Below are 57,671 nucleotides of genomic sequence, written 5' to 3'. Positions count from 1 at the left end.
CGCCGCGATAATCGGCTTGGCCGGGCTCTGCTGCGTCAGACCGCCGAAGCCGCGCCCTTCGACGAAGGGCGTCTCGCCGCGCAGGAAGCCCTTTAGGTCCATGCCCGAACAGAAGGTGCCGCCCGCGCCGGTCAGGATCGCGACCCGCAGATCGTCCTCCGCGTCGAGCCGGTCGAGCGCTGCGGCAATACCTTCCGCAGCCGCCTTGTTCATGGCGTTTTTCGCGTCGGGGCGGTTGATCGTGATGATCAGCACGCTCCCCTGATCGGTGGCCTGCACCTGCGTTTGAACGTCGTCGCTCATGCCTCTCTCCTTTACGTGGCTGTTTGCAACCTATGCTGGAGAAGCACGCGAGACGGGTCAAGCGGGGATGCGTCGGCTTGCCCGCGCACCTCGCCGAATGCCCCTCGCTGGATGACGACGGCACACCTCTGGCCCGCGCATCGGCGAACCGGAGGTGTGTTGCTGACGCTCGGGAACGTTTGTGGTTAGCTTGCCGCCGGGTCTGCGCCGTGGGATATGCTCCATGCGCAAGCCGCGGCAGCACCGAGCCGATGCTGGAAGGTCCCGATCCGCGCAGCGATCGTGGAGGCCGTCGCAAGCTTTACGCTGTGCTCGTCGCCATTTGCGGCATCGTCCACGGCCATCAGCGCACGCTGGTGCGCGGCATATTCCCGGTTCAAGTCCATTTCGGTTCTCCTGAATGACGGGAATGCTGCAGCACGGCCGCGGATTGAACGTGTCGTCAGTCGACCATCCTCTCGACGAGCCGTCGCAGCTCGTGGGTCGGAAGTTGCGCGGCAGCCGGGGCGGTGCCCGTGATGGCCTGTGCATGGATCGCGCCGTAGCGCAGCGAAAGCCGGGGGCGCGAGGTATCGCGCAGAGTGGTAGTCTTCATTTTTGGTAGTATCCGGCAGGTCGTTCCCGCCGCCTTCTTGAAAGTCTTAGCGCCTGCTGCCTCGCGACCGCGCACCGGCGGGACCTTGCCCGGGTGTACGTTCGCGAAACACGATCCGGCCTTTGCTCAGATCGTAAGGCGTCATTTCGACATGTACGCGGTCTCCAACGACCGAACGGATGCGATAGCGACGCATTTTCCCTGCCGTATAGCAGATGATGCGATGCTCATTGTCGAGGGTGACGCCGAAGCGTCCATCGGGCAGGATCTCGTCGATCGCGCCTTCCATCGTAATGAGCTCTTCCTTCGCCAATCAATCATCCTTGCGTACGAAAATTCATCCGCACGGACGTATTCCGGTGCGGAGCCAATGCTGGTTGAAATGGAAGTGTTGCCGATCTCGCGCATGCGCGCTCTTTTCAGCAATCATAATCCGTCGCAAACGACGTTAGGCAATATCTATATAGCAGGGCGGAAAAAAATTACAATGGCCTCTATTAGAGGCCATCAAAAGTGCGCGGTGGAGTGCGCGATCCGCCTGCAATCAACCGGCCAGCTTCAGAATGACGCCGGCGGATCAAAGTCACCGATTCACAGCCAGCGATTTTTTCTGCGGCGCTTGCGTCCACGCCGGCTGACAAGCAGCGTGGCCAACGCCACGAAGACCATCAGGCCAATCAGCGAATAGGCAATTACGAGACGAGTTTCCACGGGTCCTCCGGACAACGCGGATGACAGGAGGATCCGGCGCTTTACGAGTTAACACGGCCTGGCAAAAAACGCCAATAGATACGGACTATCTCGAAGAACACTCAGGAGGCTCGACACATCTCTTTCATTTGATGTGACATTTTACGAATAGTTGGGGAACGGTGTCGTCTTTAAAGACCCGCTACCCGACAATTTTTAGACGCGTCACCCTCAACGCTTCGGGGTCGACAGAACGTCGCCCAACTCTGGATCGGGCATGGCACCGCCCGGTTCATGACCGCCCGATTGGCTCTTCTTGAACGGCAAGAAAGTCTCGCGCTCCCAATCGCCGGTCACCACGATATCGCCGACCTTCAGCCACGCGTGGAACAGCAGCTTCGAGCCCGCCGTTTCGTCGCTGCGCCGCGAACCGAAGACGATATGCGAGGGAATGCCGCGCCGGGCGAGGATCCAGCGCGCCGCCATTGCGCGCGGCAGGCACACAGGCGCAAACCAGGCCCGGTCGCCGACGCGTTCCACCGCGCGCCCCAGCCGACAGGCCCTTTCGGTGGCAGCCCGATCGACCCTTCCGGGAGCCGGGCCACCCCCGTCGATCGGGCCAAGCGCCTTGCGCCACCAGCCGAACGGCATGAATGCGACCATCAGCCGGGCCACGGCAAGACTCGTCCAGATTTCGCATATCAGGAGCTTGTCTCGAAGAAATCGTGCGATCCGCATAACGCCTGCTTCCTATCAGCGATTTGCCAGCGGCCATAGGGCAAGCACCTCGATCGTGGGGCGTTACGCTTTGTGCCACCGCTCGTGTTCCGGCTGGGAACTCAGCGTTGCCACGCGCCGGTCTTTTCCCGAGAAATCGACGGCTAAGGTTCACTGCCCGATTGCGCGGCGGACTTGCACGCTCTTAACCGGCTTCACGCATCGTGATGCGAAGAATATAGAATACAGCGATTGGGAGATCCTGAAATGCGCAAACTTGTTTCCATGCCGTTGGTCGGCATCGCCGCTCTGGCGCTTGCCGCGTGCAACGCGTCTTCGAACGACAATGCCACGGCCTCCGGCGACGGCGAGCAGGTTGCCGGCAACGACGAATGCGATCCGGGCGAGCAGGTCATCAAGTTCAGCCACGTCACCAATTCGGACAAGCACCCCAAGGGCATCGCCGCGAGCCTGCTGCAGGAGCGGATCAACGCCGAGATGGACGGGCGCATGTGCATGGAGGTCTATCCCAACTCCATGCTCTACAATGACGACAAGGTGCTCGAGGCGATGCTGCTGGGCGATGTGCAGTTGGCGGCACCCTCGCTCTCCAAGTTCGAGAATTACACCACCAGGCTGCGCATCTTCAACTTCCCCTTCCTGTTCGACGACATCGATGCCGTCGACCGTTTCCAGGCGTCGCCTTCAGGGCAGGCGCTGCTGAATTCGATGACCGACAAGGGGCTCAAGGGCCTGTCCTTCTGGCATTCGGGCATGAAGCAGCTTTCCGCCGACAAGCCGCTGCTGGTGCCGTCCGACGCGCGCGGCCTCAAGGTCCGGGTCGAAAATTCGGACGTGCTGGTTGCGGTGTTCGACCAGCTCGGGGCCAACCCGCAGAAAATGGCGTTCAGCGAAGTCTACGGCGCGCTGCAGACCGGGGTCGTCGACGGGCAGGAGAACAGCTGGTCCAACATCTATGGCCAGAAGTTCTACGAAGTGCAGGACGGCATCACCAATACCGATCACGGCGTGCTCGACTACATGCTGGTCACCAGCTCGCGCTGGTGGGACGGCCTCGAGGATGAGGACCGCCGCGACCTGACGAAAATCCTCGAGGAAGTCACGACCGAGCGCAATCAGGCGGTCAACGAGCTGGAAGCCGAAGCCCGCAAGGCTATTGCCGATGCGGGCACGGAGATCCGTGAACTGACGCCCGAGCAGCGCCAGCAATGGGTCGACGCGCTGCGCCCAGTGTGGAAGCGCTTCACCCCCGATGTCGGTGCCGATACGCTCAAGGCAGCGCAGGCCGCCAACCAGAGCTGAACCAGACGCGGGTCCGCCAACAAGCCGAACCTGCCGGGGCGAACGACACATGCCGCCCCGGCGCCTGCTCAAGCGCCTTGTCCCTGCGAGAGGATAATGTCCGATGTCATACGAAATGGGTGAATCGCCGAGCGTGATCGGACGCATAGAGCGCCTCTTCATCGCGGTGGTTCTGGGCCTGATGACGATCATCACGTTCGCCAACGTGATCGCCCGGTACGTCTTCAACTCCAACGTGCTGTGGGCCGTGGAAGCTACGGTCTATCTGTTCGCCTGGCTGGTGCTGATCGGCGCCGCGCACTGCATCGCGATCACCGCCCACCTCGGCGTCGATGCCGTGGTCAACCTGCTGGGCAAGCGGGCGAAGCGCATCGCCGCACTGTTCGCGGTTGCCGCCTGCCTTGCCTACGCGATCCTGCTGCTGATCGGATCGTGGAACTACTGGTATCCGTTCGTCAGCCAGCTCTCGTTCCTCACGACCGAGGACGTTCCGATGCCGCCCGGTTTTGGCTGGCTCGCCTTCTTGAACGGCGGCGAACCCTACGAAAAGCTGCCGCGCTTCATCCCTTACTTCGTGCTGCCCTTGTCGATGGTGCTGCTGACCATCCGCTGGTCGATCTCGGCGGTCGAGATCCTCAGGGGCAAGTGCGATTCGATCATCGCCAGTCACGAGGTCGTCGAAGACCTCGAAGACCGCGACGCGCATGTCGAAGCGACTGCGATCCCGGCCAGGGAGGCTACCAATGGCTGAAGTCCTCATCCTGTTCGCGATGGTCATCGCGCTGCTGGCATTGGGTGTGCCGGTCGGCGTCTCGATCGGCCTGAGTTCGATCGTCTTCCTGCTGATCTATTCCGACGGGTCGCTGACCTCGGTCGCCAACACATTGTTCGATGCGTTCCACGGGCATTATACGCTGCTCGCCATCCCGTTCTTCATCCTCGCCGCGGCCTTCATGTCGACCGGCGGGGTGGCGCAGCGGATCATCCGCTTTGCCATCGCCTGTGTCGGGCACCTGCCCGGCGGCCTTGCCATTGCAGGCGTGTTCGCCTGCATGCTGTTCGCGGCCCTTTCGGGATCGTCGCCCGCAACCGTCGTCGCCGTCGGATCGATCGTGATCGCAGGCATGACCCAGGCCGGTTACCCGAAGGAATTCGGCGCCGGCGTGGTCTGCAATGCGGGCACGCTGGGCATTCTGCTGCCGCCGTCGATCGTGATGGTGGTCTATGCCTCGACAGTCGACGTGTCGGTCGGCCGCATGTTCCTTGCCGGAGTCATTCCCGGCATCATCGCCGGCGGCATGCTGATGGTGGCAATCTACGCCTATGCCCGCTGGAAGAAGCTGGCGCGTGGGCAATGGGCCGGCTGGCGCGAGATCGGCCGCTCGGGCGCCGATGCGTTCTGGGGGCTGATGCTGGTGGTCGTGGTGCTCGGCGGTATCTGGGGCGGGGTATTCACCCCCACCGAAGCTGCCGCGATGGCTGCCGTCTATGCCTTCGTTGTCGCCAATTTCATCTATCGCGACATGGGGCCGCTGAAAGCACCTTCCGCACACGGCAGGCCGGTCATGATCAAGGAGCGGGCGGAAGAGCACCGGGCGCTCGCCATGAGCGGCGGGGCTCCGGTGCCCGGCGGCGGTGGCCCCGGCAGCCCCGCCGCTGCAACGCCTGCGCACGATCCCGATCGCCCGATCCCGCTGTGGCGCAAACCCCAGGCACTGCTGACCGCGTGGTTCCACAAGGACACGCAGGACGTGCTTTACGATGCGGGCAAGATCACGATCACGCTGATGTTCATCATCGCCAACGCGCTGATCCTGAAGCACGTGCTGACCGAAGAACAGCTGCCCCAGCATATCACCCAGGCCATGCTCAGCTGGGGGCTGGGGCCGATCAGCTTCCTGATCGTGGTCAACCTGATCCTGCTGATCGGCGGCCAGTTCATGGAACCGTCGGGCTTGATCGTCATCGTGGCGCCGCTGGTGTTCCCGATCGCAATGGAGCTGGGCATCGACCCCATCCACCTTGGCATCATCATGGTCGTGAACATGGAGATCGGGATGATCACACCGCCGGTGGGCCTCAACCTGTTCGTCACCTCAGGCGTCGCCAATATGTCGATGCTGGCAGTGGTCAAGGCCGCGCTGCCGTGGCTTGGCGTGCTGGTGATCTTCCTTGTCATGGTCACCTACATCCCGGCCCTGTCGACTTGGCTGCCGACCATGATGATGGGCCCCGAAACCGTTCTCCGCTAACCCGATTGTGTTATCGGCCCGCGGGCCGGGAGCGTCTCCTTCCATTCCACCGTTCCCGGTCCGTCTTTCGCAAGGATAGTTACCAAGCCGATGCATGAACCAAAGCAGACACGGCGAAGCATGGTCCGATGGCCGCGCGATCATCGGTACGGGCAACCCCTCCGAAGGGGTCGGCGGCGCGGTGACGCAGGTCAATAACGTCTACATCTTTCCTGGCATCGGGCTCGGCGCGCTGGTCTCGGGTGCCAGCCGGATCACCGATGCGATGTTCATCGAGGCCGCGAAGGCGCTCGCCTCGCTCAAGCCCGGCGGGAGCGGCGATGCGCTGTTCCCGCCAAGCGAACGCCTGGCCGAAGTCGCGAACCGCGTCGCGCTCGCCGTGTGCCGGGAGGCAGAACGAAGCGCGGGAGTGGTTGCCCCCTCGCACGGTTGGGAAAATGCCATCGCAGAACGGCGCTGGGCGCCCGTCTATCGCGACGCCCTGCTTCGGGCGGACATCTGAAGGACCCAAGATGCCTCTCGTGGACCTCCCAGTGCGCATGACAGCCCGAGTGCTTTGGCTGCCCTGACCCGAATGACCTGCGGGAAGGCGCGGGGAAGAGGGCCATGTAACCGGTTGCACCGCACATTGCTTTAGCGCAGGTGTTGTCATTACATGTGGGAGAGCAGACGATGACCGGACCGACCCGAAGCCCCGCGCGCATGCCGCTATGGCTGCTCGGAACGCTGGCCGCGCTGGGCCTCGCTTCGAGCGCGGCGGCGCAGGACGAGATCGCGCATCGCCAGTGCTCCCCAGGTGGCGTGCTGTGCTTCGAACTCGGCACCGACGACGCCGTCCCCGTCTATCGCGTCTTGCGCGATGGGGAGGAGGTGATCGCCCCCTCCAGGCTCGGCTTCATGCTGCGCGGCGCCGGCAAGTGGCAGAACGGGGTCGAGCTGGGTGAGCCGACTCGCGCCAGCCATGACGAGACCTGGGAACAGCCATGGGGCGAAAGCCGCCTGGTGGTCGACCGCCACAACAAACTGCGCGTGCCGATGACCGAACGCGGCAAGACGCAGCGCCGGATCGATCTGGTCGCGCGCGTCTTCGATAACGGCGTCGGCTTTCGCTACGAATTCCCGCAGCAGGACCAGCTCGCCGACGCGATCATAGACGAGGAGCTGACCGAGTTCGTGCTCGCAGGCGACGATGCCCAAGCCTGGTGGATTCCGGGCGGCGAATGGAACCGCTACGAATATCTCTACAACGCGACGCCCGCCCGCGAGGTCGGCATCGCGCACACGCCGATCACCTTCCGCCGCGCCGATGGCCTGCACATCGCGATCCACGAAGCGGCGCTGGTCGACTATAGCGGCTTCTGGCTCCAGCGGATCGAGGGCCAGCGCTTCCGGACCATGCTCGCCCCTTCGTCGAAAGGGTGGAAAGTGCGCCGCGAAGCCCCGTTCCACACGCCCTGGCGCACGATCCTGATCGCCGAGGATGCACCCAAGCTCTATGCCGCTGCAGACATCCTGCTCAATCTCAACGAGCCCAACACGCTCGGCGATATCGACTGGTTCGAGCCGCACAAATATGTCGGCATCTGGTGGGCGATGCATCTCGACAAGTGGAGCTGGAACGACGGGCCCAACCACGGCGCGACCACGCAGCACGCGATCGACTATATCGATTTCGCCGCGCAGCACGGCTTCAAGTCCGTCCTCGTCGAAGGGTGGAACAAGGGCTGGTGGAGCGAGAGCGGGCGCAACTTCGAGTTCGCCGAGGCCTATCCCGATTTCGACATGGACCGTGTCGCCGCCTATGCGAAATCGAAGGGCGTGGAGATCATGGGGCACCATGAAACCGCCGGGAATGCGGGGCTTTACGAACGCCAGCTGGAAGAGGCCTACGACTATTATCAGCGCCATGGGGTGCATTCGGTGAAGACCGGCTACGTCGCCGATGCGGGCGTCGTGCTGCGCGAGGACCCGGACGGGACCGAGCAGTGGGAGTATCACGACGGGCAGTACATGGCCCGCCATCACTTGCTGGTCGCCGAGCGCGCGGCGGCGCATGAGATCGCGATCAACGCGCACGAGCCGATCAAGGATACGGGGCTGCGGCGAACCTACCCCAACCTCGTCAGCCGCGAGGGCGCGCGCGGCACCGAATACATGGCGTGGGGCGAGCCGCCCAACCCGCCTGCCCACGAGCCGACGCTGGTCTTCACCCGGATGCTGTCGGGCCCGTTCGACCTGACGCCGGGCATCGTCAGCCTGCAGGGGCGCGAAGGCCTGCTGCCCAACACGCTCGCGCGCCAGCTGGCCGACTACATCGTGATCTATTCGCCGATCCAGATGGCCGCCGACCTGCCGGAGAACTACGCGAAGGCACCCGATGCCCTCGCCTTCATCGAGCAGGTCCCGGTCGACTGGGAACGCACGAGGGTTCTCGCGGGCGAGGTCGGCCAATATGCGGTCATCGCGCGCCAGCGACGCGGCGGGGACGACTGGTGGATCGGCGGGGTGACCGATGGCGATTCGCGGATCGTCGATATCGATCTCGCGTTCCTCGACCCCGACACGCGCTACGTCATGGAAATCTGGCGCGATGGCGAAGGCGGCGGGATCGACGGCGATCGCTTCGCGATGGCGCGCGAAACGCGCGAGATACGCGGCGGCGACCGGGTCGCGATAGAGATGCAGGCGGGCGGGGGCTTCGCAATGAGCCTGCGACCAGTGAATTAGGCTCCCGCCCTTCTCTCAAGGCTCCGCATTGCGAAGCCGTGGGGCGTGTACGAATTCGCGGTGAGCGATCCGACCGGAGTGCTCGTCCGAGTGGGCAAGCCCGTCTGACGCCGGGCGCTTGCCATCCGCTGTCCTACAGGATGCCGGATGTGCAAGATGCGCCGATGGCCAGCCGCACAAATCCGCTTCCGATCCTGCCTGCATTGGGGGGATCGGGGGGGCGGATTTTTTGCTCGCAGGACACTGTGTCAGGTGTGTCAGAGCGTGCGGCCCGATGGCGCGATCCCTGCTAGTGGTGCGCGTGACTTTCGAGCCCGGCCGCCGCCTGCGCATCGCGCTTGCCCTTGGCGCTTGCGGTCAGCGGATCGGTCACCGCAGGGCCGTCGCTGTCGTGGTACTGGCGGCGCAGATCCACGAGGGTGGCTTTCAGGCGGGCGATGGTGCGCTGCATCTTGGGATCGTCGATCCGGTTGTGCATCTCGCCGGGATCGGATTCGAGGTCGTAGAACTCCCAGGCGTCGATATCGCCGTAGAAGCGCATCAGCTTGTAGCGCCCGGACTTGACGCCGTAATGCGCGCGGACCGAGTGGAAGCCGGGATATTCGTAATAGTGGTAATAGATGTCCTTGCGCCACTCGTCGGGAATGCTGCCCCCGAACAGCGCGCGCAGCGACCGGCCTTGGATCGAATCGCGCACCGGCAGCCCTGCGTAGTCGAGGAAGGTCGGCGCGTAGTCGACGTTCTGGATCGGTGCCTCGATGCGGCTGCCTGCCGCGATATGGCCGGGATACTGCATCAGGAACGGCGTGCGCATGCTCTCTTCGTACATGAAGCGCTTGTCGAACCAGCCATGCTCGCCAAGGTAGAAGCCCTGGTCGGAAGTGTAGACGAGGATGGTGTTGTCCGCCTCGCCCGTGGCCTCCAGCCAGTCGAGCACGCGGCCCACGCTGTCGTCCACTGCGGCGACCGTGCCGAGATATTCGCTCATGTAGCGCTGGTACTTCCAGATCGCCATTTCGCGCTCGGTCATGTTCGCGGCGTTCATCGCGTCGTTGCTGTCTTGCAGCGCGCCGAAATAGGCTGCGCGCTGCTGCGGCGTCATCCGCTTGAAATCGTCGGTCCACGGATTGAAGCGCAGCTCGTCCGTCCCTTCTTCCAGCGTCATCTTGAGGTCGTGACCCTCGTACATGTCGCGGTAGATGTTCATTTCCTGCGCGGCGGCGGCAGGGCGACCGTCGTAATGGTCGAAGTAGTTGGTCGGCACGGGGAATTCCTTGCCGAGGTATTTCTGCACGTGGCGGATCGCGGGCATGAAGTTGCGGTGCGGCGCCTTGTGGTGGATGAGCAGCGCAAAGGGCTGGTCCGACCCGGCATTGGCCTCCAGCCACGCGATGCTCCGGTCGGTCACGATATCGGTGGCATAGCCTTCGACCACGCTGCGTCCGCCCGGTGTGATGATGTCCGGGTTGTAGTACTTGCCCTGGTCGTCGAGCACGGCCCAATCGCCGATCCCCGCGCCCTCTGGCGAATAATTGAGGTGCCATTTGCCGAACAGCGCGGTGCGATAGCCCGACCGGCCAAGCGCACGGACCCAGTTCCACTGGCTGTTGTCGTAGCGCTGCCCGTTCTGGGTGAAGCCGTGCATGTGGCTGAACTGGCCGGTCAGCATGGTCGCGCGGCTCGGCCCGCACAGCGAATTGGTGACGTAGCTGTTGAGGAACAGCGCGCCGTTCTTCGCGATCCGGTCGATATTGGGCGTCGGCGCAAGCCTGCCGATTTCGGTCCCGTAGGCGGAGATCGCGGTCTGCGCGTGATCGTCCGACATGATATAGATGATGTTCGGGCGCTTGCGCTCCGCCGCAGGCTGCGCGGCGGCGCTCGCCGCAGTGCCCGGGGCAAGCCCTGTGAGGACCAGCGCAAGGCATGCGGCGAGCGTCCGACCGATCATCGCGGTTACTCCGTCAGCGTGAAGGTGACCGGCGTGCTCGCCTCGGCGCCGGAAGAAGGCGCGATCCACAGCTCGAACTCACCCGGCTCCCATCCATGCGTCATGTCCTGCCGCGTGAAAGCGAGGTCTGCGGGCTTGATCGAGAAGCTGACCGTGCGGCTCTCGCCCGGCTGCAGCTCGATCTTCTCGAAGCCCTTGAGCTCCTGCACCGGTCGGGTGACCGAACCGACGAGGTCGCGCACATACAGCTGCACCACTTCCTCGCCCGCCACGTCGCCGGTGTTGGCGATGGTGGCGCTGGCGGTGATCGTGCCGCCTGCCCCCATGCTCGGCGCGCTCAGCACGACCGGCGAATAGCCGAAGGTGGTGTAGCTGAGCCCGTAGCCGAATCGATAGAGCGGGTCGTTGGAGGTGTTGAGATAGCGCGAGACGTATTTCGCACCCGGTTCGCCCAGCTCGATTGGCCGGCCGGTCCTTTTCATGTCGTAATGGATCGGCGCCTGGCCGACGGTACGCGGGAAGGTGACCGGCAGCTTGCCCGAGGGGTTGTAGTCGCCATAGACCACGTCGGCGATCGCGTGCCCGCCCTGGGTACCCGGATACCAGGCGTGGAGGATGGCGGGGACATTCTCATCCGCCCAGGTGATCGAATTGGGTCGACCGCTGAGAACGACGAGGACGACCGGCTTGCCCGTCGCGACCAGCTGTTCGAGCAGGGCCTGCTGGTTGCCCGGCAGGTCGAGCGAGGTGCGGCTCGCCGCTTCCCCGGTCATGTCCCATTTCTCGCCCATCGCGGCGACGATGACGTCCGATCGTTCGGCCAGCGCGAGCGCCTCGGCGAAACCATCGGTCTTGCCTTCGTCGGCGAACTCGTAGCTTGCGCCCTTGACGTACTCCACGTTCACCCCGTCGCGCGCATTGGCCTGCATGCCCTCGAACACCGTGACCGGGCGCGTCCCGCGGTCGCCGGCTGCGGCCCAGCTGCCGATCATGTCCGGCTTGCTGTTGCCGAGCGGACCGATCACCGCGATCCGCTTCGCCGAGGCGGCGAGCGGCAGCACATTGCCTTCGTTCTTGAGCAGGACCATCGACTTGCGCGCCACGTCGCGGGCGGCTTCGAGGAATTCGGGCTTGTAGAGTGTCGCCTCCTGCCGCGCATTATCGGCGTAGCGATAGGGATCCTCGAACAGCCCGAGGCGGTACTTCATTTCGAGGATGCGGCGAACCGCTGTATCGATATCGGCCACATCGACGAGCCCCTGCTCGACCGATTTGGCGAGGTTTTCCATGAACACCGCGCCCTGCATGTCCATGTCGACGCCCGCGTTGAGCGCCTGTTCGCCGGCCTGCTTCAGATCCCTGGCGTAGCCGTGCGGGACCATCTCGTTGATCGAGGTATAGTCGGTGACAACGAAACCATCGAAGCCCCACTGGTCGCGCAGCACATCGGTCAGCAGGTATCGGCTGCCGCTCGCGGGCACGCCGTCATACTCGTTGAACGACGTCATAAAGGTGGCGACTCCCTCGTCCACCGTCGCCTGAAACGGCGGCAGGTAGACATCGCGCAGGGTGCGCTCCGAGATATCCACCGTGTGATAGTCGCGCCCGGCCTGCGCCGCACCATAGCCGGCGAAATGCTTGGCCGTGGCGAGCAGCGTGTCGGTCGCGCGAAGGTCGTCGCCCTGATAGCCGCGCACGCGTGCCCGGGCGATCTTGCTGCCGAGATAGACATCTTCGCCCGCCCCTTCCGAAATGCGGCCCCAGCGCGCATCGCGCGCGATGTCGACCATCGGCGAGAAGGTCCAGTGGATGCCCTCTGCGGTGGCTTCCAGTGCGGAAACACGGGCGGACTTTTCGATCGCCTCCATGTCCCAGCTGGCCGCTTCGCCGAGCGAAATGGGGAAAATCGTCCGGTGGCCGTGAATCACGTCGTAGCCGAACAGCAGCGGGATCTTCAGCCGGTGATTTTCGACCGCGACCTTCTGCAGTTCGCGAGTATAATCGGCGGTATAGGCGTTGAAGATCGCGCCCACCCGGCCCGAGCGGATATCCTGCTTGTAGGTATCGCGCATCGTCGGACCGGTCGATTCCCAGTCGCTGGTGAGCAGCGTGAGCTGGCCGATCTTTTCGTCCAGCGTCATCTTCGCGATCAGATCGTCGACGAAGGCCTCCATCTGCGCATCGGGGGCCGACCATTGGGCGACGTCCGGGCGGTTCGAAACCGCTGTGATGTCGCTCGACGCACTAGGGCTCGACTCACCGGTCGCGTCCGCCTGCACCTGCTGTGCAACGGAGGGGGTCGCGACGCCCGCAATCAGCGCGGACATCGCCGTCGCAAGAATTAGCTTGTGCCTACGCACCTTATTTCTCTCCCATAGCCTTGATTCTCGGCAGCCTGCCCGGATTTGTCCGCAGCTTTGAATTCATTCGGCCTGCTCGACAAGGCTATACAGCGCATATGAAACCGGTTACAAGGCCATTGTCAAAAAGACTTATTCGCGCCGCATAGGGATACGCGGCGTGTGGTAACGAGCCCGGTTGAAGGGCCATCAGGGAGAGTACGAATGCTGTCTTGGACGAAAAACCGCTCTGCGGTGGCGAATCGACTCGCGTCCGCACTGGTGCTGGGTTGCGCCACGGGCGCGATCGCGATTGCGACCGCTACGCCTGCACATGCGCAGGAATCGAGTTCATCGCTGCGCGGCCAGATCACCGGCGGAGCGACCGAAGTCACTGCGGTGGATCCGGCTACCAGCTTCCGGCGGTCGGTTTCGATCGACGAAAATGGTCGTTACAATTTCCCCCAGCTTCGTCCGGCGACCTATTACCTCGAAATAACCACTGCCGATGGCGATGTCCGGCAGACCGATGAATTCACGCTCCTGATTGCGCAGGATGCGCTGCTCAATTTCGATGTCAACGAACTCGCTGCGGTTTCGGGTTCGCCCGGCGCGCCGTCGGATGACAATTTGATTCTCGTGACCGGCCAGCGCATTCGCACGCTGGAGGGCGGCGAAGTCGGAGCGAATATCACGCAGCGAGAAATCTCAACGCTGCCGCAAAATAATCGCAACTTCCTTGCCTTCGCAGAATTGGCACCCGGCGTCTCATTCGAGAATCCCGACGGCCAGTCGCGCATTCAGGGTGGCGGGCAGAACAGCCGCACCGTCAATGTCTACATCGATGGCGTCGGTCAAAAAGATTACGTCCTAAAGAATGGCATCACCGGACAAGACAGTTCCGAGGGCAACCCCTTCCCTCAGCTTGCGGTTGGCGAATATCGGGTCATCAGCTCCAACTACAAGGCGGAGTTCGACCAAGTCAGTTCGGTCGCGATTACTGCGGGCACCAAGTCCGGCACCAATGAATACCATGGTTCGGTCTTCTTCGATTATCAAGATAGCGGCATGCGCGAAAAGACCATCGACGAAAAGGTCCGGGGTCGGGAAAAGGTCGAAGTGAGGGACATGCAGTTCGGTGGCTCGCTCGGCGGGCCGATCATCGCTGACACCCTGTTTTTCTTCGGGACTTACGAGGGCAAGCGCATCATAAGGCCCGCGACTGTCGAGCCCGGCGCGAGCTTCCCCGAGAGCTTCTTCCCTGCCGATCTGCAGGACCGGTTTGGGCCCAACTCTCGTGAATTCAACGAAAACCTGTACTTCGGGAAGCTGAGTTTTCAGCCGACTTCGCGCGACGTCTTCGAGCTTACGGGCAAGTATCGCGATGAAACCGGCGTCTTCTCGTATGGGGGCACAACCTCAGAGGAAGCCGCAGCGTCGCAGGATGTCGACGAAATTCGCGGCCTTTTCCGGTGGGAGCATACGAGCGACAATTTCGTGAACGACTTCAAGGCGACCTACGAAAACGCCTTCTGGTCGCCGCGCCCGCAGAACTTTACGCCCGGGCGAATCTACGAATATAGCGGGATCAGCCCGGTTACCGGTCAGTTACTGAACCGCGCACGGCTTCTGCGTATCGGTGGCAGCGCCAACTTCCAGGACAAGGGCCAGGAAGGGTACAGCATCCAGAACGACTTCACCTGGATCGGCATTCCCGACCACACGATCAAGGCCGGCATCAAGTCGAAGTGGGTGCGCCTCGACCGCGTCGAGCAGAACTTCTTCAACGCTCAATATTCCTACAACGTCAACTTCCCTGACGGCGGCTTCAACACGACCGTGCCTTATGAGGTTCAGTTCGGTGCCGGCACCGGTCAGGGCACGCCCTCCGTCATCTCAAACAACTGGCAGTTCGGCATCTATATCCAGGACGACTGGATCGTGAACGACCGGCTGACGCTGAACCTTGGCATCCGCTGGGATTACGAGGAAACCCCGTCGTACCTCGACTTCGTGACCCCGCCGGAGGTCGTTGCCGCCGTCTCGGAAGCCAATTATCCGAACATCTTTCAGCCGGGCGTCGAATACGACATCAACGACTACATCACCGACGGAACGCAGCGTGACGCCTTCCTGGGAGCGTTTCAGCCACGGCTTGGCTTCAGCTACGAGTTTCTGGATCAGGGCAAGCTGGTACTGTTCGGCGGCTACGGTCGTTCCTACGATCGCAACCAATTCGATTTCATTGCGCAGGAAGTCAGCATCAACGCTTACAGCACGCGCACGTTCAATTTTATCACGGGCGATCCGGAGAATGAGTGTAATCCCAGCCCAACCTGCGTTCCGTTCGATCCGATCTATCTGACCGAAGAGGGCAGGCAGCAGCTGCTCGACAATGCGGGCGTCGGCGCGGGTCGCAGCATCCGCCTGATCAACAACGATCTCAAGGTGCCCTATTCGGATCAGTTCAGCCTCGGCTTGCGCAGCGATCTGACCAGCCTTTTCAATGTGGAAGTCGGCTATCGCCACATCAAGAGCCGCGACGGATTCGCCTATCTGCTCGGTAATCGTCGTCCGGACGGCAGCTTCTTCCCGGATGCTCCTGCCACGCCGAGCTCGCCGTTCGGTTTCGCACCTCCGGGATGGGGCTCGATCATCATCGGGACCAATGGCCTGAGAACGGATGAAGACGCGTTCCACTTCAAGTTCGTGAAGCGCTATTCCCAGCGGTCGCCTTGGAACCTTTCGGCTACCTACACCTACACCGACGGGACCGAAAACCGGGCATTCGGCGAGTATTTCTCGTTCGATTTCCCGACGCTGGAGGATTACACCATCAAGACCTCCAGCGGCCTGCGCAAGCACCGCCTCGTTGTCGCGGGTGCGGTCGATCTGCCGACCGAAACGACGCTGTCCGGCAAGTTCGTCTACTCGTCGCCACGCTTCCTCAACAGCTTCGTGCGGACCCCGGGCGGGACGCCGCCGGTCGAGGTGGTAACGGTCGAAACCGCAGGCAACGGCGATCGCTGGGGCTTCCGTCAGCTCGATCTGGCGATCACGCAGAACATTCCGCTGAGCTTCCTGAGCGATCGGTCGCGGATCTATGTGCGAGCCGATATCATCAACGCCATGAACGACCGGAACTACAACAGCTTCAACTCGGTGACTGGCGAGCGCAACCTCAACTCCTTCAGCACCGACGGACCGCCGCGGACGCTGAAGCTCTCGGCCGGCTTCGAATTCTGAGCCCTTCTCCCCGCGCCGCCGCTTCCACCTGGAAGTGGCGGCGCTTTCCTTTTAACAACGGGTGATCGCCATTTTCCTCCGTATCGCTCCCCTCGCCCTGTTTCTGTCCGGATGCGCAAGCGTGCCGGTCGCGGCGCCCCCCGCTGCCGCCGACGCCCCTACCCTGTCAGAGCAGACAGCATTTGCCGAAGACCTGACGAAGCGCACCTTCGCCTATTTCTGGGAAACCACCGATACGCAGCGCTGCCTGGCGCCCGACCGTTGGCCATCCAACCCGTTTTCCTCGATCGCGGCGACCGGTTTCGCGCTGAATGCATATGGGATCGGCGCGGAACGCGGTTACGTTTCACGCGAAGACGCGGCGCAGCGCACGCTCGATTGCCTCGAATTCTACTGGAACGCTCCGCAGGGCCCGGCGGCCGAGGGCGTTTCAGGTCACAAGGGCTTTTTCTACCACTTCCTGAAGAACGAGGACGGGACGCGCTTCGGCAACACCGAACTGTCGACTGTCGACACCGCCCTGCTGATGGGCGGCGTGTTGTTCTCGCAAAGCTATTTCGATCGCGACAATCCGACCGAAGCCGCGATCCGCGACCTCGCCGAGAAGATCTACTCCCGTGTCGACTGGACCTTCGTCCAGCGCGAGAACAGCGCCATCCCCTCCGCCAATGGCGGAAGCGGCAAGGCGATCGCGATGGGTTGGTATCCTGAACGTGGCGACAACGGCGATTTCGGGACCCACGACTGGGTCGGTTATAACGAGGGCATGCTGGTCTACATCCTCGCTGCAGGATCACCCACGCACCCGATCGGCAAAGACGCCTGGGACACCGGATGGGCGGCCGATCTGGAGAAAGACTGGGGCTCTTACTACGGTTACGAACACCTTCAGTTCGAGCCGCTGTTCGGCCACCAGTACAGCCATGTCTGGGTCGATTTCCGCGGTATCCAGGACGTTTTCATGCGCGGCAAGGGCATCGACTATTTCGAGAACAGCCGCCGCGCGACACTCAGCCAACGCGCCTATGGTGCGGACAACCCGAATGACTGGGTCGGCTACTCGGGCGACCTGTGGGGCTGGACGGCGTCCGACGGACCGACCGCTGCCGGCAACGGACGCGAGGTCAATGGCAGCGCGCGAACCTTCATGGGATATTCGGCAAGGGGCGTCAGCGCCGAACGAGTCGTCGATGACGGTACGATCGTGCCCACGGCGGCTGGGGGCTCGATCCCCTTCGCGCCCGAGGTGACGCTACCCGCGCTGATGAACATGCGCGCCGCCTATGGCGACCGCCTTTACACCCAATATGGGTTCAAGGACGCGTTCAACCCCAGCTACGTGTTCGTCGACGAAGGGAGCAGGAGCGGCACCGTCGATACGCAGTTCGGGTGGGTCGCGCGCGACCATCTCGGAATCGATCAGGGGCCGATCCTGTCGATGATGGAGAATCACCGCAGCGAGCTTGTCTGGCGCACGATGCGAAAGAACCCGCATGTCCGGCGCGGTCTCGAACGGCTCGGCTTTACCGGCGGCTGGCTGGAGCGCACGGACCCGTGATGATCGACCGGCGCAGCCTGCTGCTGGCCGGCGGCGGGTTCGTGTCTCTGGCCGCGCTTGGGGGATGCGTTGCGCGAACGCCGCTATCGGGCGGCCGCGACATGACGGTCGTCACCTTCAACATCTGGCACGATGCGGGAGACTGGGCCGCACGACTGCCGCTGCTCGTCGATGCGCTACGTCGTAGCGATGCGGACGTCATCGCCTTGCAGGAGGTGCTCGAAGACGATGCCAGGGGCCTCGCCAACCAGGCCGATACGATCGCCGCGATGCTCGATGGGTATTCGGTGCATTTCTACTCGTTCGATCCGCCCGGCGCCGCCAAGCGATACGGCAATGCGATCCTGACGCGTCTGCCTGTTCTCGAGGAAACTGGCAGGCGGCTGGATCCGCAAAGCGATTACCGCACCGCCCTGCGCCTGCGCCTGTCGCTGACCGGGCGTCCGGTCGATGTGGTCGTCACCCATCTGGCATCGCAATCCGATGCGGGCGCGGTACGACGCCGCCAGATCGACGATCTGCTGGCCTGGGTTCCTCGCGACGGGACTCCGCTGGTGGTGGCAGGCGATTTCAATGCCGAGCTAGCCGATCCGGAGCTTGCGCCGATGGCACCGCCGCGCTTCGTCAGCGCCTTGCCCGCCAACGCGGTGACGACGACGCTCAACCCGGCCAGGGGGCATAGCGAGCGGGTGATCGATCATATCTATGTCGAGCGAGATCGCTGGCGCGTGATCGACGTCTCAAGGATCGGCGACATGGCTGCAGACGGCGAGTATCCATCCGATCATTTCGGCGTCTCGGCCACAATCCGCCTGGTCTGACGCCTGACCGCCGCTACCGCATAGGCAATTCAAGATCGGCGACTACGGGGTAGTGATCGGACGGCAGACGCCCGCCCCACTGCTGGGTGATCGTCGCATGTCGTAAGACCGCGAATTGATCCGACACCAGGATATGATCGATCGGTTCGGCGGCGTTGCGGGCGATATCGAACCCGGTAAAGGTGCCAGTCGGCCCGAACGGCTCAGCCTGCGCGATACTGCGCGTGTCGGCGAGCCCGCTGCGGTTGCGATCGGCGAGGATCTGCATCGGCGCGCTCGAGGGGGCAGCGTTGAAATCGCCGATGACGATGACCGCCTCGCCCGCCGCGCGATGGCGCTGGGCCCAGGCGGCTATCTGCGCCGCGCTTTCGCGTCTGGCTTCCTCGCCCACGTGGTCGAAATGGGTGTTGAGCACCCGCACCCGCTCGCCGGTCCGGCGATCCTGAAGCAAGGCCCAGGTCGCGATACGCGGCAGGGCGGCGTCCCAGCCCTTGCTCGGCACGTCCGGCGTCGGGGACAGCCAGAAGGTCCCGCTCTCCAAAGCGGTCCAGCGCGCGGTTTTCCAAGCCAGCGGGGAAAATTCCCCCTCGGTCGCGCCATCATCGCGCGCGACTCCCGCAAACGCATAACCGGGCAGGCCCGCTTCCAGATCACGTTTCTGGTTGAGCAGAACCTCCTGCATACCGACAATGTCGGGGGCGAAATAGGCGATGGTCCGGGCCACCATATCCTGGCGGTACGACCACGCATTCGAGCCGTCCGATGCCGTGTCGAGGCGGATGTTGAACGTCATCGCCCGCACGCCCGACGGCTTCGTCTCCCGAGCGGGAACATGCGCGCAGGCGGAAAGCAGCATGACGAGACCGAGGCCTGCAAAAAGGGAGCGTAGTCTCATGCGCTCAATCCTCCATCCCACGGCGATGGCTCAGCAGCCAGAGATACAGCGCGGGATCGGCATAAGCAGGGTCCCACGCGTTGTGACCGAGATCGGGATAGATCGTCAGACGGCTTTTCTGCCCCCCGCACGCCCGGATCGCGCGCGCCATCGCGAAGCTGCCTTCGGGCACCACCACATCGTCACGATCGCCGTGGAGCGCCCAGACAGGCAGGTCCTTGAGCGCACACGCGGTCGCAGGATCGCCACGGCCCGCCACCGCCGCGATCGCGGCGAAGCGCGTCGGCTCCTGGGCAGCCCAGCGCCAAGTCGCATGCCCACCGCGGCTGAGCCCGGTGAGGTAGACGCGATCCCGATCCACCGGCAGCGTCGCCAGCGCGTGATCGAGGATGCGATCGAGCTTCGCGATGTCCCAGTCCTCTTCCGCAGGCAAGAGCGGCGAAATCAGGATGAAAGGAAAGTCGGGATCGCGCTGGGCCTGCTTGGGCGGGCCGTGGCGCTTGACCGCATCCACATCGTCGCCGCGCTCGCCCGAGCCATGCAGGAACAGCATCAGCGGCCATTTGGCTTCGGGATCGGCGTTCGGGACCCCGCGCGGCACGAACAGCTGGTACCGATAGTTACCCTCGTCGACGGCGGGCTGCGAATGCTGCCCCGCTTCGGATTCGGAGGCCGCGACCGGCTGTCCACCCGCAGCCATCGCGAATAGCGCGGCAAGAACGACATTGCAGAGGATTCGGAGTTCGAGCAGCTTCATCCTGATCGGTCCTTCGGATGTAATCGGTTTCATCGCCCGTCATGCACCATTCCGTCGCCGGACGAAACAACCGATCTCGCGCTCAGTCCCCCTCGGCTCGGCCGATTCTGCAGGTCGACCCGCGAACAGCCAGCGTAGGCTCGATGACCAGGCTGTCTGCGGGCAGCAACTGCTCGCCCTCCATCGCCCTCAAGAGCAGGCGAGCGGCCGATGAGCCCAAGCGCATGATGTCGGAATGGACGGTCGTGAGTTGCGGGGTGACATAGCGAGCGAGTGGAATGTCGTCGAAACCGGCCAGCAGAATGTCGCGCCCAGCCTCGATTCCGGCTTCGCGCAGTTCCGCCATCAGGTCGACCGCCATCATATCATTGCCCGCGAACACCCCATCATACTGGTGACCTTCGGCAAGCAGACGCCGGGCCGCCTCGCGCCCCGCTCCTTCGCGAAAATCGCCCCGCAGGATGAGCGGCTCATTCTGCTTTAGCCGCTCGCGCAGGACATCGCGAAAGCCCAGTTCCCGTTCACCCGCATCGCGATTGTTCTCCGGCCCGGCGAGATGGACGATCCGCCTTGCGCCGCAATCGATCAGGTGTTCGGTAACCAGCCTGGCACCAGCATAATTGTCCACCGTGACAAAGGGGATGGTCCCGTCCGCCGAACCTGCGCTCAGCAGCACCATGGGGATGTCACGGACCAAAGCCTCGGGGATGGTCTCCGCCGAGGAATCGGGCGGCATGACGAGCAGCCCGTCGACCCGCCCGCGCATTGCCCGAAGGGCCTGTCCAGTCTCGACCGCGCTGCCGTGCATATTGCCCAGAAGCAGCGACTTGCCGGCTCCATGCACAACGAGGTCGATCCCGCGGATCATCTCGGAAAAGAACTCACCGAAGAGGTCGGGCAGGACGACGCCGATCGTATCGGTGCGCTGGCGTGTCAGGCTTCGCGCGCCGATGTGGGGAACATAATCGAGTTGACGCGCGGCCGCTTCAATCCGCTCACGTGTCGTCCGGGTAACATTGGTCATCCCGTTCAGTGCGCGCGATGCGGTGGCGACGGAAACACCCGCTGCTTTGGCAACGTCTCTGATGGTCGTCATCGCATGCCTTGTCCTGCTTAGCCCCCGATCGCAGCCTAGCGCCGCGCGGGGGTCGCCAGCAAGAGCACCTCGATGATTACCCTTCCTGCGAGAACGACGAACACCACGCGCAACCCGAACAATGGCGCGGATAGGCTTAGGGATTTCGCTGCGATCCCTCGGGATTCAAGCGATGAGCGCGAATGCAGATTATCCAGACTGGCTGCTGCAAACTCGGCTTGCACTGGCGGCCTCTCCCGATTGGCATCTTCGCGCCCGAGCCGATGCCCTCATTCCAACGGCACGCCTGCGGCTTCGTCGCCGCCTGACCGGCAGCCCTTCCTCCTGATAGATGCGCCGGGTCTTCTTGCGGTCGATCATCACGCCCGCCCGGCGCAGCAGGATGTGCAGACGGCGATAGCCAAGCCGCCGACGCTGGTTGGCCAGATCGCGCACCTGCTCACAAAGATCGGCATCAATCTCCCCTTGATTTTGCCCCAACCGCTTCCGCTTTGCGCCCCAAATCTGGATGTTCGAAAGATCGCGCCCCCCCTCCCAAAGGCTGCGATTGGCTTTGGTCTCGGTCTTGATGCCGACCAATATCCTTACGAGCTTTCGCGAGCGCTATTAGCGTTGGTCGGCCATTTGCTGTATCAAATCGCAATGACAGACCGACATGAAGCGTTGGTAGAAGAGGTTTTGCAATCTTCCTCGATTGCCGCGCAGTCACTTGTTGCAGCCAGCTGGTGCCGCTCGGGCCTCAAGCATGGGCTCAATGTCGGCGCCGATCGCGCCCCGGAACTCGTGTCTGGAAGTGACCTCCACCAGCGGCGGCAACGCCATGAGGTAATGCTGGGCGTCGCGCAGCCCTTGCTGGACCAGCTGTTCCAGATCGTCTCTGCGACCGGTTGTGCCGTGATGCTGTCAGACAATGATGGTGTAGTTCTGGAAGCACGCACCCTGGCCGGCGATCGCGAGCTTTTCGATTCCGTCGGATTGACGCCCGGAGGGGTGTGGAGCGAAAATCGCGAAGGGACGAATGGCATCGGGACGTGCCTGATCGAGGGCCGACCGGTCACAATTCACCGCGACGAGCATTTCGCCAGCCGAAATACAGGTATCAGCTGCATGGACGCCCCGGTTCGCGATGCGACAGGCCAGCTTGTCGGCGCGCTCGATATTTCGAACTGCCGCGACGATCACAGTGCCGCGACGGGGATACTGGTGCAGAAGATTGTCCAGGACGCAGCGCGCCGGATCGAAAGTGGCATCTTTCGTAAACACTTCGCCGAACATCGGATCGTCGATGCCAATCTGGCGGGCGGCGATGCAGCCCTGCTGGCCGTGGATCGGGACGATCTGGTGATCGGCGCAACCTTTGCCGCCAGGCACCGCTTTGGCTTGACCGACGCGTGTCTGGACGCGCGCCGCACGGCTTCGGAAATCCTCGGCCGTGAAGAAGCCCCATCCTTCCACGACTCGGAACGGGCCGTGTTGCGAAGGGCACTGGCGCAGGCCGATGGCAACGCCACGCGAGCGGCGAAGGCTCTCGGAATAGGGCGTGCAACGCTTTATCGGCGGATGGAAAAGGCAGGCTTGCAGCGCAGCTGACGCAAGGACAGGCCAAACTGTCTCGATAGCGAGACAGTTTGCCGAACCAGTAACCGACGGCCTCTGTTCATCACCGCCTTTTCGCGGAACCATCATCCTCACGACCGGGAGCACCCGGCAAATTCGAGAGGATCAGCTGATGGACATGCAAACCAGCCCCGCCGCATCGATGACCGCCCCCTTTGCGGAGCGTTACGACAACTTCGTCGGCGGCAAATGGGTCGCGCCCAAGGACGGGCGCTATTTCGACAATATCTCCTCGATCACCGGCAAAGCGGTCGGCCAGATCGCGCGCAGTCAGGCGGCGGACATCGAAGCCGCGCTTGATGCCGCGCACGCCGCGAAGGACGCCTGGGGCCGCACCAGCGTGGGCGAACGCGCGCTCATCCTCAATCGCATCGCCGACCGGATGGAGGAGAACCTCGAAAAGATCGCCATCGCGGAGACTTGGGACAACGGCAAGCCGCTGCGCGAGACGATGGCCGCCGACATCCCGCTCGCAATCGACCATTTCCGCTATTTCGCGGGCTGCATCCGCGCGCAGGAAGGCGGCATTTCGGAAATCGACCATGATACGGTCGCCTACCATTTCCATGAGCCGCTCGGCGTGGTCAGCCAGATCATTCCGTGGAACTTCCCGATCCTGATGGCGGTGTGGAAGCTCGCCCCGGCGCTGGCGGCGGGCAACTGCGTGGTGCTGAAACCCGCCGAGCAGACCCCGGCCTCGATCATGGTGCTGATGGAACTCATCGGTGACCTGCTGCCCGCAGGCGTGGTCAATGTGGTCAACGGCTTCGGGGTGGAAGCTGGCAAGCCGCTCGCCAGCAGCAGCCGGATCGCCAAGATCGCCTTCACCGGCGAAACCACGACCGGCCGCCTCATTATGCAATATGCCACCAAGAACCTGATCCCAGTGACGCTGGAACTGGGCGGCAAGAGCCCGAACATCTTCTTCGAAGACGTGTGCCGCGAGGATGACGACTATCTCGACAAGGCGATCGAGGGCTTCGTGATGTTTGCGCTGAACCAGGGCGAGGTCTGCACCTGCCCCAGCCGCGCGCTGGTCCACGAGAGCATCTACGACCGCTTCATGGAACGGGCGATCCAGCGCGTCGAGGCGATCAAGGCGGGCAACCCGCTCGACATGGAAACGATGATCGGCGCGCAGGCGAGCAGCGAACAGCGCGACAAGATCCTCTCCTACATCGACATCGGCAAGCAGGAAGGCGCCGAGCTTCTGACCGGCGGCGAGGCCGCGCGGTTCGAGGGCGAGATCGCAGGCGGCTATTACGTCAAGCCGACCGTGTTCCGGGGCAACAACCGGATGCGCATCTTCCAGGAGGAGATCTTCGGCCCGGTCCTCTCGGTCACGACCTTCAAGGATCAGGACGAGGCGCTGAGCATCGCCAACGACACGCTCTATGGACTGGGCGCTGGCGTGTGGAGCCGCGATGCCAACACCTGCTACCGCTTCGGCCGGGCGATCCAGGCGGGCCGGGTGTGGACCAACTGCTATCACGCCTATCCCGCGCACGCGGCCTTCGGCGGCTACAAGCAGTCGGGCATCGGGCGCGAAAACCACCGCATGATGCTGGACCACTACCAGCAGACCAAGAACATGCTGGTCAGCTACAGTCCGAAGAAGCTCGGCTTCTTCTGAGGCGCAAGCCGCAGTGGGCCGCGGCGATCCCGTCGCCCCACACCCCCAAAAAAAATCAGGAGAGATGTCATGAGCAAGACCATGAAAGCTGCCGTCGTGCGCGCCTTCGGCGAACCGCTGCGGATCGAAGAGGTCGCAGTGCCAGAAGTGCAGCCCGGCATGATCCAGGTGGCGATCCAGGCCTCGGGCGTGTGCCACACCGATCTCCATGCCGCCGAGGGTGACTGGCCGGTGAAGCCAGAGCCGCCCTTCATTCCGGGCCATGAAGGCGTGGGCTTCGTCTCTGCCGTGGGCAAGGGCGTCACCCATGTGAAGGAAGGCGACCGGGTCGGCGTGCCCTGGCTCTACACCGCCTGCGGCCATTGCGTGCACTGCCTCGGCGGGTGGGAAACGCTGTGCGAGAGCCAGCTCAATACCGGCTATTCGGTCAATGGCGGGTTCGCCGACTATGTGCTGGCCGACCCCGACTATGTCGGCCACCTGCCCGACAATGTCGGCTTCAACGAGATCGCGCCGGTGCTGTGCGCGGGCGTGACGGTCTATAAGGGCCTGAAGATGACCGACACCAAGCCGGGCGATGCGGTGGTCATCTCCGGCATCGGCGGGCTCGGCCACATGGCGGTGCAATATGCGGTGGCGATGGGGCTGAACGTGGTCGCGGTAGACGTGGACGATGCGAAGCTCGACCTCGCCCGCAGGCTTGGCGCGGTGGAGACGGTGAATGCGCGGACCGACAATGACCCTGCCGGCACGGTCAAGCGATTGACCGGCGGCGGTGCGCGCGGAGCGCTGGTGACCGCGGTGAGCGAGAAAGCGTTCGAACAGGCGGTCGGCATGGTCGGGCGCGGCGGCACCCTCGCGCTCAACGGCCTGCCGCCGGGCGATTTCCCGCTCAACATCTTCGGCATGGTGCTGAACGGCATCACGGTGCGCGGCTCGATCGTGGGTACGCGGCTGGACCTCCAGGAATCGCTCGACTTCGCCGCCGATGGCAAGGTCAAGGCGACGATCTCCACCGCCGGTCTGGACGACATCAATGTGGTGTTCGTCCGGATGCGGCAGGGCCAGATCGAAGGGCGCGTCGTCCTCGACATGACCCAATGATGCAAAGTGCCGCGCCGGAGGGCCGCGTGGTCCGCCGCGTGATCGTCACCGACGCGGCCACGGCCCTGCTGGGCCAGATCATCGAACGTCACGGCCCCGTGCTGATCCACCAGTCGGGCGGGTGCTGTGACGGCTCCAGCCCGATGGTCTATCCGCGCGGCGAGTTCCGCCTCGGCGGGTCGGACGTGCTGCTGGGCACGATCGGCACCACGCCGGTCTATATCGGCGCGGCGCAGTTCGCAGCGTGGAAACACACGCAGCTTATCCTTGATGTGGTGGAAGGGCGAGGCGGCATGTTCAGCCTCGATAATGGAACGGGCCGGCGCTTCCTCGTGCGAAGCCGGGCCTATGGGGAGAGAGAAATCGCCATGTTGCACAAGGCAGACAGGCTTCGCGCCATGCAGGCATCGATCGAGAGTGACGCGGACAGCTTCTGGCTGGTCGAAGCGCACCGGCTCGACTGGAGCACCTTCCCGACGAAGGCGGACGAGAGCAGCTTCGATCATGCCGATTTCGGCATTCGCTGGTTTGCCGATGGCGAGCTGAACGTCTCGGTCAATTGCCTCGACCGCCACCTCGATACGCGCGGCGACCAGCCGGCGATCGTGTTCGAAGGCGACGAGCCGGGCGAAGGGCGCACGCTCACCTATCGCGAGTTGCACGGGCATGTCTGTCGCTTCGCCAATGTCCTGAAAGCCAACGGGATCGGCAAGGGCGACCGAGTGATCCTCTATATGCCGATGGTGCCCGAAGCGGCGATCGCGATGCTCGCCTGCGCCCGGATCGGCGCGGTCCATTCGGTCGTCTTCGGCGGCTTCTCGCCGGATAGCCTGGCCGATCGGATCGCCGATTGCGGTGCGACGCTGGTCGTCACCGCCGACGAAGGCACGCGCGGTGGCAAGCGCATTGCGCTCAAAGCCAATGTCGATAGCGCACTGGAACGGGCGAGCGACGTCGATACGGTCATCGTCATGCAGCGGACGGGTGGTGACGTGGCGATGCGCGAGGGGCGCGACATCTGGTGGGAGGATGCGTGTGCGGACGTTTCCGACGAATGCCCGCCCGAAGCGATGAACGCCGAAGATCCGCTGTTCATCCTCTACACCTCAGGCTCGACCGGCAAGCCCAAGGGCGTGCTGCACACCACCGGCGGGTATCTGCTGTGGTCGACGCTGACCTACGATCTGCTGTTCGGACCCGAAGAGGGTAAGGACGTGGCCGACGATCTGTTCTGGTGCACCGCCGATGTCGGCTGGATCACCGGGCACACCTATGTCGTCTACGGCCCGCTCTCCAACGGGGCGCGCACGGTCATGTTCGACGGGGTGCCAAGCTATCCCGATCCGGGCCGTTTGTGGGAGACCAGCCAGCGCCTCGGCGTAACGATCTTCTACACCGCGCCGACCGCGATCCGCGCACTGATGCGGCAGGGCGATCGCTGGGTGACGCGCCACGACCTGTCATCGATACGCCTGCTGGGAACGGTGGGAGAGCCGATCAACCACGAAGCGTGGGAATGGTATCATGACATCGTCGGGCGCGGCGAATGCCCCATCGTCGACACCTGGTGGCAGACCGAAACCGGCGGCGCGCTGATCGCTCCCGTCCCAGGCGCGACCGAAACCAAGCCCGGCAGCGCGACCCTGCCGCTTCCCGGAGTCCAGCCCGAACTGGTCGATGGCGAAGGGCATGTGCTGGCCAGAGCGACACAGGGCAATCTGGTGCTCACCCGCAGCTGGCCGGGCCAGATGCGCACCATCTTCGCCGATCACGATCGCTTCTTCCAGACCTATTTCAGCACCTTCCCCGGAACCTATTTCACCGGCGACGGCGCGCGGCGAGACGAGGATGGCTATTACTGGATCACCGGCCGGGTCGATGACGTCATCAACGTGTCGGGGCACCGCATGGGCACTGCCGAAGTCGAAAACGCGCTCGACGAGCATGTGCTGGTGGCCGAGGCCGCCGTCGTGGGAATGCCGCACGATATCAAGGGCCAGGGCATCCATGCCTTCGTCACGCTGAAGGCGGGCGAAGAGCCGAGCGATGCCCTGCGCCAGGAACTGCGCGATCTGGTGCGCAGCGAGATCGGACCGTTCGCCACGCCCGACGTCATCCAGTTCGCGCCCGACCTTCCCAAGACGCGATCGGGCAAGATCATGCGGCGCGTGCTGCGCAAGATCGCCGAAGGCAAGCCTGACGAAGTTGGCGACACCTCGACGCTGGCGGACCCTGCGGTGGTAGACGTGTTGGTCGCCCATCGCATGGCGAGTTGAAACTCGCCACCACATCTACTGCCCGCCTACAGCAGATCGATAGCGGAAAGACTGCTTTCGGGCCCAGAAATTGTAATTGGAGCCAGCTTTGCCCGGTATGGCGTCTGGAACACGAGCGTCTCTCTCCGTAAGTGAAAAATCGGTGGCCCTTTGAGTCCGAGGATGAGAACCCACACAACTGGCAAATCACGCTGCCCCCACTCTGACTGAGCTAGCCGATGCTAATCCCATGGCTCAAATTGGGCCGGGCCGTTTCGGAATCGAGAAGCAGGCGTGAGCTCGATGCCGCGGTGTTCCCGCGTATGGCGAGGCCCCACACGATCATCGGCGATCACGGCACCAAACTGAATAAAATGGCGAGCCGGTGCCAGTCGAAGGAGGGCAGTGCCGAGTGGCAATCCATCACGCCAGGCAACCCATACCAGAACCGGTTTATCGAGTGCTTCGACGCGGCGCGGACCACGGCCGACCATTTTTCGGTATTGGCCGCCACCGGTGTCAGTGTCAGTGTCAGTGCCAGCGGCACGAGACAGCGACGGACGCAGTTCAACACGCTTGCGCCACACGCTAAAGGAGACTCCGAGCTTCAACGGCACCTATTCGGCTTGGGGCATGTCTTACAGGGGATCAGGGCAATGCCTGGTGCCGTGATGCGCACCCGGTCCACGCGCTTGGTATCCCTCCCGGACGGCTGTTCTATTACAATTGGTTCTGCACGATGCCCAACGAGCATCCAATGGCGTGGTCGGTCGCGTGCAAAAACGACGGTCAGGGCGCAAAATGGTCGTTACCCCAATGGGGCAGACCAGGTGTTCTCGCCTTCCTCTTATGGGGGTATCACCTCTTATGCGGGCACCAGCAAATGGCAGTTTCCTACCTCCCCTAAAATGGTGCCCAATAGAGCGTAACGATGGGAACTTGGATCACTGGACAATCCTGGTCGGCCCGCCCTGATCGTAGCTTCGCGCCTCAACCTCCGGTCGTTCGGTTGAAGGTCAGCGGGCGGCCTCTTGCAGGGTGAGCGCGGCTGGAACACGCGCCACTATCCCATATGGGATATTCATCCGAGCCGATCCTCGCAGCATTGCATGCCGATCACTCACAGCAGGAGATCGCTTAAATGAAACTTGCAATCATGACTGCCGTCGGCCTTGCGCTGGCGGCTACCGTTGTTTCGACTCCGGTCGAGGCTGGCCAGTTCGGCGGCCTCGGCAAGAAGATGAAGGAGATCAAGCGCGAAGCCAAAAAGGTCGAGCGCTCGACCGAAGACATCGTCGATACCGTTGAGGCGGTCGATGCGGTCGCCAACGGGCGCGCGCCAGCCAGCTGCAGTTCCAGCTCCAACCACCCCGCGCGCTCGCGCAACGGCGGCTGCCCACCCACTCGCTTCCCACTGGCGCAACCAGCCGAACGGCCTTTCGCCTTACAGCAGCGCGCGGATAAGCTGAGGATGGTGGTGCCGCTTAGGTGACTCGAACACCTGACCCCATCATTACGAATGATGTGCTCTACCAACTGAGCTAAAGCGGCACTTCGCTTGGAGGGACGCCCCTTATCGTCGTGCTGGCGTGGCCGCAACGAAAAATCGGGAAGGCATCGATTCAGCCCGCTTCGCCGATCCGGTCGCATACCGCGGCGATCACGGCGTCGGTGTGCTCAGTGCCTCCGATGTCCGCCGTGCCGACGCCACCGGCGAGGCAATCGGCCACCGCCCGTTCGATATGCGCGGCGGCACCGCCGGCGTCGAGGGCGTGGCGCAGCAGCATCGCCGCGCTGAGCATTGCGCCGATCGGGTTGGCCTTGCCCTGGCCTGCGATATCGGGGGCGGAGCCGTGGATCGGTTCGTAGAGGCCGCCGTGGGTCTGCGACAGCGAGGCCGAGGGCGCGAGGCCGATCGAACCCGCGATCACCGACGCCTCGTCGCTCAGGATGTCGCCGAACATGTTCTCGGTCAGGATGACGTCGAAGGCAGAGGGCTGCTCGATCAGCTTCATCGCCATCGCGTCGACCAGCACGTGATCGAGTTCAACATCGGGATAGTCGGCGTCCCTGAGGGCAACCACGGTCTTGCGCCACAGGCGGCTGGTGGCGAGCACGTTAGCCTTGTCGACCGAGGTGACCCGTCCCTTGCGCTCGCGCGCGGCAGCGAAGGCGATCCGGGCGATCCGCTCGACCTCGTCGCGCGAATAGCTGCACAGGTCCGAGGCGTGGTCGTCCCCTTCCACCTTGTCGCCGAAATAGATCCCGCCAGTCAGTTCGCGCACGATCAGCATGTCGGTGCCGGCCACCCGCTCTTCCTTGAGCGGCGAGAGGTGCTCGAGGCCAGGAAACAGCGTGATCGGGCGCAGGTTGGCAAAGGCGCCGAGCGTCTTGCGCAGGGCGAGCAGGCCCGCCTCGGGCCGGGGCCCTCCGCCGTCCCATTTCGGCCCGCCGACCGCGCCGAGGAAGACGGCGTCGGCCGTGGCACATGCCTTCGCGGTGGCCTCGGGGAAAGGATCGCCGTGCGCATCGATGGCGCAGCCGCCGATGTCGTGGCTTTCGAAGGTAAGCGACAAGCCATGGTGCGGCGCTACCGCCTCCAGCACCGCACGCGCGGCGGCGGCGACTTCGGGGCCGATGCCGTCGCCCGGCAGCAATACGATCGTGTGGCTCACGCTGCCCTCGCCTCATATTCGGCGATGTCCGCATCATGGGCGAGGATGTGGCCGAGCGGATCGACCCCGTCGAGCAGGCAGCGGCGAGCGAAAGGCTCGACCGTGAAGCTGGCTTCGATCCCGTCTTCGGTCCTCAGCGTGCATTCCTCCAGATCGATCGCGATGGCGATGCCGGGCCGTTCGAGGAGGGCAGCATGGGTTTCGGCATCGACCTCGACCGGCAGCAGGCCGTTCTTGAGCGAGTTGCTCTTGAAGATGTCGGCAATGTCCGAGCTGACCACAGCTCTGAAACCGTAATCGAGCAGCGCCCAAGGCGCGTGTTCGCGCGAGGAGCCGCAGCCGAAGTTGGGCCCTGCGACGAGCACCTGGCGGTCGCCTGCGCCTGCGACCGGGAATGGCGAGGCATTCTTGGGCTGATCGTCGGCGGTATAGCGCCAATCGTAGAACGCGTTCGCGCCCAGCCCTTCGCGGGTGGTGGTGGTGAGAAAGCGCGCGGGGATGATCTGGTCGGTGTCGATGTTGGACTGACGGACGACCAGCGTGCGCGCCTCCAGCCGGGTGAACGGATCAGGCTGCATCGCGTGCCTCCGTGCTCAGATAGTGCGATGGATCGGCGATATGGCCCGCGATCGCGCAGGCGGCGGCGGTTGCGGGCCCGGCGAGCACAGTGCGCACGCCCTTGCCCTGCCGACCGACGAAGTTGCGATTGGAAGTCGAAACCACGAGTTCGCCCGGTGCGCCCTGATCTCCGTTCATCGCGATGCACATAGAGCAGCCGGGCAGGCGCCATTCGGCCCCCGCCTCGGTGAAGATCGCGTCCAGTCCCTCGGCCTCGGCCTGCCGACGGATCGCTTCGGAGCCGGGGACGATCAGCGCGGTCACACCCTCGGCCACTGTGCGCCCGCGCAGCACCTCTGCGGCTTCGCGCAGGTCGGACATACGCGAATTGGTGCAACTGCCGATGAAGACCCGGTCGACCTTCGCCTCGGCAAAGGGCCGGTCGGCGGCGAAGCGCATGTATTCGGCGGCCTCGCGTTCGGAGTCGTTGGCGGGCGTAGGAGCGTTGCCGGTGACCGGCGCGGCGGCATCGGGCGATACGCCATAGGTGATCATCGGGCGGATCGCGGAGGCATCGACGGTGACTTCGGTGTCGAAACTCGCATCGGGGTCGGAGGGAAGCTCGCGCCACCGCGCGACCGCTGCGTCCCACTCATCGCCCTGCGGAGAGCGCTCGCGCCCTTCGAGGTAGGCGAAGGTGGTTTCGTCGGGCGCGATCATGCCGACGCGCGCACCGGCCTCGATTGCCATGTTGCACAGCGTCATGCGGCCTTCCATCGACAGCGCCCGGACTGCCTCTCCGGCGAATTCGACTGCGTACCCCTGCCCGCCGTCGGCACCGATCTGCGCGATCATGGCGAGCGCCATGTCCTTCGCGCCAACGCCGGGCGACAGCGCGCCTTCAAAGGTGATGCGCATCGATTTTGGCTTGCGCTGGAGGATGCATTGCGTCGCCAGCACATGGCCGACCTCGGTCGTGCCGATCCCGAAGGCGAGCGCGCCGAAAGCCCCGTGGGTGGAGGTGTGGCTGTCGCCGCAGACTATCGTCTTGCCCGGCTGGGTCAGGCCCATTTCCGGGCCGATCACGTGAACGATCCCGCGCCGCGCATCGTCGAGCCCGAGGAGGTCGATCCCGTATTTCGCGCAGTTGGCCTCCAGCTGGTGGACCTGCTTCTCTGCCGCTTCCGTGGCGTAGGGCAGGCGCCCGTCCGCATCCGCCGGCAGGGTCGGCGTCGAGTGGTCGAGCGTCGCCTGCGTCAGGTCGGGGCGGCGCACCGCCACTCCGCGCTCTTCCAGAACGGCGAAGGCCTGCGGCGAGGTGACCTCGTGGATCAGATGCAGGTCGATGAAGAGGATCGCGGGCGCATCTTCGCTCTCGGGGACGACGACATGCGCGTCCCACAGCTTGTCGAACAGGGACCTTGGCAGCAAGCGTGGTTGAGACATTGCGATACCCTTACGCCGCGTCGGCGAACTTCGCGGCGTGGGACAGCCGCTCATGATTGTTGAACGCTGCCAGCAGGGCCTCGGCGGCGGCGACGACCACGTCGGTGTGCTGGCTGCGGCCCGAGATCGCGACGCCATCGACCATCAGGCCGACCTCGATCTCCATCTCGCGGCTGAGCTGGTGCGCATCGACGCTTTCGAGCGTGCCGGTCTCGATTTCCGCCGCAACGCAGAACGCATCGGTCAGCGCTTCGAACGGGCCGGTGCCGTGGCCGATCGTGGTCAGCCGCCCGCGCGTGGCGTGGTCGAGCGTGAGCTTGGCGGTCGGACGCTCGCTCGCCTTGGTGCCGGTGCGCATCTCGACCCGGACCAGTTCCCACGCATGGCCGCGCCCGTCTTCGGCGAGCAGATCGCACAGGTCGTTGTCGGTCACTTCGCGCTTGGTATCGGCGAGGCGCTTGAAATCGGCGTAGAGCTTCTCGAACCGGTTGTCACCCAGCTCGCCCTGGCCCAGCGCCTCCAGCCGCGCGCGCAAGGCGTGCTTGCCGCTGTGCTTGCCGAGCACCAGCGCGTTGGAGGGCAGGCCGATATCCGCCGGGCTCATGATCTCGTAGGTGCGCGGGTCGGCGAGTACGCCGTGCTGGTGGATGCCCGCCTCGTGCGCAAAGGCATTGCGGCCCACGATCGCCTTGTTGCGCGGGGGGGCATTGCCGGTCACCTCGCCCAGCAGGCGGCTGACGGCGTAGATCTCGCGCGTTTCGACCCCGCTGGTCGCCGCGTAGTGATCGGGACGGGTCTTAAGCGCCATGACCACTTCTTCGAGTGCGCAGTTGCCCGCACGCTCGCCGATGCCGTTGATCGTGCATTCGACCTGGCCCGCTCCGCCGCGCACCGCCGCGAGGCTGTTGGCGACCGCCATGCCGAGGTCGTTGTGGTTATGCGTGGAGAAGACGACATGATCGGGCCGCGCCACATTCGCGGTCATGTCCGCGAACAGCGCATAGATCTCCTCGGGCGAAGTATAGCCGACCGTATCGGGCAAGTTGAGCACATCCGCACCCGCTTCGGCCGCACACTCGAGCGCTTCCTTGAGGAACGCGGGATCGGTGCGCAGCGCATCCTCGGCAGAGAATTCGATCTGCGTGAAATTGCCCTTGGCCATGCGCACCGCGCGCTCGATCGTCTCGAGCGCCTGCGGCTTGTCCATCTGGTGCTTGGCGGCCAGATGCAGGTCGCTGGTTCCGAAGAACAGATGCAGGCGGCTGCGATGCGCGGGCGCGAGGGCGCGCTTGGCAGCCTCCAGATCGCCTTCGGTACAACGGGCGAGCGAACACAGCACGGGCGCGCCGGGCTGATAGCCGATTTCGCTGGCGATCGCATGGATCGCCTCCGCATCGCCGGGCGAGGCGGCGGCGAAGCCGACCTCCATCACATCGACCTTCAGCTTCGCCAGCGCATGGGCCAGCTTGAGCTTCTGCGACGTGTTCATCGAGAAGCCGGGTGCCTGCTCCCCGTCGCGCAGCGACGTATCGAAGATCGCGATCTGGCGGGGTTCAGAGGGTTGCGACATTGACGACCTCCGCGACAGCAGGTGCGCCGTTCAGGCGGATGGTGGCCTCCGTCTCATGCAGCCGCTCGACCTGCTTGAGCATGGTCTCGACGCGGCGGCTCTCGTCCTGCGGGGCGAGCGCGAGCATCATGATCGAGCGGTCTTCGTCGCTGCCCATCTGCATCGAGCGCACGGCAAAGCCGCGCGCCTCGATCACGCCGAGGATCCGGCGCAGCGCACCCTCGGCGCAGCGAAATTCGATGCGGACATGTTCGAGTGAAGGCGTGGGGGCGATCATCGGCGCTTCTCCATCATTTCGGCATTCGATGCGCCCGGCGGCACCAGCGGCCAGACGTTCTCTTCGGGGTCGATCCGGACATGCGCGAGGATCGGCCCGCGCGCCTCGATCAGGCGGTCGATCGCGTCGTCGACTTCCTCGCGACGCTCGATCGAAAAGGCCTCGATCCCGAAGGCATTGGCAACCTCGACGAAATCGGGATTGTCGGACAGGTCGACCTCGGAATAATTGCCCGCGAAGAACAGCTCCTGCCACTGGCGCACCAGGCCCAGCATCGCATTGTCGAGCAACAGGATCTTCACCGGGATGCCATAGCGGCGCAGGGTCGCCAGTTCCTGGATATTCATCTGGAAACCGCCATCGCCGCAGATCGCGAAGACGTGACTGTCGGGCTCGGCCAGCTTGGCGCCGATCGCGGCGGGCAGGCCGTAACCCATCGCACCTAGACCACCCGAGGTCAGGTGCGCCTGCGGGCGCGAGAAACGGCAATGCTGGGCGACCCACATCTGGTGCTGGCCGACGTCGCAGGCCGCGACGAAGTCGTCTCCCACCCGCTCCGACAGGGTCTTGAGCATGGCGGGCGCGTAGATGCCGTTGCCCGGCGCATCGTAGCGCGGTGCGTGCTCCACGCGGTTCGCTGCGGTCGAGCGAGTCCATGCGTCGATATCGCCCTTCTGGAAGTCGATCGCGGCGAGACTCGCCTTCAGGTTGCCACACACCGCCGCATGGGCGTGGCGCAGCTTGCCCAGTTCGGCAGCATCGACATCGATATGCACGACCGAGGCATGCGGTGCGAAGGCCGCCAGCTTGCCGGTCGCCCGGTCGTCGAACCGCGCACCGACCACGATCAGCAGGTCGCTTTCCTGCACCGCCATGTTGGCCGCGCGATGGCCATGCATGCCCAACATGCCGAGCATCGCAGGATGTTCGGGCGGCAGAACGCCCAGCCCCTGCAGGGTTGCCACGGCCGGGATGCCGCTCTCCTCAACGATTCGGCGGACCATGCCGCTGGCATTGTCGCGCGCGACCCCTCCGCCCAGGTAGAACAGGGGCTTGGTGGAGCCCGCGATCAGCCGTTCGGCCTCGGCGATGGCGGCGGGTGAGGGGGCTTGCAGCACATCGGCCTGACCGCGCCATTTCGCTGGATTCTCGCACACGGCCTGCTGCACATCCTTGGGCAGGTCGACCAGCACCGGGCCGGGACGACCGCTTTCGGCGATGGCGAAGGCTTCGGCCAGCGCGACGGGGATATCCGCAGGGTCACGCACGATCGTGGAGTGCTTCACGATCGGCATCGTCATCCCGAAGATGTCGGTTTCCTGAAACGCATCCGTCCCCATCATCGCCTGCGGAACCTGCCCGGTGATCGCCACCATCGGGACCGAGTCCAGATAGGCATTGGCGATCCCGGTGATCAGGTTGGTTGCCCCCGGGCCCGAAGTGGCCAGGCACACGCCCGCCCGGCCGGTCAGCCGGCCGAAGGAATCCGCCGCAAACGCCGCAGCCTGTTCGTGCCGGACGAGGATGTGGCGGGTCTTCCCGTGGGCGATCGCATCATAGACGGGCATGATCGCGCCGCCCGGATAGCCGAACACGCATTTTACCCCGAGCGCGTCCAGCGTGTCGACGACCAGCTGCGCCCCGGTACGGGGGGCGGACTGGATCTCGGGCTCGGCGGAAGGCTGGGTCATGATGTTCATGGCTCTCACTCAATTTAGCAGGGGCGCGCTGATTACGCGGCCTCGCGGGAGGTCTTTTCGTCGGACTGCAACCAAGCCATCAGGCCGCGCAGTTCCTTGCCGGTGGCTTCGATCGGATGCGACAGGTCGGCTGCCTGCATCTCGTCGTACTTTTTCTTGCCCGCCTCGTTCTCGGCGATCCAGTTGCGCGCGAAGGTGCCGTCCTGAATATCGGTCAGCACGTCCTTCATCCGCGCGCGCGTCTCGTCGTTGATCACGCGCGGGCCGGAGACGAGATCGCCGTAGATAGCGGTTTCGGAGACGAATTCGTGCATCTTCTCGAACCCGCCTTCGTACAGCAGGTCGACGATCAGCTTCAGTTCGTGGAGGCACTCGTAATAGGCGATCTCGGGCTGGTAGCCCGCGTTCACCAGAGTATCGAAGCCGGCTGCGACCAGTTCGGTCGCGCCGCCGCACAGCACGGCCTGCTCGCCGAACAGATCGGTTTCGGTTTCCTCTCGGAAGCTGGTTTCGAGCGCGCCTGCGGTGGTCCCGCCGATCAGGCTGGCATAGGCCAATGCCCGATCGCGCGCTTCGCCGGTCGCATCCTGACGGACCGCGAACAGGCAGGGCACGCCCGCGCCGCGCTCGTATTCACGGCGGACCAGATCGCCCGGGCCCTTGGGCGCCACGAGAATCACGTCGATCCCGGCGGCGGGCTGGATGCGTTCGTACAGCACGGTGAAGCCATGCGCGACGAGGATCGCGTCGCCCTGCTCCAGGTTGGGCGCGATTTCGGAGGCGAAGATCGCCTCGTGGCTCATGTCGGGCGTGAGCAGCGCGACGAGCGAGGCGGCCTTGGCCGCTTCGGCGACCGGCATCACGGTGAGGCCGTCGGCGCGCGCCTTGGCTGCGGTGGACGAACCGTCGCGCAGGCCAACGATCACTTCGCAGCCCGAATCCTTCAGGTTCATCGCATGGGCGCGGCCCTGGCTACCGTAGCCGATGATGGCGACGGGCTTGCCGCGCACCAGATCGGGATTCGCGTCTTCGTCGGTGTAGACTTTGATCGTCTTGGGCATGGTTCTGGATCCTTTATTCGGTAACTGGTGGAATGGTGGTTGCGCCGTAGGCGGCGGACGAGACGAGCCGGGCGTATTTGTCGAACACCCCGCCCATGCGGTTTGGTTCTCTCGGGGTATGCGCCGCGCGGCGCGCCTCCCAGTCGATGTCGGCGTCGATCCTGCGCTTTTGCGTATCGATGCGAATGATGTCGCCGGTTTCGACCAGCCCGATCGGGCCGCCCTTGGCCGCCTCGGGCGAACAATGCCCGATCACGAAGCCGTGGCTGGCACCCGAGAAGCGCCCGTCGGTAATCAGCGCGACCTGCCCGGCGAGGCCCTGGCCGGCGATGGCGGCGGTCACCGCCAGCATCTCGCGCATGCCCGGGCCACCCGAAGGGCCTTCGTAGCGGATGATGACGACATCGCCCGCCTTGATTTCATTGGCGTTGACGGCGGCGAAGCAGGCCTCCTCGCCCTCGAAGACCTTGGCCGGGCCCTCGAACGATTTGGAGCCGTATCCGGCGGTCTTCAGCACCGCGCCCTCGGGCGCGACATCGCCGTAGAGGATCGACAGGCCACCCGTCGCCTTGACCGGATCGGCAGGCGATTTGACCACCTGCTGCCCCGGCGTTTCTTCGGCCCGGGCCAGTTCCGTGAACAGGCTATCGCCCGTCACGGTGGGCGTGTCTTCCAGCATCCCCGCATCCGCCAGCCGCTTGCCGAACAGCGGAACGCCACCCGCAGCATAGAGATCGCGCGCCAGGAAGCGCCCGCCTGGCTTGAGGTCGGTGATGACCGGCACGGTGCGCGACAGCTCGTCGAAGGTCTCGATCGGGAAGGCGAAGCCCGCCTCTGCCGCAATCGCGGGCAAGTGGAGAACAGCATTGGTCGAGCCGCCGCTCGCCACCACCGCGGTCGCCGCGTTGCGGATCGAGGCGGGGGTCAGGAAAGTGCGGGCCGAAGTGCCCTCGTGCGCCAGCTTGGCCGCCAGCCGACCGCAGCGTGCCGCCTCGACCCGCTTGGCAGAGTCGGTCGCTGGCGGATCGCCTGAACCCATCGGGCTGATGCCCATCATCGCCAGCGCCATCGCCATGGTGTTGGCGGTGAACTGCCCGCCGCATGCGCCCGCGCCGGGGCATGCCGCACGCTCGACCTTGTCGAGCTCGGCATCGCTCATATCGCCCTTGGCATGCGCGCCGACGGCTTCGAACACGTCCTGGATCGACAGGTCGCGGCCATCCATGTGGCCGGGCATGATCGTGCCGCCGTAGAAGACCAGCCCGGGAATATCGAGCCGGGCCAGCGCCATCGCGGCGGCGGGAATGGTCTTGTCGCAACCGACCAGAATGATCGCTGCATCCAGCGAATGGCCCTTCACCGCCAGCTCGATCGAGTCGGCGATGATCTCGCGGCTGATCAGCGAGGCACGCATTCCCTCGCCGCCCATGGTGATCCCGTCGGAGACGACGATGGTGTTGAAGTCGACCGGAGTCGCCCCGTTCTCCCGCAGACCTTCGCGAATCGGCTCGGCCAGATCGGCCAGGTGCATGTTGCACGGCGTCACGGTGGACCAGGTATTGACCACCGCCACCATTGGCTGGGCCATTTGCTCGTCCGAATAGCCCGCGCCGCGCAGCATGGCGCGTGCGGGGGCCTTGGCCGGGCCCTTGGTAATTGCGTCGGAGCGTTTGGAAGAAGTATCAGTCATTACGTCGATCGATCCCTTGACGGACCCAATAAAAAACCCCGCTTTCCGGTTCGGAGAGCGGGGTTCCTGGAGGTCCGTCTGGCTAAGCCTAGCCGATGGGCACTCCCCCCCGCTGAATAAGAAGTACGAATACAAGAAGGACGAGGAGCAGCGCGAGGCCCTGCGCATAACGCACAGTCTCGTCGGCAGTACGGATGGCGGCCACGGCCTTCATTCGTCGTTCCTCGCATGCGCAGCACGATTGCTGCGGTTGCGTGCGTTTTATAAGCTCAATCCTTAAGAGCAAGCAAAAATATTACCGAAAAGGACCGTTTCGCGAATTTAACGGTCGCGGAGCAAAGTGGCGGTCGGAATTTCCTGTGCGATCTCAGTCACCTGCGGGCACGAACAAAGTGGCGCGTGCGCCATTAAAAAGCGCCTCGATCGGATGCGCGTCGCGCCCGCTCGCGATGATGGTTGCGCAGTCGAGCATTGCGGCATGGCGCGCAGCGGCGAGCTTGGTCGCCATTCCGCCGGTGCCCACGCCCGCTGCGTCCGCGCCGCCCGCCATCGCGGCGATTCGGTCGTCGATCGTCGAGACGAACGGGATATGGCGCGCCTCGGGATCGTCCGGCGCGCGATCGTACAAGCCATCCACGTCGGACAGCAGCAGGAGGAGGTCCGCGCCCGCCAGTTCCGCCACCAATGCCGAGAGACGGTCATTGTCGCCCAGCTTCAGTTCTTCGGTGGCGACGCTGTCGTTCTCGTTGACCACGGGAAGCACGCCCGCCCCCAGCAGCACCGACAGGGTGGCACGTGCATTGGCGGATCGCTGAGCAGATTCGCTGTCGTCATAGGTGAGCAGCAGCTGCGCCACCGCGATGTCTTGCGCCGCGAAGGCGCCCGCCCAGGCATTCATCAGCAGGCTCTGACCGACAGCGGCGGCAGCCTGCCGATGATCGAGCTGGGGCGAGCGTTGCATGCCAAGCTGGCGCCAGCCGAGCGCGACCGCGCCCGAACTGACCACGATCACGCGCACGCCGCTTTTGCGTATGTCCGCGATGTCGCGAGCCAGGCTGGCGAGCCACGCTGCGCGCGGCGTGCGATCGTCGGGATCGACCAACAGCGAAGAGCCGATCTTGATCACGACCGTCCGCGCCGCACTCAGCCTTGCCGCGAGGTCTTGCCGTGGTTCGATCAAGGAGCGACCCGCCCGGTCGTGCTTTCGTGCACCAGCAGCAGGCGGACCAGCTTGGCGACCGGGCGCGGCACGCCGATGCGTCCTTCCAGCCACAGGCTCACGGTCGAGCGATCGACCCCGATGGCCTGCGCCAGCGAGCTCTGGGTGGCGTAGCCCAGCCGGTCCATCGCGCCCCGCAATTCATCGGGCTGCATCGAGGCGAGCATGGGATCGGCAGCGGAAGCCGATGCCGGCCCCCCTTCTTTCGCAAATGCAGAAACAATTCCGCACTGCGGCGCTCGCTGTGAATTTTTCACGCTGTGTGATGCAGTTCGCGTCATGCCAAAACCCCTTGTTTTTAAATATTTTAACGGGTGTTCGATTCCTATGCGGACGAGATTGACGATCTCGCAGATATTGTGCGATGCATCATAAATGACAAATCCATGACCCTTCAAGCAATAATTGAAGGGCGTGGGTGCCTGTCGTTGACATATACCTGTCGGGGGGACCGATATGAAATTGATCGTGGCCATCATCAAACCGTTCAAACTGGACGAGGTGGTCGAAGCCCTCACTGGCGTCGGAGTGACCGGGTTAACCGTCTCCGAGGCCAAAGGCTTCGGGCGTCAAAAGGGACACACTGAGGTCTATCGCGGAGCCGAATACGACACGAGCTTCGTGCCCAAGCTCCGCATCGAAACCGTCGTGGCGGACGATGTCGCACCCAAGGCGATCGAGGCGATCGCCGCTGCCGCCAAGACCGATTCGATCGGCGATGGCAAGATTTTCACACTCGATGTCCCGTCCGCGCTGCGCATCCGCACCGGCGAGACCGACGACACCGCGCTTTGAGGGGGAACACCAAAATGCTGAAGCTAAGATCGATTGCCGGAGCGGCCATCGCCGCCTTCGCCGCGGCACCCGCGCTCGCCCTGCAGGCGCCGGCGGAAACCGCACCTGCCGCAGCAGAGGCTGCCGCCACCATCGCCAAGGGCGATACCGCCTTCATGATCATCGCGACCGTGCTGGTCATGCTGATGATCGTGCCCGGCCTCGCGCTGTTCTACGGCGGGCTTGCCCGCACGAAGAACATGGCCTCGGTCCTCACCCAGGTGCTCGGCGTCGCGTGCCTCGCGATGATCATCTGGGTCACCTGCGGCTATTCGATGGCGTTTGGTGACACCGGCAACGCCTTCATCGCCGATTTCGGCAAGGTCTTCCTGAAAGGGGTAACCTCCGATTCGGGCGCGGCGACCTTCTCCGACGGCGTCGAGATCCCCGAATACATCTTCATCGCCTTTCAGATGACCTTCGCGGCGATCACCGCTGCGCTGATCGTCGGCGGCACGATGGAGCGGGCCAAGTTCTCGACCATGATGGTGTTCACCGCCATCTGGCTGACGATCGTCTACTTCCCGATCGCGCACATGGTGTGGGCGACCGGCGGCCTGATCTTCGAATGGGGCGCGCTCGACTTCGCGGGAGGCACCGTGGTCCACATCAACGCGGGCGTTTCCGCGCTGGTCGGCTGCCTGATCCTTGGCAAGCGCGTGGGCTATCCGAAGGAACCGATGCCCCCGCACTCGCTGACCATGACGCTGATCGGCACCGGCCTGCTATGGGTTGGCTGGTTCGGCTTCAACGGCGGATCGGAACTGGAAGCGGACGGTGTGGCCTCGCTCGCGGTGCTCAACACCTTCGTCGCCACGGCCGCGGGCGTGCTGTTCTGGATGCTGGGCGAGACAATCTCGGGCCGCAAGGGTTCGCTGCTGGGCGGCTGCTCGGGCGCCATTGCAGGCCTCGTCGCGGTCACGCCTGCGGCCGGCAACAGCGGCCCGTTCGGAGCGATCCTGATCGGTGCGGCTGCCGCGCTGGTGTGCTTCTGGTTCGTCACCATGCTCAAGCCCAAGCTGGGGCTGGACGATTCCGCGGACGTCTTCGGCATCCACGGGATCGGCGGCATCGTTGGCTCGCTCGGCACCGCCTTTACCATGATGCCGGGCCTCGGTGGGCCGGGCGATGCGGAATACGACGCAGGCGCGCAGTTCATCATCCAGGCCATGGGCGTGGGTGTTGCGATCGGCTGGGCCGCTGTCGGCGCCGCGATCGCATGGTTCATCGCCAAGCTGGTGACCGGCGGGCGTGTTTCCGAAGAAAAGGAACGCGACGGCCTCGACCTCAGCGAACACGGCGAACGCGCTTACAACTACTGAGTGTGACTTAGGACCGGAGGGGTCCGCGATCCCGGCGCGAGAGACCGGGACGCGGACCCCGCCGGAAGAGGGGGGGAGAGGGCTGTGATCCAAGGAGAAAAGAAAATGCGTTTTTCCAGAATTGCCCCGGCGGCATTGCTTGCCGCTTTCATGTTTGCCAGCCCCGCGCTGGCCCAGGAGGAAGAAGAAGAGACCGGCCCGATCGAGATCAGCGGCAATGTCAGCCTGGTGACCGATTACCGTTTCCGCGGGGTAACCTTCTCGGATGAGGATATCGCGGTTCAGGGCGGTATCGACATCGGTCACGAGAGCGGTTTCTACGTCGGCGCATGGGCCTCTTCGCTGGAGGACAGCGCGCTTTACGGGCACACCGAACTCGACATCTACGGCGGTTGGTCGGGCGATGTCGGCTCCGGCGTCTCGGTCGATGTGGGCCTGCTCTACTACATCTACCCGAATGGGGAAGATGCGGTCGGCGACAGCGATTATTTCGAACCCTACGCCTCGGTCACCGCAGCGATAGGGCCGGTCGAAGCGACCGTCGGCGCAGCCTATGCGCCCGAGCAGGGCTCGGCGCTGCCGGACGACAACATTTACGTCTACGGCGGGCTCGGGACCGCAATTCCCGACACCCCGCTCAGCCTGGCGGCCCACCTCGGCTATTCGGAAGGCAGCCTGGACTATGGTTCGGACGGCTATCTCGACTGGTCGCTGGGCGCGAGCTACTCCTACGACATCCTCACGCTCGGCGTCGCCTATGTCGACACCGACTTGCCCGATATTGCGGGCCAGGATGCAGCCGTGGTCTTCAGCATCGGCGCCAGCTTCTAGGCTAACCGACGCTTTCAGGGTCGCAGCAAGAGACGGCCCGTCGCTCCGATAGGAGCGGCGGGCCGTTCTCGTTGGTCATGGCCATCACGGTTTCGATCCGCTCGCCATCAGGCGGAAGCCCCAGGCCGGCAGGGAAATCGTGTCGCCCGCTGCGACACTCACCGCATCGCCCGTTCCGAATTCGCGATAGTCACCCGCCGCCAACCCATCGGCCAGCGTCGCCTCGACCGGCTGGTTGGAGAGGTTGAACAGCCCGACCACCTTGTTGCCGCCTTGCTGGCGGACCCAGCCGAACAATTGCTGCGGCTTGTCGTTCACCACCTGGCTCATCCGCGCACCCCACTGGCCGTTGTGCAGCGCCGGATTGGCATCGCGAAACGCGATCAGATCCGCCAGCAGATCGCCATAGGCACAGTCCTCGCCCTGGCTCCAGTCGATCGGGTCCTTCTCGAAGAACTCCAGCCGCTTGGCGTTGCACGCTTCCTGCCCGTTGTGGATCAGCGGAAGCCCCTCGCCGGTGAAGGCGAGCGCGGTCATCGCGGGCAACGCGTCGCCGTAATTCTCGTACAGCGTGCCTTCCCACGCATTGCTGTCGTGGTTCTCGATATAGGTCATGCGCATGGCCTCGCGCGGCCACAGGCTCTCGTTCTCGGCATAATATCCGAACAGGCCGGTCGCATCGGCTTCGCCCTTCGCGATCCGCTTCGACGTGTGATGCCAGTCCCATGCATAGGTCGCGTCGAAGGCGGCGCGGTGGTGCGCGGTCTGCTGCACCTCGCCCAGCATGAAGACCGGGCGGATAGCCTCCAATCGCGCGCGCATCGTCTCCCAGAAATCGACCGGGATGTAGCCCGCGACATCAGCGCGATAGCCGTCGACGCCGAAATCGCGGACCCAGTATTCCATCGCCTTGCCGACATGCTCGCGCACGCCGGGCTTCGACCAGTCGAGATCGATGATGTCGGACCAGTCCCACCACGGGGTCGGGCGGAAATGGCCGTCCCAGGTTTTCTCGTACCAGTCGGGATGTTCGCTGCTGAGCGCATTGTCCCACGCGGTATGATTGGCGACCAGATCGAGGATGACCTTGAAACCCTGCGCGTGCGCAGCGTCGATGAAGGCGCGCAGATCGTCCTCGGTGCCGAATTCGGGGTTCACCGCGTAGTAGTCGCGTACGGAATAGGGGCTGCCGAGCGTGCCCTTGCGGTTGACCTCGCCGATCGGGTGGATCGGCATCAGCCACAGGATATCGACGCCCAGTTGCTTGAGGCGCGGCAGCTCCTTCTGCGCGGCGGCGAAGGTGCCCTCGCGCGTGAACTGGCGGGTGTTGATCTGGTAAAGCACCGCATCGCGGCTCCAGTCAGGCGCTTCGATCTCGACGAAGGGCTGCGGCTGCCAGGGGTCCTCGCCGCCCTGTCCCATCGCCGGAGCGGCGAGGCCCGCGAGAAGCGCGGCAAGTGCGAGCTTACGCATCAGCCATCTCCCCTTCGCCGGGAATTTTCACCCGCAGCATCGCGAGCCCTGCCAGCGCCCAGCTGGCGGCGGCGAACAGCATCGTCCAGATCGGCTCGCCCGGGAACAACGCGTTCATCACGCTGCCCATCACCGTCGCCACCAGCAGCTGCGGCACGACGACGAAGATGTTGAACAGCCCCATGTAGATGCCGAGCTTGGCCTGCGGCAGGCTGCTCGCGAGGATGGCGTAGGGCATGGCGAGGATGGAGGCCCAGGCGATGCCCTTCAGGATTTCGCACACGATCAGCAGGTTCGGATCGCGCAGCACGAAATAGCCGAGGAAGCCAGCTGCGCCGAGCAACAGGCAGGTAAGGTGCGTGCGTGCCTTGCCGATTTTGCGGCTCATCACCGGCAACAGGAGCAGTGCGGCGACTGCGGCGACCCCGTTCTGGACGGTGTAGATGAGGTTCCACCAGTTCGCGCCCTCATTATAGGCGGCGGTGGTCGGATCGGCGCTGCCGTAGAAATATTGCGAGACGATCGGCCCCGAATAGATCCACATGATGAAGAGCGCAGACCAGCTGAAGAACTGCACCAGCGCGAGGCGTTTCATCGCCTCCGGCATGCCTGAGAAATCGCCGACAATGCTGGAGAGCATATTGGCGGATTGCCCCTTCTTCGCCATCGAAATGCCGATTGCGGACAGAATGCCATAGATCGCCATCAACCCGCCGAGCAGGTAGATTTCCTTCTCCAGCCCCAGCGGCGCAACCGCCGCCGCAACACCTGCGCCGAACACGATCCACAGGATCGCGGAACCGGAGTTCTTGGCCGCGAGCGCGCGCATCGGCTCGCCCGTCTCCACCTCGCGCTCCGCCTCGAAGGCTGCCATTTCCTCGGGTGAGTATTCTTTCGTCGTCACCACGGTCCAGCCGATGGCGAGGAACAGCGCGACCGCGCCCGCCCAGAAGCTGAAGCGCACCGTGTCCGGTATCTCGCCCGGCGGGGCGACGTTGCTCACGCCAACCTGTTCGAGCAGCCACGGGAAGATCGCCGCCACCACCGCCCCCGCGCCGATGAAAGCGGTCTGCACCGCGTAGCCCGTGGCGTGCTGCGAGCGGTCGAGCATGTCGCCCACAAAGGCGCGGAACGGTTCCATCGCGATGTTGAGGCTGGCATCAAGGATCCACAACAGCGCAGCAGCGAACAACAAGGGCGCAGCGAATGCGGGTGCCAGAGGCATCAGGAACAGCGAGATCGCGGCGAGCAATGCGCCGGTCATGAAATAGGGCCGACGACGGCCGAAGCGGTTCCAGGTCTTGTCCGACAGGTGGCCGATGATCGGCTGGACGATCAGCCCGGTGAGCGGCGCGGCGACCCACAGCGCGGGCAGATCGTCCATGCTCGCACCGAGCGTCTGGAAGATGCGGCTCATGTTCGAATTCTGCAGCACGAAGCCGATCTGGATACCGAAGAAACCGAAGCTGATATTGGCGAGCCCGCCCGCGCCCATATGCGGCTTGCGTGTCGCAATTCTAGCAGGCGCTGCGTCCCCGACCGATGCCATGACCTGTTTCCTCTTCCCACAGCCGCGCATCGGTCGTCTCGCCGAGTTTCGCGTCGCCGGATGTGGTTACACCGAAGCGCCCCACCGACAAGGCGTATACGAATGCATTGGTTTTGCGCGGGCGCGTATGGGGCCCGTGTCAGGCGGCTGCGCTGCTGCCTCGCACGATCAGCCGGGTCGGAAGCCGGGTCGGCGGTAGCTCCGTCCCCTCGATCTGCGCAATCAGCGTCTCGACCAGCCGCTCGCCCGCGCCGCGCATGTCCTGCTGGATCGTGGTGAGCGGCGGATTGGCGAGGCTTGCGGAAGGAATATCGTCGAACCCGACCACCGCGACATCGGCTGGCACCCGCAGCCCCGCTTCGGCGAGCGCGCGCAGCGCGCCGATCGCGATCAGATCGCTGCCGGCGAAAATCGCATCGAAGCTCGCGCCGCTATCGATCAGGTCCCGCGCGGCGGCATACCCCGCCTCTTCGGTGGTGATCGCATCGCGCTGGAGCGATCGATCCGCCCCGATCCCGGCCGCCTCGAGCCCTTCACACAGCCCTTTGAAGCGATGTTCGAACTCGGGGTAGTGATCGTCTGCGTGGCCGAGAAATGCGACCTTGCGGCGGCCCGTCGCGACCAGATGCTGCGCCACCAGCCGACCCGCGCCGAGATTGTCGGACCCGATCGTGGCCCCGCTCGTATCGCTGCTGACCGATCCCCAGCGCGCGAAGTGCGTGCCGCTCCTGACCAGTTCCGCAAGCCGGGCGGCGTAGAGCGTGTAGTCGCCGTAGCCGAGCAGGATCAGCCCGTCCGCCCGCATCGAATCCTGGTATTTGACGTGCCAGTCGTCTTCCATCCGCTGGTAGGAAATCAGCAGATCGAGCCCGTGATTGGCGCAGGCCCGGGTGATCGATCCGAGCATCGCGAGGAAGAACGGATTGATCATGCTCTCGTCGGGGGTCGGGTCCTCGAAGAACAATAGCGCGATCGTGTCCGACCGCTGCGACCGGAGCGAGGAGGCGTTGCGATCGACCGCGTAGTTCAGCTCGCGCGCGATCCGCTCGATCCGCTCGCGCGTCGTCGCGCTGACCGACTTGTCGCCGCGCAAGGCACGGCTGACCGTCGGTTGCGAAACGCCTGCCCTGAAGGCGATATCGAAGCTGGTGGGCTTACCGGTCGGTTTGCGCCCCATGTCCTCTGCGCCCCATGTCCTCTCCTGGTCGGCACCTGGATGGCCACCGTACCCCATGCGGATATGCGAAATCGGGGCGAAAGGAAATCGGCCCTTTGGACTGCATCAACTCTTACAGATGCCGGACGAATAGCGCCTTTGCGGCAATGGTAATTTTATCACAGCGCGCAGGCCGCACATTTTTACGAATACGTATGCCGTCTTTTTACCGGCCCCGACCTCGGCTTATGCCCATCGCCTTCGCAAACCGCTGCAAGTGCGGACACGCGACGGAAGAGGATGATGCCCGCGAGCTCGCGACCACGCGAGAACGGGCGATTTGGAGGGCAGACAATGTCGGTTCGTAAGTCAATTGAGTACGGCGTGAGCGCGACGGCATGCGCCATCGCAATGGCGGGCGGCCTTACCCCTGCGGCGGCACTCGCACAGACCACCCAGCCCGAAACGCCCGCTCCGCAAGAAACGGATGCCGAGGCCGATAATGTGATCGTCGTCAGCGGTTTCCGGGAATCGCTCGAAACCGCAGTCGCCGAAAAGAAGAACAGCAACCAGATTCTCGAATCGGTCACTGCCGAAGATATCGGCAAGCTGCCCGACAACTCGATCGGCGAATCGATCGCGCGCCTGCCCGGCGTGACCTCGCAGCGCCTCAACGGGCGCGCCAACGGCATCTCCATTCGCGGCTTCGGCCCCGACTTCTCGCAGACCCTCCTCAACGGGCGCGAACAGACCACCACCAGCGACGTGCGCTCGGTCGATTTCGACCAGTACCCGGCCGAAGTCGTCAACCAGGTCGTGGTCTACAAGTCGCCCACAGCCTCGCTCGTCGGGCAGGGCCTGGTCGGCACCATCGACGTGCGCACGATCCGTCCGCTCGATCTGGACGAGCGCGTGCTGGCGGTCGGCGCGCGCGGCAGCTGGGCCGATCTCGGCGCGCTCAACGCAGGGTCCGAGGAATTCGGCTACCGCGCCAATGCGACTTATGTCGACCAGTTCGCGGACGATACGCTCGGCATTGCGCTGTCGGCCTCCTACACCGACGAACCCTATCAGCTGCAGGAATTCAACGCTTGGGGCTATGCCGGCGCGGGCACCGCGGCGGACCCTGCCGTCATCGGCGGCTCCAAGAGCTTCGTCACCTCCACCCAGCTCAAGCGTTTCGGCGTGACCGGCGCTGTCCAGTGGGAGCCTTCGCCGAACTGGAACGTGACGCTGGACGGCTTCTATTCCGATTTCGACGACGATCAGTCCAAGCGCGGCATCGAACTGCCGCTGGGCTTCAACGGCCCGCCCACCAACGCCACCGTCGAGGATGGCTTCACCAACTCGGGCACGTTCAACAACGTGCGCGGGGTCGTGCGCAACGATGTATTCCAGCGCGAGGCGGAGCTGTTCTCGGGCGGTCTGAACGTCGAATACGAAGGCGATGACGGCTGGAGCGCGATGTTCGACTTCGGCTATTCGCGCACCGACCGCAGCGAGCTGAGCATCGAAAGCTATTCGGGCACCGGCTTCGGTGGCGGCAACGGCGCGGCCGACAATATCGGCTTCCAGTCAGGCGACACGGGCACGGTCTTCAACCCGACCCTCAACTATTCCGACCCCAATCTGATCGTCCTGACCGATCCGCTCGGCTGGGGCGGCGGCGTGGTGCCGCAGGCGGGTTACCAGAACGACCGCATCGTCGACGACGAGCTCAAGCAATATCGGGTCGAGGTCGGCAAGGAGTTCTACGGCAGCTTCCTAAGCCAGGTCCTGTTCGGGCTGAACTATACCGACCGGACCAAGTCGCTGCGGGCGGACGAAGCTTTCGTCCGACTGCCCGGCGGTGCGCTGGAAGCGACGATCCCGTCGCAATACCTGCTCGAGCCGACCGATCTTTCCTATCTCGGGCTGGGCCCGATCGTCAGCTACGATGCGCGCGAGCTGATCGCCAACGGCGTGCTGGTCCTCGAACCGCGCGTCTCGTCCGGGCCCGGCGCGGCGACCGACGTTCTCTCGAAGAGCTTCGACTTCTCCGAAAAGCTGATGACCGGCTATCTCCAGGCCAATATCGAGCAGGAGTTCGGCGACACACTGCTGACCGGAAACTTTGGCGTGCAGGCGATCAACACGGTTCAGAAATCGACCGGGCTCATCTTCCCGCCCAGCGGGCCGGAGCCGCGCCAACAGGGTGCGGAATACTGGGACGTGCTGCCCAGCCTGAACCTCGCGCTGCGCCTGCCCAGCGACACGGTGATCCGCTTCGCCGCCGCACGCGAGATCATGCGTCCGCGGATCGACGACATGCGCCTCTCGATCGGCTACGGCATCGACATCACGGGACCGACGCCGATCATTCGCGGCAGCAGCGGCAACCCCGCTCTGCGTCCGTACCGGGCCAATGCCTTCGACCTGAACATCGAACAATATTTCGGCGGCAGCGACGGCGTCCTCTCGCTCCAGCTGTTCTACAAGGACCTCAAGAGCTTCGTCTTCACCAGCCGGGTGCCGTACGACTTTTCGACCTTCCCCGCGCCGACGAACGCGGCGACCTATCCGGGGCTCTCGCCGATCGGTACGATCGAGCGGCCGACCAATATCGGCGGCGGCAAGCTGTATGGCGGCGAACTGGCGGCCACCCTGCCCTTCGACGTGTTCACTCCGGCGCTCGACGGCTTCGGCGTGACCGGCGGTGTCGGCTACACCAAGACCGAGATCGAGGATCAGAACGGCAACCTGACGACGATCCCCGGCTATTCGGAATGGGTCGCCAACGGCACGCTGTTTTTCGAAAAGGGCGGCTTCGATGCCCGCGGCAGCGTGCGCTATCGCTCCGAATTCCTCGGCGACTTCACCGGGTTCGGTGGCACGCCCACCCGGCGCACTGCGCTGGGCGAGACGATTGTCGATGCCCAGATCGGGTACGACTTCGAAGGCGGCATGCTCGATGGGCTGTCGGTCTACCTCCAGGGCCAGAACCTGACCGACGAGCGCTTTGCCTCGGTCGGCGCGGATCGGCGGCAGGTGGTCGACTACCAGATCTACGGTCGCCGCTTCCTCGCGGGCTTCACCTACAAGTTCCGGTAAGCCGGATACGCGGGGCGGGCGGCCCCCTTCTCCCGGTCGCCCGCCCTCCTGCTCCGCGCTGCCCTTGCCCCGCCATGACCGAACAGGGATAGGTGGGCGCGAGGGGAGCCAGAAGGGACACCATGCGTGGGTCGTGAAGCGCCTCTTCATTTCGTGATCATCGGCGGGGGGACCTCCGGATGGATGGCGGCTGCCGCGCTCGCGAAGCTGACGCCGAACCGGGTCACGCTCGTCGAATCCGATGCGATCGGCACGGTTGGCGTGGGCGAGGCGACGATCCCGCAGATTCGCCTGTTCAATCAGGCGCTAGGCATCGACGAAGCCGAATTCCTGCGCGAAACCAAAGCCAGCTTCAAGCTGGGCATCGAGTTCACCGGCTGGAACGGCGACGGCAGCAGCTACATGCACGCCTTCGGCGCGATCGGTCGCAGCGCGGGCCTGCTTCCCTTCCATCATTACTGGCTGCGTGCGCGGGCCGAGGGGACGGCGGGTCCACTCGCCGACTATTCGCTCAACGAATGCGCGGCGCGCGCCCTCAGGATGCAGATGTGGCCGCAGGCACCGGGTCGCACCGCGCCCGACATGCCGTGGGCCTATCACTTCGATGCGACGCTCTACGCCGCCTACCTGCGCCGCTTCGCCGAAGCACGCGGCGCGACCCGGATCGAGGGCAAGGTCGCCTCGGTCGAGCGCCACCAAGCAAGCGGCGATATCGCCTCGGTTACGCTGGAAGACGGCACGCGGATCGCGGGCGATTTCTTCATCGACTGCACCGGCTTTCGCGCCCTGCTGATCGAGCAGGAATTGCACACCGGGTTCGAGGACTGGAGCCACTGGCTGCCCTGCGACCGCGCGGTCGCGGTGCCCTGCACGGCGCATGGCGACTTCACGCCCTACACCCGCGCCACCGCGCACAGCGCAGGCTGGCAGTGGCGCATCCCGCTGCAACACCGGGTCGGCAACGGCCTCGTCTATTGCAGCGATTTCCTCTCCGACGAGGAGGCCGAGGCGACGCTCCTCGCCAATCTCGACGGCAAGCCGATGGCGAGCCCCAACCGGCTGCGCTTCACCACCGGGATGCGCAAGCGGCCATGGTCGCACAATTGCCTCGCGCTGGGGCTGGCGGCAGGGTTCATGGAGCCGCTCGAATCGACCAGCATCCACCTGATCCAGTCCTCCATTGCGCGCTTCCTCGCGATGCTGCCGGGCACGCACCCCACCCTTGCGCTGGCCGCCGAATTCAACCGGCAGGCGCAGTTCGAATGGACCCGCATTCGCGACTTCCTGATTCTGCACTACTGCGCCAACGGCCGTGAGGGCGAGGCGTTCTGGGACCGGTGCCGCGCGATGGACCTGCCCGACACGCTGACCGCCAGGATCGACCAGTTCCGCGAACGCGGCTTCATCCACCGCGAGCACGAGGAACTGTTCACGCCCGAAGGCTGGCTACAGGTCTTCATCGGGCAGGGCGTGATGCCGCAAGCCTATCATCCGCTGGCCGATGCAATGCCTTCGGTCGAGCTTGCGCGCATGCTCGACGAAATCGACCAGGGCGTTGTGCGCCTTACCGATAGCATGCCCGGCCATGCGCAGTTCCTGCGTGCTTACTGCATGCCCGGCAGCGCGGCGGCCCTTCAGACGAAAGAGATTGCATGACCCGATACGCGCTCGCCCTGCTTGCCTCGTCCGCCCTGCTTTTCGCCTCCCCTGCGATGGCCGGGGCATCGGACGCGGGCGCCACCGATAGGGGCGAGACGCAACGCCTGTCGCAGGATGAGATCATCTACTTCGTGCTGCCCGATCGCTTCGCCAATGGCGACAGCACGAACGACACCGGCGGCTATCCGGGGGATCGACTGACCAGCGGCTTCGACCCGACACACAAGGGCTTCTACCACGGCGGCGACCTGAAAGGGCTGACCGAAAAGCTCGACTATATCGAGGGTCTGGGCGTCACCGCGATCTGGTTCGCGCCGATTTTCAAGAATAAGCCGGTGCAGGGCCCGGCGGGCGACGAGAGTGCGGGCTATCACGGGTACTGGGTGACCGACTTCACTCAGGTCGATCCGCATTTCGGCACCAATGCCGAGTTCAAGGCCTTCGTCGATGCGGCCCACGCGCGCGGGATGAAGGTCTATATGGACATCATTGCCAACCACACCGCCGACGTGATCCAGTATGCCGAGGGCGAATATGCCTATCGCAGCAAGGCGGATTACCCCTTCTCGACCCGCTTCGGGCCCGAGGGTGAGCCGATCAATCCCGGCTTCGCGGGCGACGACGATCCCTCGCCCGAAAACTGGGCGAAGATGGTCAATCCCGATGTCGCCTACAGCCCCGTGATCCCCGAGGGCGAGCGCGACATCAAGGTGCCCGCGTGGCTCAATGACCCGATCTACTACCATAATCGCGGCAACTCCGAGTGGTGGGGCGAGAGCGCGGTCTACGGCGATTTCGCCGGGCTCGACGATCTCGCGACCGAGAACCCGCGCGTCGTTGCTGGGATGATCGACATCTTCGGCAGCTGGATCGACCGGTTCGGGATCGACGGCTTCCGGATCGACACGGTCAAGCACGTCAATCCGGAGTTCTGGCAGGCCTTCGTGCCCGCGATGCTCGAACGCGCGGAGGCCAGAGGCATCGAGGATTTCCTGATCTTCGGCGAGGTCTATGTCGACGGCGCGACGCCCGGCCCACTGGCGGTCTATACGAGGCGCGACGAATTGCCCTCGGTGCTCGATTTCCATTTCCAGGCAGCGGTGCGCGAGGTGGTGGCGAAGGGCGCCTCGCCAGAGGTCATCGCGACCCTGCTCGACGGGGACTGGGCCTACGAGGGCGGTCGCGAAGCGGCGCTGCGGTTGCCGACCTTCCTCGGCAATCACGACATGGGCCGCTTCTCGATGTTCGTGCGCGAGGGCAACCCGAACGCCGACAATGCAGAACTGCTCGCGCGCACCATGCTCGGCCATGCGATGCTGCTGACGGTGCGCGGCATCCCAACGATCTATTACGGCGACGAGCAGGGCTTCGTCTCGGACGGAAACGACCAACTGGCGCGCGAGAACATGTTCCAGAGCAAGGTCGATGCCTACAACGACAACGACCTGCTGGGCACCAATGCCACGACGGCGGGCCAGAATTACGATACCGCGCACCCGCTCTACCGCACCATAGCCCGCCTCTCCGCCGTGCGCAGCGCGAACCCGACGCTGCGCCGGGGGCTGAGCAAGGTCGGCACCTTCGACCGGGAAGCGGGGCTGTTCTCGCTCACCCGCCACGATCCCGACAGCGGCCAGCGCGTGCTCCTCGTCTTCAATACGAGCGGAGAGCCGATTACCCGCAACGTCGCGGTCGGCATGGAGATTAACAGGTTGGTGTCGCTCGACGGGCAATGCCCTGCCACGCCCACCGCCCCCGGCAGCGCGCGGTTCGAGATCGCACCTTTCGGCTGGGCCGTATGCGAGCTGGAGCGCAACTGATGGCGAGCGTGCAAGACCCCGCAACACTGCCCGATACCGCCCGCCCCTGGTGGCGCGGCGCCTCGATCTACCAGATCTATCCGCGCAGCTTCATGGATTCCAACGGCGACGGGATCGGCGACCTTCCGGGCATCACGCAAAGGCTCGATCATGTTGCCTCGTTGGGTGTCGATGCGATCTGGATATCGCCCTTCTTCACCTCGCCGATGAAAGATTTCGGCTACGATGTCGCCGATTACTGCGATGTCGACCCGATCTTCGGCACGATCGACGATTACGACGCGCTGGTCGCCCGCGCGCATGCGCTGGGCCTCAAGGTGCTGATCGATCAGGTCTATTCGCACACGTCGGACGAGCATGCCTGGTTCGTCGAAAGCCGCGCCAGCCGCGATAATCCCAAGGCCGACTGGTATGTCTGGGCCGATCCCAAGCCCGATGGCTCGCCGCCCAGCAACTGGCAGTCGGTTTTCGGCGGGCCGGCATGGACCTGGGACGCGCGCCGCCAGCAGTATTACCTGCACAATTTCCTCAGCGGCCAGCCGCAGCTCAATTGCCACAATGTTGCGGTGCAGGACGCGCTGCTCGATGTGGCGCGCTTCTGGCTCGACCGCGGGACCGACGGCTTCCGCATCGATGCGCTCAATTTCGCGATGCACGACCCCCAATTGCGCGACAATCCGCCCGCCCCGCCGAGCGACCGACCGCGCACCCGCCCGTTCGATTTCCAGCTCAAGACGCGCAACATGTCGCATCCCGACATCCCGTTCTTCATCGAGCGGATCCGTGCGGTGACCGACAGTTACGACGGGATATTCACCGTCGCCGAGGTCGGCGGGGACGAGGCCGAGGCGGAGATGAAGGCCTTCACGCAAGGGCAGACGCGGCTCAATTCCGCCTATGGCTTCAACTTCCTTTATGCAGATGCGCTGACCCCGGGGCTGGTCTGCGCGGCGCTGGCCGAATGGCCCGCCGAAGAGGGCATCGGCTGGCCGAGCTGGGCGTTCGAGAACCACGACGCGCCGCGCGCGCTCTCGCGCTGGTGTGCGCCCGATCATCGCGGGGAATTCGCGCGGATGAAGATCGCGCTGCTCGTTGCGCTGCGCGGCAATATCATCCTCTATCAGGGCGAGGAGCTCGGCCTGACGCAGGTCGATATCCCGTTCGACCAGCTCCACGACCCCGAAGCGATCGCCAACTGGCCGCTGACGCTCAGCCGCGACGGCGCGCGCACGCCGATTCCGTGGGAAGATCGCGAATGGGGCGGTTTTGGCTCGGAACAGCCATGGTTGCCGCTGGGCGAGGACAACCTCGCGCTGGCGGTGAAGACCCAGAACGCCGATGCGGATTCGTTGCTCGCCCATACCCGCGCGATGATCGCGCTGCGCAATGCCCACCCCGCGCTGCACCATGGCGCGGTCGATGGATGCCACGCCGAAAGTGGCCTGCTGCGGTTCGACCGGGTCGATATGGGCGAGCGGATCGCTTGCCTTTTCAACCTGTCCGCCAAGCCGATCGATCTGACCGACACCCCCGAGGGAGAGATTCTATGCACCGTCAACCGCGCCACGCCGCAGTCGCTGGGGCCCTACGCCGCGTTGCTGGTGCGGACATGATCCGCCTCGCAGTCGCAGGCCTGCTCGCCAGCTCCGCCATGCCGCTGATGGCGGCCGAGGTCGCATCGCCCGACGGGCGGATCGTCGCCGAACTCGACGTCGATAACGACGGCGTGCCGTTCTACCGCGTGACCCTCGATGGTGAGGAAGTGATTGCCGAGAGCGATCTCGGCTTCACCTTCGCCGATGCCGAACCGATGCGGCGCAACTTCGCGATCGAGGCGGAAAGCACTGCCAGCCACGACGATACGTGGGAACAGCCGTGGGGCGAGCGGCGCTTCGTGCGCGACAATCACAACGAGCTGGCGGTCACCTTCCGCGAAACGCGCGAAACCAGCACGCGCGCGATCACCGTGCGGATGCGGGTCTTCGACGACGGGATCGGCTTTCGCTACGAATTTCCCGAGAGCGACGAAATGCCGGTCGCCCGGATTACCGAGGAGCTGACCGAATTCGTCATCGCCGACGGGCAGGATGCGACCGCGTGGTGGATCCAGGGCGGCGACTGGAATCGCTACGAATATCTCTACAAGGAAACCCCGCTGACCGGCGTTTCCACCGCCCACACGCCGATGACCGTGCGGCTCAAGAACGGCACGCACCTCTCGTTCCACGAGGCGGCGCTGGTCGATTATTCGGGCATGTGGCTGTGGCGGGTGGAGGGCACGCGCTTCCGCGCGCAGCTCGCGCCGTCGAGCCGCGGAGCGAAGGTCGTCCGCGAAGGAGCCTTCACTACGCCCTGGCGCACGATCCGCATCGCCGACGATGCCGCCGGTCTGGTCGAGAACGATCTGGAACTGAACCTCAACGAGCCCAATGCACTCGGTGATGTCTCATGGGTCGAGCCGGCCAAATATATCGGCATCTGGTGGGGCATGATCCGCGGCGACTGGAGCTGGGCGCAGGGGCCGAACCACGGCGCGACTACCGAGCGCGCCAAGGACTATATCGATTTCGCCGCCGAGCATGGCTTTCGCGGCGTGCTGATCGAAGGCTGGAACGTCGGGTGGGACGGCAACTGGTTCGGCAATGGCCGAGACTACAGCTTCACCCAGAGCTACCCCGATTTCGATTTCGAGGAGGTGACCGCCTATGCGAAGTCGAAGGGCGTCCGCCTGATCGGCCACCACGAAACGGGCGGCAATATCGAAGTCTACGAACGCCAGCTGGAAGATGCGCTCGACATGTATGCGGCGCACGGGGTGGACTGGATCAAGACCGGCTACGTCGCCGATGCGGGCGGGATCATTTTGTGCAATGCCGACATCGCCGATCCGTGTGGCGACGAAATCTTCGAATGGCATGACGGCCAGCGGCAGGTGCAGCACCACCTGCATGTCGTGAAGGAAGCCGCCAAGCGGGAGATCGCGATCAATCCGCACGAGCCGGTGAAGGACACCGGCCTGCGCCGCACCTACCCCAACTGGGTCGCACGCGAAGGCGCGCGCGGGCAGGAATACAACGCCTGGGGCAAGTTCGCCAACGGGCCGGATCATGAGCCCACGCTGGTCTATACCCGCATGCTGTCTGGCCCGATGGACTATACGCCCGGCGTGCTCGGCCTCGTCGGCGCGGACGAGCAGCCGATCGCAAGCACGCTCGCCAAGCAACTCGGCCTCTATCTGGCGATCTATTCGCCGATCCAGATGGCGGCCGATTTCATCGAGAGCCTCGACGCGCACCCCGGGGAGCTTGCGTTCATCAAGGCAGTGCCCGCCGACTGGGCGAAGAGCCACCTGATTGCGGGCGAGGTCGGCGATTATGCGATCTTCGCGCGCAAGGCCCGCAATAGCGAGGACTGGTATGTCGGCGGGGTCAACGATGCGACCGAGCGGACGCTGGCGCTCGATTTCGACTTCCTCGACGCTGATACCGCCTACACGGCCACGATCTGGAAGGACGGCGAAGGCGCGACCTACGAGACCGAGGCGCGGCACAACATCGCCTACGACACGCGCACGATCCGCAAGGGCGACACGCTGGAGCTGTGGCTCGCGCCCGGTGGCGGCGCGGCGATCCGGTTGCAGCCGCAGAAGTGAACGAGGCCACGCTTCCCCGGGTCGTGGTTCTGGGCGGCGGCAGTGCGGGATGGATCACCGCATGCCTGCTGCACCGGGCATGGGGCGCGCGCCGCGGAAGTGTGACGGTGGTCGAATCCTCGGGCATCGGCATCATCGGCGTAGGCGAAGGATCGACCCCGCAATTGAAGGGCTTCTTCGACCATCTCGGGATTGCCGAGGCCGAGTGGATGA

Annotated in this window: 47 protein-coding genes, 1 tRNA gene and 1 pseudogene (2 of these 49 running past the window's edge); 23 read left to right on the top strand and 26 right to left on the bottom strand. The window is 64.4% G+C overall.

What is annotated here, in order from left to right:
* The 4 genes from AAG612_RS12445 to infA all read right to left on the bottom strand — a co-directional run.
* On the bottom strand, positions 1-303 hold the beginning of the coding sequence (locus AAG612_RS12445; protein WP_342510537.1) for a crotonase/enoyl-CoA hydratase family protein. The gene continues 471 nt to the left of window position 1, outside the view; 303 of the gene's 774 nt are visible here — the first part of the coding sequence; the start codon lies at positions 301-303; its stop codon lies off the left edge, out of view.
* A 185-nt stretch (positions 304-488) separates the two neighbouring features.
* On the bottom strand, positions 489-689 hold the full coding sequence (locus AAG612_RS12440) for a hypothetical protein (protein WP_342510534.1): 201 nt from the start codon (positions 687-689) through the stop codon (positions 489-491).
* 56 nt (positions 690-745) lie between these two features.
* A complete protein-coding gene (locus AAG612_RS12435) occupies positions 746-898 on the bottom strand; it encodes a hypothetical protein (RefSeq protein ID WP_342510532.1) in 153 nt (50 codons plus the stop codon).
* 46 nt (positions 899-944) lie between these two features.
* Entirely contained in the window at positions 945-1,211 is a 267-nt protein-coding gene (infA, locus tag AAG612_RS12430) for a translation initiation factor IF-1 (RefSeq protein WP_342510530.1), read from the bottom strand.
* A 57-nt stretch (positions 1,212-1,268) separates the two neighbouring features.
* Between infA and AAG612_RS12425 the strand changes: the two genes are divergently transcribed.
* Complete coding sequence (locus AAG612_RS12425) at positions 1,269-1,586, top strand: hypothetical protein (protein WP_342510528.1); 318 nt, start codon at positions 1,269-1,271, stop codon at positions 1,584-1,586.
* Between the two features lie 233 nt (positions 1,587-1,819).
* Here AAG612_RS12425 and AAG612_RS12420 read toward each other — a convergent pair whose 3' ends face one another.
* Positions 1,820-2,326: a lasso peptide biosynthesis B2 protein gene (locus AAG612_RS12420; protein ID WP_342510525.1), complete on the bottom strand. Its 507-nt coding sequence runs from the start codon at positions 2,324-2,326 to the stop codon at positions 1,820-1,822.
* A 246-nt stretch (positions 2,327-2,572) separates the two neighbouring features.
* Here AAG612_RS12420 and AAG612_RS12415 point away from each other — a divergent pair, with 246 nt between their 5' ends.
* The 5 genes from AAG612_RS12415 to AAG612_RS12395 all read left to right on the top strand — a co-directional run bounded on the left by AAG612_RS12415 (position 2,573) and on the right by AAG612_RS12395 (position 8,607).
* Positions 2,573-3,628, top strand: coding sequence for a DctP family TRAP transporter solute-binding subunit (locus tag AAG612_RS12415; RefSeq protein WP_342510523.1), 1,056 nt, complete (start codon positions 2,573-2,575; stop codon positions 3,626-3,628).
* Between the two features lie 103 nt (positions 3,629-3,731).
* Positions 3,732-4,379, top strand: a complete 648-nt coding sequence (locus AAG612_RS12410) for a TRAP transporter small permease (RefSeq protein ID WP_342510521.1) — start codon at positions 3,732-3,734, stop codon at positions 4,377-4,379.
* A complete protein-coding gene (locus AAG612_RS12405; protein WP_342510519.1) occupies positions 4,372-5,880 on the top strand; it encodes a TRAP transporter large permease in 1,509 nt (502 codons plus the stop codon). Before AAG612_RS12410 ends, AAG612_RS12405 begins: the two co-directional genes overlap by 8 nt.
* Positions 5,881-5,974: 94 nt before the next feature.
* Positions 5,975-6,382: a malic enzyme-like NAD(P)-binding protein gene (locus AAG612_RS12400; RefSeq protein WP_342510517.1), complete on the top strand. Its 408-nt coding sequence runs from the start codon at positions 5,975-5,977 to the stop codon at positions 6,380-6,382.
* 170 nt (positions 6,383-6,552) lie between these two features.
* The gene (locus AAG612_RS12395) at positions 6,553-8,607 is read left to right on the top strand and encodes a glycoside hydrolase family 97 protein (protein ID WP_342510514.1); all 2,055 of its coding nucleotides are present in this window, start codon (positions 6,553-6,555) and stop codon (positions 8,605-8,607) included.
* A gap of 289 nt (positions 8,608-8,896) precedes the next feature.
* On the opposite strand, the gene AAG612_RS12390 is transcribed toward AAG612_RS12395, so the two are convergent.
* On the bottom strand, positions 8,897-10,555 hold the full coding sequence (locus tag AAG612_RS12390; RefSeq protein WP_342510512.1) for a sulfatase family protein: 1,659 nt from the start codon (positions 10,553-10,555) through the stop codon (positions 8,897-8,899).
* 5 nt (positions 10,556-10,560) lie between these two features.
* Positions 10,561-12,882 carry a beta-glucosidase BglX gene (gene bglX / locus AAG612_RS12385; protein WP_342510510.1) on the bottom strand — a complete coding sequence of 774 codons (2,322 nt, stop codon included), beginning with the start codon at positions 12,880-12,882 and terminating at the stop codon, positions 10,561-10,563.
* Between the two features lie 267 nt (positions 12,883-13,149).
* On the opposite strand from bglX, the gene AAG612_RS12380 reads away from it, so the two are divergent.
* The 3 genes from AAG612_RS12380 (at position 13,150) to AAG612_RS12370 (ending at position 18,519) form a co-directional block, all read left to right on the top strand.
* Positions 13,150-16,140 (top strand): TonB-dependent receptor, encoded by a 2,991-nt coding sequence (locus AAG612_RS12380; RefSeq protein WP_342510509.1) that lies wholly within the window; start codon positions 13,150-13,152, stop codon positions 16,138-16,140.
* Between the two features lie 61 nt (positions 16,141-16,201).
* Positions 16,202-17,698 (top strand): glucoamylase family protein, encoded by a 1,497-nt coding sequence (locus AAG612_RS12375; protein ID WP_342510507.1) that lies wholly within the window; start codon positions 16,202-16,204, stop codon positions 17,696-17,698.
* Positions 17,698-18,519, top strand: coding sequence for an endonuclease/exonuclease/phosphatase family protein (locus tag AAG612_RS12370; protein WP_342510505.1), 822 nt, complete (start codon positions 17,698-17,700; stop codon positions 18,517-18,519). Before AAG612_RS12375 ends, AAG612_RS12370 begins: the two co-directional genes overlap by 1 nt.
* 13 nt (positions 18,520-18,532) lie before the next feature.
* Here AAG612_RS12370 and AAG612_RS12365 read toward each other — a convergent pair whose 3' ends face one another.
* The 4 genes and pseudogenes from AAG612_RS12365 to AAG612_RS12350 all read right to left on the bottom strand — a co-directional run.
* Complete coding sequence (locus tag AAG612_RS12365) at positions 18,533-19,414, bottom strand: endonuclease/exonuclease/phosphatase family protein (protein ID WP_342510503.1); 882 nt, start codon at positions 19,412-19,414, stop codon at positions 18,533-18,535.
* A 4-nt stretch (positions 19,415-19,418) separates the two neighbouring features.
* Complete coding sequence (locus tag AAG612_RS12360; RefSeq protein ID WP_342510501.1) at positions 19,419-20,204, bottom strand: carboxylesterase family protein; 786 nt, start codon at positions 20,202-20,204, stop codon at positions 19,419-19,421.
* Positions 20,205-20,253: 49 nt separating this feature from the next.
* Complete coding sequence (locus AAG612_RS12355; protein WP_342510500.1) at positions 20,254-21,267, bottom strand: LacI family DNA-binding transcriptional regulator; 1,014 nt, start codon at positions 21,265-21,267, stop codon at positions 20,254-20,256.
* A 258-nt stretch (positions 21,268-21,525) separates the two neighbouring features.
* Positions 21,526-21,723, bottom strand: a pseudogene (locus AAG612_RS12350) (IS3 family transposase); the annotation flags it as partial.
* 186 nt (positions 21,724-21,909) lie between these two features.
* Between AAG612_RS12350 and AAG612_RS12345 the strand changes: the two are divergent.
* From AAG612_RS12345 to acs, 4 genes are all read left to right on the top strand, one after another.
* On the top strand, positions 21,910-22,857 hold the full coding sequence (locus AAG612_RS12345; RefSeq protein ID WP_342510499.1) for a GAF domain-containing protein: 948 nt from the start codon (positions 21,910-21,912) through the stop codon (positions 22,855-22,857).
* Positions 22,858-22,996: 139 nt separating this feature from the next.
* Positions 22,997-24,517: an aldehyde dehydrogenase gene (gene adh, locus AAG612_RS12340; protein WP_342510497.1), complete on the top strand. Its 1,521-nt coding sequence runs from the start codon at positions 22,997-22,999 to the stop codon at positions 24,515-24,517.
* A 69-nt stretch (positions 24,518-24,586) separates the two neighbouring features.
* Positions 24,587-25,621, top strand: coding sequence for a zinc-dependent alcohol dehydrogenase (locus tag AAG612_RS12335; protein WP_342510495.1), 1,035 nt, complete (start codon positions 24,587-24,589; stop codon positions 25,619-25,621).
* Positions 25,618-27,897: an acetate--CoA ligase gene (gene acs, locus AAG612_RS12330; protein ID WP_342510493.1), complete on the top strand. Its 2,280-nt coding sequence runs from the start codon at positions 25,618-25,620 to the stop codon at positions 27,895-27,897. Before AAG612_RS12335 ends, acs begins: the two co-directional genes overlap by 4 nt.
* 331 nt (positions 27,898-28,228) lie before the next feature.
* On the opposite strand, the gene AAG612_RS12325 is transcribed toward acs, so the two are convergent.
* Positions 28,229-28,423 carry a hypothetical protein gene (locus tag AAG612_RS12325; protein WP_342510491.1) on the bottom strand — a complete coding sequence of 65 codons (195 nt, stop codon included), beginning with the start codon at positions 28,421-28,423 and terminating at the stop codon, positions 28,229-28,231.
* A gap of 594 nt (positions 28,424-29,017) precedes the next feature.
* On the opposite strand from AAG612_RS12325, the gene AAG612_RS12320 reads away from it, so the two are divergent.
* Entirely contained in the window at positions 29,018-29,368 is a 351-nt protein-coding gene (locus AAG612_RS12320) for a hypothetical protein (RefSeq protein WP_342510489.1), read from the top strand.
* Here AAG612_RS12320 and AAG612_RS12315 read toward each other — a convergent pair.
* From AAG612_RS12315 to AAG612_RS12265, 11 genes are all read right to left on the bottom strand, one after another.
* Positions 29,352-29,427 (bottom strand) — tRNA-Thr (locus AAG612_RS12315). The two genes, AAG612_RS12320 and AAG612_RS12315, sit on opposite strands and share 17 nt — an antisense overlap.
* A gap of 71 nt (positions 29,428-29,498) precedes the next feature.
* A complete protein-coding gene (gene leuB / locus AAG612_RS12310) occupies positions 29,499-30,551 on the bottom strand; it encodes a 3-isopropylmalate dehydrogenase (RefSeq protein ID WP_342510486.1) in 1,053 nt (350 codons plus the stop codon).
* Complete coding sequence (leuD, locus tag AAG612_RS12305) at positions 30,548-31,129, bottom strand: 3-isopropylmalate dehydratase small subunit (RefSeq protein ID WP_342510484.1); 582 nt, start codon at positions 31,127-31,129, stop codon at positions 30,548-30,550. The genes leuB and leuD overlap by 4 nt, the downstream gene beginning before the upstream one ends.
* Positions 31,119-32,555: a 3-isopropylmalate dehydratase large subunit gene (gene leuC / locus AAG612_RS12300; protein WP_342510482.1), complete on the bottom strand. Its 1,437-nt coding sequence runs from the start codon at positions 32,553-32,555 to the stop codon at positions 31,119-31,121. Before leuC ends, leuD begins: the two co-directional genes overlap by 11 nt.
* A 10-nt stretch (positions 32,556-32,565) precedes the next feature.
* Complete coding sequence (locus AAG612_RS12295) at positions 32,566-34,125, bottom strand: 2-isopropylmalate synthase (RefSeq protein WP_342510481.1); 1,560 nt, start codon at positions 34,123-34,125, stop codon at positions 32,566-32,568.
* Entirely contained in the window at positions 34,109-34,402 is a 294-nt protein-coding gene (locus tag AAG612_RS12290; protein ID WP_342510479.1) for an ACT domain-containing protein, read from the bottom strand. The genes AAG612_RS12295 and AAG612_RS12290 overlap by 17 nt, the downstream gene beginning before the upstream one ends.
* Entirely contained in the window at positions 34,399-36,102 is a 1,704-nt protein-coding gene (gene ilvG, locus AAG612_RS12285; protein ID WP_342510477.1) for an acetolactate synthase 2 catalytic subunit, read from the bottom strand. Before ilvG ends, AAG612_RS12290 begins: the two co-directional genes overlap by 4 nt.
* A gap of 32 nt (positions 36,103-36,134) precedes the next feature.
* Complete coding sequence (gene ilvC / locus AAG612_RS12280; protein ID WP_342510474.1) at positions 36,135-37,163, bottom strand: ketol-acid reductoisomerase; 1,029 nt, start codon at positions 37,161-37,163, stop codon at positions 36,135-36,137.
* Positions 37,164-37,176: 13 nt separating this feature from the next.
* Entirely contained in the window at positions 37,177-38,853 is a 1,677-nt protein-coding gene (gene ilvD / locus AAG612_RS12275; RefSeq protein WP_342510472.1) for a dihydroxy-acid dehydratase, read from the bottom strand.
* A gap of 367 nt (positions 38,854-39,220) precedes the next feature.
* Entirely contained in the window at positions 39,221-40,033 is an 813-nt protein-coding gene (gene proB, locus AAG612_RS12270) for a glutamate 5-kinase (protein WP_342510470.1), read from the bottom strand.
* Entirely contained in the window at positions 40,030-40,239 is a 210-nt protein-coding gene (locus AAG612_RS12265; RefSeq protein ID WP_342510468.1) for a helix-turn-helix domain-containing protein, read from the bottom strand. The genes proB and AAG612_RS12265 overlap by 4 nt, the downstream gene beginning before the upstream one ends.
* Before the next feature lie 289 nt (positions 40,240-40,528).
* Here AAG612_RS12265 and AAG612_RS12260 point away from each other — a divergent pair, with 289 nt between their 5' ends.
* The 3 genes from AAG612_RS12260 to AAG612_RS12250 all read left to right on the top strand — a co-directional run bounded on the left by AAG612_RS12260 (position 40,529) and on the right by AAG612_RS12250 (position 43,059).
* Positions 40,529-40,867, top strand: a complete 339-nt coding sequence (locus AAG612_RS12260; RefSeq protein ID WP_342510466.1) for a P-II family nitrogen regulator — start codon at positions 40,529-40,531, stop codon at positions 40,865-40,867.
* Between the two features lie 14 nt (positions 40,868-40,881).
* Positions 40,882-42,228 carry an ammonium transporter gene (locus AAG612_RS12255; RefSeq protein WP_342510464.1) on the top strand — a complete coding sequence of 449 codons (1,347 nt, stop codon included), beginning with the start codon at positions 40,882-40,884 and terminating at the stop codon, positions 42,226-42,228.
* 105 nt (positions 42,229-42,333) lie between these two features.
* On the top strand, positions 42,334-43,059 hold the full coding sequence (locus tag AAG612_RS12250; protein WP_342510461.1) for a TorF family putative porin: 726 nt from the start codon (positions 42,334-42,336) through the stop codon (positions 43,057-43,059).
* A gap of 84 nt (positions 43,060-43,143) precedes the next feature.
* Here the strand turns inward: AAG612_RS12250 and AAG612_RS12245 are convergent, their stop codons facing one another.
* The 3 genes from AAG612_RS12245 to AAG612_RS12235 all read right to left on the bottom strand — a co-directional run bounded on the left by AAG612_RS12245 (position 43,144) and on the right by AAG612_RS12235 (position 47,258).
* Positions 43,144-44,532, bottom strand: coding sequence for an alpha-amylase family glycosyl hydrolase (locus AAG612_RS12245; protein ID WP_342510459.1), 1,389 nt, complete (start codon positions 44,530-44,532; stop codon positions 43,144-43,146).
* Positions 44,525-46,081, bottom strand: coding sequence for an MFS transporter (locus AAG612_RS12240; RefSeq protein WP_425341859.1), 1,557 nt, complete (start codon positions 46,079-46,081; stop codon positions 44,525-44,527). The genes AAG612_RS12245 and AAG612_RS12240 overlap by 8 nt, the downstream gene beginning before the upstream one ends.
* Before the next feature lie 139 nt (positions 46,082-46,220).
* Positions 46,221-47,258 (bottom strand): LacI family DNA-binding transcriptional regulator, encoded by a 1,038-nt coding sequence (locus AAG612_RS12235; protein ID WP_342510458.1) that lies wholly within the window; start codon positions 47,256-47,258, stop codon positions 46,221-46,223.
* 333 nt (positions 47,259-47,591) lie between these two features.
* On the opposite strand from AAG612_RS12235, the gene AAG612_RS12230 reads away from it, so the two are divergent.
* The 6 genes from AAG612_RS12230 to AAG612_RS12205 all read left to right on the top strand — a co-directional run.
* A complete protein-coding gene (locus tag AAG612_RS12230) occupies positions 47,592-50,327 on the top strand; it encodes a TonB-dependent receptor (protein ID WP_425341858.1) in 2,736 nt (911 codons plus the stop codon).
* A gap of 126 nt (positions 50,328-50,453) precedes the next feature.
* On the top strand, positions 50,454-51,983 hold the full coding sequence (locus tag AAG612_RS12225) for a tryptophan halogenase family protein (RefSeq protein ID WP_342510453.1): 1,530 nt from the start codon (positions 50,454-50,456) through the stop codon (positions 51,981-51,983).
* Positions 51,980-53,806: an alpha-amylase family glycosyl hydrolase gene (locus AAG612_RS12220; RefSeq protein WP_342510451.1), complete on the top strand. Its 1,827-nt coding sequence runs from the start codon at positions 51,980-51,982 to the stop codon at positions 53,804-53,806. Before AAG612_RS12225 ends, AAG612_RS12220 begins: the two co-directional genes overlap by 4 nt.
* Positions 53,806-55,419, top strand: coding sequence for an alpha-amylase family glycosyl hydrolase (locus tag AAG612_RS12215; protein ID WP_342510449.1), 1,614 nt, complete (start codon positions 53,806-53,808; stop codon positions 55,417-55,419). The genes AAG612_RS12220 and AAG612_RS12215 overlap by 1 nt, the downstream gene beginning before the upstream one ends.
* Complete coding sequence (locus tag AAG612_RS12210) at positions 55,416-57,458, top strand: glycoside hydrolase family 97 protein (protein ID WP_342510447.1); 2,043 nt, start codon at positions 55,416-55,418, stop codon at positions 57,456-57,458. The genes AAG612_RS12215 and AAG612_RS12210 overlap by 4 nt, the downstream gene beginning before the upstream one ends.
* On the top strand, positions 57,455-57,671 hold the beginning of the coding sequence (locus tag AAG612_RS12205; protein ID WP_342510445.1) for a tryptophan halogenase family protein. Its footprint extends 1,280 nt past the window's final position; 217 of the gene's 1,497 nt are visible here — the first part of the coding sequence; it begins with the start codon at positions 57,455-57,457; the stop codon falls past the right edge of the window. Before AAG612_RS12210 ends, AAG612_RS12205 begins: the two co-directional genes overlap by 4 nt.

Origin of the sequence: Citromicrobium bathyomarinum, from assembly GCF_038594605.1 — a bacterium.
GTDB classification, from domain to species: Bacteria; Pseudomonadota; Alphaproteobacteria; order Sphingomonadales; family Sphingomonadaceae; genus Alteriqipengyuania; species Alteriqipengyuania bathyomarina_B.
This window is presented reverse-complemented; position numbering and strand designations above follow the sequence as displayed.

What these genes read in the sequence shown, in the direction of transcription:
- AAG612_RS12440 (WP_342510534.1), bottom strand. Translation starts at nt 689, where the DNA reads ATGGACTTGAACCGGGAATATGCCGCGCACCAGCGTGCGCTGATGGCC.
- AAG612_RS12435 (WP_342510532.1), bottom strand. Translation starts at nt 898, where the DNA reads ATGAAGACTACCACTCTGCGCGATACCTCGCGCCCCCGGCTTTCGCTG.
- AAG612_RS12425 (WP_342510528.1), top strand. Translation starts at nt 1,269, where the DNA reads ATGCTGGTTGAAATGGAAGTGTTGCCGATCTCGCGCATGCGCGCTCTT.
- AAG612_RS12420 (WP_342510525.1), bottom strand. Translation starts at nt 2,326, where the DNA reads ATGCGGATCGCACGATTTCTTCGAGACAAGCTCCTGATATGCGAAATC.
- AAG612_RS12415 (WP_342510523.1), top strand. Translation starts at nt 2,573, where the DNA reads ATGCGCAAACTTGTTTCCATGCCGTTGGTCGGCATCGCCGCTCTGGCG.
- AAG612_RS12410 (WP_342510521.1), top strand. Translation starts at nt 3,732, where the DNA reads ATGTCATACGAAATGGGTGAATCGCCGAGCGTGATCGGACGCATAGAG.
- AAG612_RS12405 (WP_342510519.1), top strand. Translation starts at nt 4,372, where the DNA reads ATGGCTGAAGTCCTCATCCTGTTCGCGATGGTCATCGCGCTGCTGGCA.
- AAG612_RS12400 (WP_342510517.1), top strand. Translation starts at nt 5,975, where the DNA reads ATGAACCAAAGCAGACACGGCGAAGCATGGTCCGATGGCCGCGCGATC.
- AAG612_RS12395 (WP_342510514.1), top strand. Translation starts at nt 6,553, where the DNA reads ATGACCGGACCGACCCGAAGCCCCGCGCGCATGCCGCTATGGCTGCTC.
- AAG612_RS12390 (WP_342510512.1), bottom strand. Translation starts at nt 10,555, where the DNA reads ATGATCGGTCGGACGCTCGCCGCATGCCTTGCGCTGGTCCTCACAGGG.
- bglX (WP_342510510.1), bottom strand. Translation starts at nt 12,882, where the DNA reads ATGTCCGCGCTGATTGCGGGCGTCGCGACCCCCTCCGTTGCACAGCAG.
- AAG612_RS12370 (WP_342510505.1), top strand. Translation starts at nt 17,698, where the DNA reads ATGATCGACCGGCGCAGCCTGCTGCTGGCCGGCGGCGGGTTCGTGTCT.
- AAG612_RS12365 (WP_342510503.1), bottom strand. Translation starts at nt 19,414, where the DNA reads ATGAGACTACGCTCCCTTTTTGCAGGCCTCGGTCTCGTCATGCTGCTT.
- AAG612_RS12360 (WP_342510501.1), bottom strand. Translation starts at nt 20,204, where the DNA reads ATGAAACCGATTACATCCGAAGGACCGATCAGGATGAAGCTGCTCGAA.
- AAG612_RS12355 (WP_342510500.1), bottom strand. Translation starts at nt 21,267, where the DNA reads ATGACGACCATCAGAGACGTTGCCAAAGCAGCGGGTGTTTCCGTCGCC.
- AAG612_RS12345 (WP_342510499.1), top strand. Translation starts at nt 21,910, where the DNA reads ATGACAGACCGACATGAAGCGTTGGTAGAAGAGGTTTTGCAATCTTCC.
- adh (WP_342510497.1), top strand. Translation starts at nt 22,997, where the DNA reads ATGGACATGCAAACCAGCCCCGCCGCATCGATGACCGCCCCCTTTGCG.
- AAG612_RS12335 (WP_342510495.1), top strand. Translation starts at nt 24,587, where the DNA reads ATGAGCAAGACCATGAAAGCTGCCGTCGTGCGCGCCTTCGGCGAACCG.
- acs (WP_342510493.1), top strand. Translation starts at nt 25,618, where the DNA reads ATGATGCAAAGTGCCGCGCCGGAGGGCCGCGTGGTCCGCCGCGTGATC.
- AAG612_RS12320 (WP_342510489.1), top strand. Translation starts at nt 29,018, where the DNA reads ATGAAACTTGCAATCATGACTGCCGTCGGCCTTGCGCTGGCGGCTACC.
- leuD (WP_342510484.1), bottom strand. Translation starts at nt 31,129, where the DNA reads ATGCAGCCTGATCCGTTCACCCGGCTGGAGGCGCGCACGCTGGTCGTC.
- leuC (WP_342510482.1), bottom strand. Translation starts at nt 32,555, where the DNA reads ATGTCTCAACCACGCTTGCTGCCAAGGTCCCTGTTCGACAAGCTGTGG.
- AAG612_RS12295 (WP_342510481.1), bottom strand. Translation starts at nt 34,125, where the DNA reads ATGTCGCAACCCTCTGAACCCCGCCAGATCGCGATCTTCGATACGTCG.
- AAG612_RS12290 (WP_342510479.1), bottom strand. Translation starts at nt 34,402, where the DNA reads ATGATCGCCCCCACGCCTTCACTCGAACATGTCCGCATCGAATTTCGC.
- ilvG (WP_342510477.1), bottom strand. Translation starts at nt 36,102, where the DNA reads ATGAACATCATGACCCAGCCTTCCGCCGAGCCCGAGATCCAGTCCGCC.
- ilvC (WP_342510474.1), bottom strand. Translation starts at nt 37,163, where the DNA reads ATGCCCAAGACGATCAAAGTCTACACCGACGAAGACGCGAATCCCGAT.
- ilvD (WP_342510472.1), bottom strand. Translation starts at nt 38,853, where the DNA reads ATGACTGATACTTCTTCCAAACGCTCCGACGCAATTACCAAGGGCCCG.
- AAG612_RS12265 (WP_342510468.1), bottom strand. Translation starts at nt 40,239, where the DNA reads ATGCTCGCCTCGATGCAGCCCGATGAATTGCGGGGCGCGATGGACCGG.
- AAG612_RS12260 (WP_342510466.1), top strand. Translation starts at nt 40,529, where the DNA reads ATGAAATTGATCGTGGCCATCATCAAACCGTTCAAACTGGACGAGGTG.
- AAG612_RS12255 (WP_342510464.1), top strand. Translation starts at nt 40,882, where the DNA reads ATGCTGAAGCTAAGATCGATTGCCGGAGCGGCCATCGCCGCCTTCGCC.
- AAG612_RS12250 (WP_342510461.1), top strand. Translation starts at nt 42,334, where the DNA reads ATGCGTTTTTCCAGAATTGCCCCGGCGGCATTGCTTGCCGCTTTCATG.
- AAG612_RS12245 (WP_342510459.1), bottom strand. Translation starts at nt 44,532, where the DNA reads ATGCGTAAGCTCGCACTTGCCGCGCTTCTCGCGGGCCTCGCCGCTCCG.
- AAG612_RS12240 (WP_425341859.1), bottom strand. Translation starts at nt 46,081, where the DNA reads ATGGCATCGGTCGGGGACGCAGCGCCTGCTAGAATTGCGACACGCAAG.
- AAG612_RS12235 (WP_342510458.1), bottom strand. Translation starts at nt 47,258, where the DNA reads ATGGGGCGCAAACCGACCGGTAAGCCCACCAGCTTCGATATCGCCTTC.
- AAG612_RS12230 (WP_425341858.1), top strand. Translation starts at nt 47,592, where the DNA reads ATGTCGGTTCGTAAGTCAATTGAGTACGGCGTGAGCGCGACGGCATGC.
- AAG612_RS12220 (WP_342510451.1), top strand. Translation starts at nt 51,980, where the DNA reads ATGACCCGATACGCGCTCGCCCTGCTTGCCTCGTCCGCCCTGCTTTTC.
- AAG612_RS12215 (WP_342510449.1), top strand. Translation starts at nt 53,806, where the DNA reads ATGGCGAGCGTGCAAGACCCCGCAACACTGCCCGATACCGCCCGCCCC.
- AAG612_RS12210 (WP_342510447.1), top strand. Translation starts at nt 55,416, where the DNA reads ATGATCCGCCTCGCAGTCGCAGGCCTGCTCGCCAGCTCCGCCATGCCG.